The sequence below is a fragment of the Paracoccus sp. 22332 genome, assembly GCF_052045125.1.
Taxonomy (GTDB): Bacteria; Pseudomonadota; Alphaproteobacteria; order Rhodobacterales; family Rhodobacteraceae; genus Paracoccus; species Paracoccus haematequi_A.
On sequence record NZ_JBQEOI010000004.1, the window covers coordinates 111,379 to 169,049 of the forward strand.

Below are 57,671 nucleotides of genomic sequence, written 5' to 3' on the forward strand. Positions count from 1 at the left end.
CTGGCGGGCCTGTATCTCGATCCGCTTCTCAAGGTGCAGGACGGGCTGCGGCGCGTGCTGCGCTAATCGCCCCAGGCGATGTCGTGCAGGCGCACCAGGTCCGCCACCTGTCCGGGCGTCAGCATCGCGGGCGTGGTGCCGCGCAGCAGCATCGCCAGCCGGGCGGTGGCCTCCAGTTCCTCGACGGCGTTGCAGGCGGCGTCCAGATCCAGGCCCGCGACAACCGGGCCGTGATTGGCCAGCATCACCGCCGACCGCTTGCCCGCAAGGCCGCGCACCGCATCGCCGATGGCGGGATCGCCGGGGCGGAAATAGGGCAGCAGCTTCACCCGGCCCAGCTGCATGAAGGCATAGGGGGTGATCGGCGGCAGGAAATCGTCGGGGTCGGCGTCCGGCAAGGTGGACCAGGCGACCGAGTGGCAGGAATGCAGATGCACCACCGCCGCCGTGCGGTTGCGGGTTTCATAGAACGCGCTGTGCAGCGGCATTTCCTTGGTCGGCCTGTCGCCGCCGACATGCCTGCCCGCCGCGTCGAAGCGCGACAGCCGCGCCGGATCCAGACGGCCGAAGCTGGTCCCCGTGGGGCTGACCAGCAGCCCGCCGTCTTCGGTGCGCGCGCTGATATTGCCGGTGGACCCATGCGTCAGGCCCCGGTCGAACAGCGACTTCGCCAGCAGGCAGATCCGTTCGCGCAGGGCGGCCTCGCTCATCCCGCCAGCCTTTCTGCGGCCTTGGCGAAGAAATCCTCGGCGCCGAAATTGCCGGATTTCAGGGCCAGGACCAGGGTTTCGCCCGCCCGGATCGCGGGAACGCCGGGATCGATCTCGGGGCCGATCTCCAGCGTCTTGACCCCCAGCCCCTCGACCACCGCGCCCGAGGTCTCGCCCCCCGCGGTGATCAGGCGCGTGACGCCGCCCGCGACCAGCAGGCGCGCGCATTCGGCGAAGAAGGCGTCCAGCCTGTGGGCAACCGCCTCGGCCCCGTGGCGGGACTGCACGGCGCGCACGGCATCGGGATCGGCCGAGGAATAGACCAGCGGCAGGCCCTTCTGCGACAGCGCCCAACCGGCGGCATCGCGCGCGGTGGTCCAGCCCGCCATCACCGCCTCGGGGTCGATCTCCATCGCCGGTTGGCCGTCCGCGACATGCCGCGCCACCTGCCCCCGCGTGGCGCGAGAGCAGGATCCCGACAGCGCCGCGACAGGCCCCGCCTGCCCGCGCCATTGCGGGCCCTCCGCCGACAGCAGCCCCTGGGCGCGGAAATTGCCGGGCAGGCCAAGCGCGATGCCCGATCCGCCGGTCAGCAGCACCTGATCGGCCACGGCTTGCCCCAGCACCACCAGATCCTGGTCCCGGATCGCGTCCGCCACCACGAAACGATGGTCCTGCGCCCGCAATGCGGCGCGCACGGCCTCAGGCCCCTGCCAGACGGTCGCGGCGGGAACATGCCCCACCCCTTCCCGCGCCTGCAAAGCCAGCCAGCGGCGCAGGTCGGGGTCCGTCATCGGGGTCAGCGGGTGGTTCTCCATCCCGCTTTCCGACAGCAGCCGGTCGCCCACGAACAGGTGGCCCTGGAAGATCGTCCGTCCCGTCGCCGGGAAGGCCGGGCAGAAGATCACCCGGTCGGCCTTCAGCGCATCCGCCAAAGCCTCGGCCACCGGGCCGATATTGCCCTGCGGCGTGGAATCGAAGGTCGAGCAATACTTGAACAGGAACTGCCGACAGCCCTGCGCGCGCAGCCAGTCCAAGGCCTCCAGCGACAGGCGCACGGCCTCGGCCACCGGCATGGTGCGCGATTTCAGCGCGACGATCCCGGCCTCGACATCGGGGGCGGCGGGGGTGGCCGGCGTGCCGGAATACTGCACCACCCGCATCCCCGCGCGGGTCAGCGTATTGCCCAGATCCGACGATCCGGTGAAGTCGTCGCCGATGCAGCCCAGCAGCATGTCAGGACCAGTCCGTCACGGCGTCCTGCGCGGCGCGCAGGCGGTACAGTTCAGAGTCCGTATCCAGATCGACATCGCCGCAGAGGATCATCTGCCCCGCCTTCACATCCCGTTTCAACCGACGCCCCGACAGCAGGTAATAGGGAATCGGCGCATCATCGGCCAGCACCCGCGCAGGCGTCATCCGGCCCGAGACATGGGCGATGGTGTGGTGATGCCCCTCGGCCACCAGCAACGATCCGGCGGACAGGTCGGCATCGGCATGGGCGGTCAGATCCATCACCGGGCGCGGTTTCTCGGCCCCCGAGGACACGCCCAGCAGCGCGGCCTCGAAGACGGTGGTCGCGGCTTCCATGCCCAGCAGGTGGCGCGGCAGGCCGATCATCGCGGTGCGGCCGTTACGGGCGACGACATGGCCCTTGTCGCGCAGCATCGCCCAGGTCTCGTCATCCTCGCAGGCGACGGTGACGAAGACCCCGCCCGCGAAGCTGGGTTCCCCCGGCAGGCGCAGGCAGTTGAACACGTCAAGCTGCCCCTGCCCGGTCAGCAGACCGCCATCGGCGGCGGGCGCCATCAGGTCGGCCAGTTCGGTGATCCGGGCGATGGGGGCGTGGTAATCGGGACGGTCGGGCGCCATGTTCAGGGCGTTCGCGACCACGACCATCTCGCACAGGTCGGGCACGGCGCGCTGCGGCAGCGGCACCAGGCGGGCGCGGGCGGCCACGACCTGGGACCAGGGGCGGTCGCCCGCATCGACCCAATCGCCAAAGCCCGGCGCGTCCACGGTGACGCCGTTGCTGGTGATCTCGTCCGTGGCGGGGTTGAAGACGAAATCGTATTCGCTGGACTTGCCCGCCGCGACGATCCGCAGCCCGATCACCTGCGCCCAGGTGGCAAGCCCGATCAGCAGGCTGGGCTGGTCGCCGTCGATGGGCGAACAGACGACACCCCGTTCCGCCGCCATCCGCGCCAGGATCGGCCCGGCCACGCTGTCGGTTTCCTTGGTGACCATCACGACATGCTTGCCCGCCCGGATGGCAAGCCGCGCGTGACGGGCGCCGGCCTCGGGGTTGCCGGTGGCTTCCAGCACCACGTCCACGGGCAGGTCCGCCACCACCGCCAGATCGGCGGCGGCGATCGCCCGTCCCGCGTCCCAGGCGGCGCGGGCAGCCGCCGGGTCAGCGCATTCGGCGATGTCCGTCACCCCGACCGAGGCCAGGACCCCCGCCGCCGTGGCCGCATCGCGGTCCACCGCCACGCGGCAGGCCAGCCCCTTCACATGACGCGCCTGCGCCAGGAAGCTGCGCCCGAAGCCGCCGGTGCCGACGATGACGCATTCGACCGTCCGGGCATCCAGCCCGGCGAAATAGCGATGATGGTTCATGGTATTCCCTTATTCGACAGGCACCCGGCGCCGGAAGCGCGATCCGAAAGCCATCAGCTTGGGCAGCACCAGAAGCGCGATGCCGACCGCCATGATCCCGCTGACCAGCGGATTCGAGAAGAAGATCCCCAGCGACCCGTCCGACAGCAGCATCGACTGATGGAAGGCGTTTTCCGCCTTGTGGCCCAGCACCATCGCCAGGACCAGCGGCGCCAGCGGGTAATCCAGGCGGCTGAACAGGTATCCGACCAGGCCGAAGATCAGCACCAGCCACAGATCGAAGGTCGCGTTCGACACCGTATAGGCGCCGACGAAGCAGATCGCGACGATCATCGGGCCGATGATGGTGAAGGGGATGCGCAGCAGCGCCGCGAACATCGGCACGGTCGCCAGCACCAGCACGACGCCGATCAGGTTCGACACATACATGCTGGCGATCAGGCCCCAGACGAAATCCGGTTGCGTCGCGAACAGCATCGGTCCCGGCGTCAGGCCCCAGATCATCAGCCCGCCCATCATCACGGCGGCGGTGGCGGACGACGGCACCCCAAGCGCCAGCATCGGCAGCATCGCGCAGGAACCCGCGCTGTGGTCGGCCGTTTCCGGCGCGACGATGCCTTCCGGGCGGCCGGTGCCGAAGGGCGCGCCCTTGCGGCTGGATGACCGGGCGATGCCATAGGACATGAAGGACGCGGCGGTAGGGCCGCCCGGCGTGATGCCCATCCAAATGCCGATCAGGCCCGACCGGATATAGGTCGCCCAGTATCGCGGCAGTTCGGCGATGGTCTTGAACACGTCGCGCAGGTCGATCTTGGACGCCACGCCGCGGAAGCGCAGTCCCTCCTGCACGGTGGACAGCAGTTCGCCGATGCCGAACAACCCGATCACGACGACCAGGAAGCTGATGCCGCCCAGCAGATCCTCGAAGCCGAAGGTCAGGCGGATGGATCCGGTCACGCTGTCCATGCCGACCGAGGCCAGCAGCAGACCGGCGGCCAGCGACACCAGCGTCTTCATGGGCGCGGCGCTGCCCATGCCGACGAAGGCGGCGAAGGCCAGGAAATAGACCGCGAAATATTCCGGCGCGCCGAAGCGCAGCGCGAAATTCGACGCCCAACCCGCCAGCAGGGTGATGACGATCACCCCCAGCAGCGCGCCGAAGCCCGCCGACATGAAGGCCAGCGTCAGCGCGCGGGTCGATTGCCCCGCCCGCGCCATGGGATAGCCGTCGAATGTGGTGGCGACCGACGACGGCTCGCCCGGAATGTTGAACAGGATCGAGGTGGTCGATCCGCCGAACAGCGCGCCCCAGTACATCGACGACAGCAGGATGATGGCCGAGGTCGGGTCAAGCGCGAAGGTCAGCGGGATCAGCAGCGACACGCCGTTTGGCGCGCCCAGGCCGGGCAGCACGCCGACGATCAGCCCCATCAGCACGCCGCCGACCATCAGCATCAGGTGCATCGGCGTGATGGCGACGCCGAAGCCATGCATCAGAAGATCAAAGTTTCCCATCGGACCGCCCTTTAGTAGATGCCCAGAAGCGGCTCGATCGGGCCCTTCAGCAGCGGAATCTTGAAGATGACCTCGAAGATCACGTACAGCGCGACCGCGAAGCCCGCGCCCGTACCAAGCGCCAGCGGCAGGCGGTATCCGCCCTGACGCCACGCGCTCCAGGTGATGTAGAGGATCGAGCCGACATAGATGCCCATGGTCAGGGTGACGACCACGAAGGCCAGCAGGGCGGCGATGAAGATGCCCAGGCGGCGGGCGCGTTCGCCGTCCAGAAACGGCTCGTCGGCCTCTCCGCCAGCGGCAAGATGGGCCTGCGCCCGGCGATGATGGATGAAGGCGGCGACCAGGTTCCACAGGCTTGCGCCGATCAGGATCAGGCCGACATAGAACGGGAAATACCCCGCCTCGGGACCGCTTTCGGTCCAGCCATGGCCCAGTTCGTTCGCCCCGACGACGCCCGCCACGCCCAGAAGCCCGGTCGCGACGGCGGTGCCCAGTTCGGCATGAAAGACTTTGACGGTCATCCTCTCCCCCCTGTTCTGGTGGTCATGGCCCGCGCCGGGATCCGGCGCGGGCCGGTCGTGCTTATTTCGCGGTCCAGCCCTCGGCCTCGAAGACCTTGACGGCATTGCCTTCGCTGGTCTCGATGAACTTGGCCAGCTCGTCGCCGGTCAGGAAGCTTGCCGATTGCGAGGTCTTGGCCAGGTATTCCTTCCAGGCATCGCTTTCGGCGACCTTTTGCAGCGCGGCCTCGTAATAGGCCAGCACGTCAGGCTCGGTCCCGGCGGGCAGCCAGACGGTGCGCGGCATCTGATAGCTGTCGATCTCCAGCCCCTGTTCCTTGCAGGTGGGGATGTCGTGCCAGCCCATGTCGCCGCTGATCGGGGCGCTTTCCGCCATCCGCTGCGGCGCGAACACGCACAGCGGCCGGACCGCCCCGGCCTGCCACTGGCCCGCGTTCTCGTTGGGGTTGTTCACGTTGGCCGCCACATGGCCGCCGGCCAGCTGCACCCCGACCTCGCCGCCGCCGTTGAAGGGGATATACTTGAAATCCGCGCCGGTGGTCTGTTCGATCAGCGCGACCAGGGTTTCATCGGTATCCTTGGACTGGCTGCCGCCGAAGGGAATGGTGCCCGGCGCCTCCTTGGCGGCGTTCACCAGATCCATCACCGTCTGATAGGGGCTGTCGGCCTTGACCCAGACCAGGAATTCGTCAAGCGCAAGCGCCGCCACGGGCTGCAAATCCTCGACCGTATAGGCCAGCTTGGCGACATGCGGCAGCAGATAGACGTTGTTGGTGCCGAAGATCAGCTTGTGCGGGTCGCCGTCGTTCTGGCGGGCATAGAGGAAGGCCTCGGCCCCCGATCCGCCGCCCTTGTTCAGCACGACGATGGGGTTGTCGATGATCCCGTCGCGGGTCAGGATCGCCTGGATGGTGCGGGCGAAGTTGTCGGTGCCGCCGCCCGCGCCGGACGCGACGACGAATTCGATGGGACGGCTGGGCGCCCATTCGGCCTGGGCCGGGACAGCCAGCAGCAGCGCGGTCGCGGCCAGAAGGCCGGTCTTGATCGTGGTCATGGGTTTCCTCCTCCGGGGATGAACCGGCCCCCGACCGGGGACCGGGAAAACGGGTCTATTCGGCGACAAGCGCGGCCGCGCCCTCGACCCCGGCCGTGGCCCAGTCGGCGGGCAGCGGCTGCGGGTCGCGGGCGGGGTTCAGTTTCGCAAGGCGCGCGCCCAGCAGCGCCGCCTGCATCGTGGCGCCCAGGTCGGCCTTGCCCTGGCCCGCGATGTCAAAGGCGGTGCCATGGGCCGGGGTGACGATCGGGAAGCCGTAACCGGCGATCAGCGTGACGCCGCGATCGAAGCCCATCAGCTTCATCGCGATCTGGCCCTGGTCGTGATACATGGTCAGCACAGCGTCGAATTCGCCGCGCACGGCGCGCACGAACACGGTGTCGGACGGGATCGGTCCCTTGGCGTCGATCCCCTCGGCCACGCCAGCGGCGACGGCGGGGGCGATGATGTCGTCATCCTCGGTCCCGAAATTCCGGCCGTCGCCCGCATGGGGGTTCAGCGCCGCCACGCCGATGCGCGGATTGGGCTTGCCCGCCCCGGTCATCACCTCATGCGTCAGGCGCAGGCTGCCCAGGATCCGCTCCACGCTCATCCGGCCGGCGACTTCGCTCAGCGGGATGTGGGACGTGACGCGAGCGTTCCAGACCTCTTGCAGCACGTTGAATTCACGGCCCGAACGGTCGGTGTCCAGAACGCGGTCGATGAAGCCGATCTCGTCGATATAGGACGGACGGGCCAGGCGCATGGAATGCTTGTTGAAGGGCGTGAACATCACCGCATCGGCGATGCCCGCGCGGGCCAGCCGCAGCACGGCGGCGAAGTTCTGCAACGACGCCGCGCCGGTTTCCGGGCTGGACTGGCCCAGCGTCACCCTGTCCGCCGGGATATTGCCCAGATCGACCAGAACATGGCCCGAGGGCAGGCCCTCGGCGACCCGGTCCGGCGCGACCACCGGCAGGTCCAGCGTCACACCGGCATGGGTCGCGCCCATCTTCAGCACGCTGGCGTCACCCACCACCACGATGTCGTTGTCCTGCATCGCCGGATCGGCCAGCAGCCTGGCCGCCAGTTCCGGCCCGACGCCACCCGCGTCGCCGATTGCCAAAGCTATGCGCATGATTCCCATCCTCTATGTAACATTCTGTATGCAGAATTTTGCATCGGGTCCACTCGATTTTGCCCGATGCCGCCTGTCGAAAGGGACAGGCGCGGATCGGCGCCTGTCCCGGAATTGCCTCAGCCGGGCAGGTTCGCGCCCACGACCCGCGCGCAGAGCGCCAGCGAAACCGCGCCCGCATCCGGGTGGCCCAGGCTGCGTTCGGCCAGCGGCCGCGCGCGGCCCAGCCTGGGGGTCAGTTGCGCGGTGGCATCGGCGGCCTCGGTCGACCGGGCGGCGGCGGCGGCCCAGGCGATGCCCAGGGGGTCGCCCGCCGCGACACGGTCGTTCAGCACCTGGACGAAGGGCACCAGCGAATCCACCAGGGTCTTGTCGCCGACCTGCGCCCCGCCCAACCGGACGATGGCGTCATGCGCGGCCTGCGCCCCCTGCGCGACGGCCTGGACGGACGGCTTGCCGTCATCGCCAAGCGCCTGCCCCCAGGCCCGCAGCGCCACGCCCCACAGCGCGCCCGAGGTGCCGCCCGCGCGGTCCGCCCAGGCATCGCCCGCCAGGGACAGCACGGTCCCGGCCCCCGCACCGGCCTGCACCGCCTTTTCGGCGGCATCGGCGGCGGCGGCGGAACCGCGCGCCATGCCCTGCCCATGGTCGCCGTCGCCCGCCTGCGCGTCGATGCGGCCCAGTTCTTCCTCGGCATCCGCCAAGGCCCTGGCGACATGGCCGATCAGGGCCGCCACGCAGCGGCCCGCCGACTGCGCGTCCGGGCCGGCCGCGACGATCTGCGCCGCGCTTTCCGCATCGGCCCCGATGTCCTCGGCGGCAGCGGCGGGGCGCGCGACGGTGCCCTTGCGGAAGGCGGGCGCGTCGGCGGGCGCGCGCCAATAACCCTCAAGCTCGTCGTCCAGCCAGGTCAGGGTCAGCGAGCAGCCCGCCATGTCCAGGCTGGTGACGAATTCGCCGACCTCGGGGTCCACCGGGGTCAGGCCGGCATCCGACAGCAGCCCGGTCAGGTGGTGCCACAGGACGAACAGTTCCTCGTATTTCGTGCGGCCCAGGCCGTTCAGGATCACCGCGACGCGGCCGTCATGACCGGCGGGGCGTTCGGCCAGCAGCGGATCCAGCAGGGTGCGCGCCAGATCGGCGGCGGGCATCATCGGCCGGGTGCTGATGCCCGGTTCGCCGTGAATGCCCAGGCCCATGCCGACCTGACCCGCATCGACCGTGAACAGCGGCGTGCCCTGCCCCGGCAGCGTGCAGCCGTCGAAGGCCACGCCGAAAGAGACCGTGGCGTCGTTCGCGCGGCCCGCGACGGCCATCACCGCGTCCATGTCCAGCCCGGCTTCCGCCGCCGCGCCGGTGATCTTGAAGACCGGCAGGTCGCCTGCCACGCCGCGCCGCCTGGCGCGTTCGTCGGCCCCGGCGCTTGCCACGTCGTCGGTCACGGCCAGGATGCGCGCGTCGATCCCTTCCGCCCGCAGCCGTTCCGCAGCCGAGCCGAAGTTCAGCACGTCGCCCGCATAATTCCCGAAGCCCAGGATCACCCCGCCGCCCCGGTTCGCCGCCTTGGCGACCCCGTGGATCCAGGCGGTCGAGGGCGAGGCGAAGACATCCCCCGCCACCGCCGCATCGGCAAGGCCGGTGCCGACATAGCCCAGGAAGGCCGGGTAATGGCCCGATCCGCCGCCCACCAGCAGCGCCACCTTGCCGCGCGGCCCCGGCGCGGCGCGCACCGCGCCATGGGCCACGGCCCGCACGCGATCGGCATTGGCGGCGCAAAAGCCCGCCAGGGCCGCGGCGGCGAAATCTTCCGGCTTGTCGAACACCTTGGTCATTTCAGGACTGTCCTCCCCGACAGGATGCGCTTGATATAGTCGCGGTTCTCGGCGCAGACGCCCAGGCCGTCGCCGCCGTAATGCTCGACAAGGAACGGGCTGGCGAATCCGGCGTCAAGCGCCTTGCGGATCGCCGCGCGCCAATTGATCGTCCCGCCCATCAGCGGCGCGGGATGCGACATGACCAGACCCGAGGGATCCTCGATCCGGTAGTAGTTCTTGACGTGCCAATAGCCCGCGAAGGGAACGCAGAGGTCGATCATCTCGGACCAGTGCTCGACCGGGCGGTGCAGGCGGATCAGGTTGCCGATGTCGATGTTCAGCTTGACCGACGGATGGTCCACGTCGGTGACGAAACGCACCGCGTCGCGGGCGGTGCCGACATAGGTATCCTCGTACATTTCCAGGGCGACCTGGATGCCCAGATCGGCGGCATGGCGCGCGAGGTCGCGGATCCGGTCCACGGCCAGCCGGTAGGTCGCGGCGTCGTCGGGGTTCTTCACCCCCTGTTCGGTCCAGAACCACAGCGCCTTCTGCTGGGCGGGCGTGAAGGGGCCGAAGAAGCCGAAGCTGACATGGCCCGCGCCCAGTTCGGCGGCGGTGTCGATCACCCGGTGGCTGTAGGCCAGGTATTCCTTGCCATGCTGGGGGTCGATCACGCTGCGCCGAGAGGTCGAGATGGCAGGGACCGACAGGCCCAGGTCGCGGCAGATCGCCACGAAATCGGCCCGGCGCGCGGGGTCCAGATCGGCGACGCGCAGCCAGGAATCGGTCGGGTCCACGAAATCGAACCCGGCATCGGCCACTTCGCCCAGGCTTTCGGCCCAGACCGCGGGATCGGCGTCCTGCACCAGGCGGCCATCGGGCAGGCGCCCCGGAAAGGGAATCATCGCGGCGGCGATAGGCCAGGTCTCGGCGGTCCAGGGCAGGGTCACGAAAGCCTCCTTCTGTCGTCGAAGGCCGATGCGGCGCGGCGCCATGGCTGGCGCCCCTGCCCGAATCACTCCTCCGGGGCGGACGCTAGCACGCCGGGACCGGACGGTTCAATAATACTGTATGCAGCATTTAGCGCGCATGATTGACTTGTGACATTCCGCCGCATACCGATAAGAATCAGTCAGGGAGGACTTCGTGACCCCGGTCAACGCCCAACCCAGCCCGGAACATTCGGCCCGGATCGAACGCCAGCCGCTGCACGACGCCATCGTCTCGCGGCTGCGCGACATGATCATCGAGGGCCACCTGGCCCCCGGCACCCGGATCAACGAAGGCCAGATCGGCGCCGCCCTGGGCGTGTCGCGCACCCCGCTGCGCGAGGCGATCAAGTATCTGGCCAGCGAAGGCCTGGTCGATCTGGTCCCCAGCCGGGGCGCGGTCGTCAAGACCTTCGGCGCCAAGGAGGTGCGGGACATGATCGACCTGATCCGCAGCCTGGAACAGTTCGCCGCGACCCGCGCCTGCGAACTGGCGACGAACAACGACATCGGCGGGATCCGCGACCTGCACGACCGGATGATCGCCTGCTATCATTCGGGCGACCGAATGCAATATTACAAGCTGAACCAGGCGATCCATTCCGGCATCGTGGCGCTTGCCGACAACGCGGCGCTGTCGGACATGCACGGCGTGTTGCAGACCCGGCTGAAGCGGATCCGCTTCATCGGCCATGAAGGCCCCGAGAAATGGGCCAGTGCCGTGGCCGAACACGAGGAGATGATCGCCGCCCTGGAGGCCCGCGACGCGCCCCGCCTGTCGGCGATCCTGGGCCATCACCTGACGCTGGCCTGGGAACGGGTCAAGGACGGGCTGCCCGCCTGACCGTTCAGCCCCGGTCCGGCGGCTGGAACCGCAGGATCCCGGCGACCCGCGCCGGTCCGCCCTTGTCCGAGGGATGGGCAACGCCGTCCATGACCGGAACCTCGGGAAAGTCGAAGGGGCTGATGCCGTCAAGGCAGGCCACGTTCACCCCGAACTGCTGCGGGTCCGACCGCCGCTGATGGTGGGTATAGATGCCGCAGGTCTTGCAGAAATAATGTTTCGCCGTGCCGGTGTTGAACCGATACAGGGTCAGGTTGTCCTGGCCTTGCTGGAACCGGATGTCCTTCAGCCCGGCCGAGACGGCGACCGCGCCGCGCATCCGGCAATAGGAACAGGAACAGCGGCGGATGCCGGCGAAGCCCTGGGCCAGCCGGACGGTGAACCGGACCGCGCCGCAATGGCAGGCGGCGGGGTATTCCTGATCGTCGCGCCGCATTCCCCTGCCCGCCCTGCTGATCCATCCGCGCGTAACCTAGCGCGGGACAGGACGCCGGGGCAATGGCGCGACCGGCTGCGGCGAGGCGAAGGTGACGCAAGGTTCATATCATTCTGCCGCGAAGATCCATCGCGGCAGCCCGCGTCTCTGTCACGCTTCCGTCACGAACAGCCGCAGCCTTCGCGACGGAGAGGACATATGGCGCAATCCCCGACCACCCGGCGTTTCACCTTTCTGCTTCTGGACAGGTTCACCATGCTGCCCTTTGCCGCGGCCCTGGATTCGCTGCGGCTGGCCAACAAGATGGCGGGGACGCGCCTTTACGACTGGCGTCTGATCGGGCCGCAGGGGGATTACGCCGCCTGTTCCAACGGCAGCCAGATCCGGCTGGACGGCGGCCTGGGCGACGACATCTCCGTCACGCGGGACGAGGTGGTGATCGTCTGCGGCGGCGACGACATCACGGCCCAGGCCAGCCGCCCGGTGCTGGCCTGGCTGCGCAGGCAGGCGCGGACGGGCGCGGTGCTGGGCGCGGTCTGCACCGGGGCGCATATCCTGGCCCGCGCCGGGCTGCTGGACGGGCGACGGGCCACGATCCATTGGGAAAACCACGATTCCTTCTCCGAAACCTTCCCCGAGGTGCAGCTGCACCGGCAGGTCTTCGTCGATGACGGATCGCGGCTGACGGCAGGCGGCGGCACGTCGTCGATCGACATGATGCTGCACCGGATCGGCCAGACCCATGGACCCGACCTTGCGTCCCAGATCGCCGACCAGATGCTGCACACCGCGATCCGCACCGGGCGCGACCACCAGCGGCTGTCCATCACCACCCGGATCGGCATCCGCCATCCCCGCCTGGCCGCCGTCGTGGCCCGGATCGAGGCGAATCTGGAAAGCCCCGTCAGCCCGTCACAACTGGCCGAGGACGCGGGCATGTCCACCCGCCAGCTGGAACGGCTGTTCATGCGATACCTGAACCGCAGCCCCAAGCGGTATTACCTGGAAGCCCGCCTGGGCCGCGCGCGGCAGTTGCTGCTGAACACCGACCTGCCCCTGATCGAGATCGCCATCGCCTGCGGCTTCTCCAGTTCCTCGCATTTCTCGAAATGCTATCGGGACCGCTACGGCACCTCGCCCTATCGCGAACGGGGCGTGCAGAAGGCCGCTGCGGTGGTGGCCCTGCCCGTCCGCACGGACACGGTGCTGGCCCTGGCAAGCTGAGCGGGCGCGCGCGGACCGAGGCTCAGGGCAGGCGGACCGTTTCCCGCTGCGCTTTCCGCCACTGTTCCGGCGTCACCCCCAGACCGTCGCGGAACACCCGGATCAGGTGCGAGGCGTCGCAGAAGCCCGTCTCGGCGGCGATCTGGCTGATCGTGCGGTCGGGCCGGGCCAGCAGCATCCGCACCTGCGACAGGCGCACGCGCATGAAGGCCTCGGCCGGGGACATCGACAGGGACGCGGCGAAATGGCGTTCCAGCTTGCGGCGGCTGACCTGCAAATGGGCGGCCACATCGGCCACCGGCGGCGGCGTGTCCATGTTCTGTTGCAGCATCAGCAGCGCGCGGCGGACCAGGGGATCGTCGGTCTTCAGTTCCAGCGGCAGGCCGGGCTGGGGATCGTCGGCGGCCATCGCCTCGTCGATGATCATGATGTGCAGGCTTTTCTGCGCCGCCGCCCGGCCGATATGGCGGTCGATCAGGAAGGCCGCCAGATGCGCCGAACTCGCCCCGCCCGAACAGGTCAGCCGGTCGCGGTCCACCACGAAGATGCGGTCGGACACCGGGCGCAGCCCGTCGAACTGTTCCAGGAAATCCTCGTGGTGGAACCAGCTGACGCAGCAGCGGTATTCGTCCATCAGCCCGGCGCGGTGCAGGATGAAGGCGCCGGTGCAGACGCCGACCAGCGGCACGCCCGCCTTGGCGGCGCGGTGCAGGAAGGCCAGGTAATCCGGTTCCAGCCGCTCGATCTCGTCGATCAGGCCGCCGACCACGACGACATAGTCGAAACGCGACGGATCGCCCAGCTTCTCGTCCGGGGCGATGGCCACGCCGCAGCTTGACTGCACCGGCTGGCCAGAGGTTCCCAGAACCCGCCAGTTGCAGCGGATCGGGCGGGACCGATCGCCTTCGTCGGCGGCCAGCCGCAGCACGTCCACGAAATTCGCGAAGGCCGACAGGGTAAAGCGCCGCGCCAGAAGAAATCCGACGCGCAGGCGCAGGGAATCATGGGGGGCGGGCGTGTCGCGCATGACGCAAATGTAACACCGCACTGGCGCAGGGATCCAGTCGGCCTGGGCGGCTTTCTGGCATTTTGGCAATCATACCGGAATCGCCCCATAAGGTTCGCCCCGCATGACCCATTTCTCCGCCTTTTCGCTGCTTAAACAGGCTCTCAACGGCCACAAGGGCTGGCGAGAGCAATGGCCCGACAGCCAGCCCAAGGCCGAATACGACGTGGTGATCGTCGGCGCGGGCGGCCACGGACTGGGCGCGGCCTATTACCTGGCCAAGGAACACGGCATCACCAATGTCGCGGTGATCGACAAGGGCTGGCTGGGCGGCGGCAACACCGGCCGCAACACCACCATCATCCGGTCGAACTATCTGTATGACGAAAGCGCCAAGCTGTACGACCACGCCCTGGACCTGTGGGACAACCTGTCCCAGGATCTGAACTACAACGTCATGTATTCCAAGCGCGGCGTGCTGATGCTGGCGCATAACGTCCATGACGTGCAGTCCTTCCAGCGGCATGTGAACTCGAACCGGCTGAACGGCGTGGACAACCGCTGGCTGACGAAAGAGGAATGCAAGCAATTCTGCCCGCCGCTGAACATCAGCCCCGACGCGCGCTATCCGGTGGTGGGCGGGGCGTTGCAGATGCGGGCGGGCACGGCGCGGCATGACGCGGTGGCCTGGGGCTATGCCCGCGCCGCCGCCGCCCGTGGCGTGGACATCATCCAGAACTGCGCGGTCAACGCGATCCGTCGCGGGCCGGACGGCGCGGTGATCGGCGTCGACACCGCCAAGGGCTTCATCCGCGCGAAAAAGGTCGCGGTGTCGGCGGCGGGCAATACCAGCGTGGTGATGGACAGCGCCGGGCTGCGGATGCCGCTGGAAAGCTTCCCGTTGCAGGCGCTTGTCAGCGAGCCGGTGAAGCCGATCTTCCCCTGCGTGGTCATGTCGAACACCGTCCACGCCTATATCAGCCAGTCGGACAAGGGAGAACTGGTGATCGGGTCCGGGACCGACCAATACACCAGCTATTCCCAACGCGGCGGGCTGCCGCTGATCGAACATACCGTGGCCGCGATCTGCGAGGTCTTCCCGATCTTCACCCGGATGCGGATGCTGCGCAAATGGGGCGGCATCGTGGACGTGACACCCGACCGCAGCGCCATCCTGGGCAAGACGCCTATCAAGGGCCTCTATGTCAACTGCGGCTGGGGCACCGGGGGCTTCAAGGCCACGCCGGGCGCCGCGCATCTGCTGGCCTGGACCGTGGCCCGCGACGAGCCGCATCCGCTGAACGCGCCCTTCACGCTGGAACGCTTCACCACCGGCCGTCTGATCGACGAAGCCGCCGCCGCCGCCGTGGCTCATTAATCTGCGCGCACTGAGGAACCCGCCATGCTGCTGATCCACTGCCCTTATTGCGAAGACAGCCTGCCCGAACTGGAATTCACCTATGCGGGCGAGGCGCATATCGCCCGCCCCGCCGACCCGTCAGCCCTCTCGGACGAGGAATGGCGCGACTTCCTGTTCATCCGCACCAATGCGCGCGGCCCGCATTACGAACGCTGGCGCCATATCGGCTGCGGGCGGTTCTTCAACGCCATCCGCGATACGGTCAGCGACCGCTTCCTGACCACCTACAAGGCGGGCGAGGCCCGTCGTCCCCTGACCAACGAGGCCGCAGAATGAGCCGCTATCGCTTACAGGGCAAGGGTCGCGTCGATCATTCCGCGCCCGTGTCCTTCACCTTCGACGGCAAGACCTATCAGGGGCTGCGCGGCGACACCGTGGCGTCCGCCCTGCTGGCCAACGGCGTGCATCTGATGGGCCGGTCCTTCAAGTATCACCGTCCGCGCGGCGCGGTCTCGGCCGGTTCCGAGGAACCGAACGCCCTGATCGGCACCTCGCGCGGGGCGGGCCGGTTCGAGCCGAACACGCGGGCGACCGTCCAGGAATTGCGCGCCGGGCTGGTCACGGAAAGCCAGAACAAGTGGCCGTCGCTGTCCTTCGACGTGGGGGCGATCAACGACCGGGCCTATATGCTGTTCTCGGCCGGATTCTACTACAAGACCTTCATGTGGCCGAAGTCCTTCTGGGACAAGATCTATGAACCCGTGATCCGCGGCGCTGCGGGCCTGGGCAAATCCCCGACCGAACCCGATCCCGACCGCTATGCCAGCCGCTATCTGCATACGGACGTGCTGATCGTCGGTGCGGGGCCTGCGGGAATCGCGGCGGCCCTGGCAGCGGCGCAGTCGGGCGCGGATGTGACGCTGGTCGATGAGAATGCGGAAATGGGCGGATCGCTGCTGTCCGATCCCGCCGTGCTGATCGACGGCAAGCCCGCCTGGGACTGGGTGGACGCGCAACTGGGCCGCCTGCGCGCGGCGGGCGTGCGGCTGATGACCCGGACCACGGCCATCGGATACTATCACCAGAACATGGTGGGCCTGTGCCAGCGGCTGACCGATCACCTGGACACCCCGCCCAAGGGCGCGCCCCGCGAACGCATGTGGCGGGTGCGCGCGGGCCAGGTGGTTCTGGCCCAGGGCGCGCTGGAAAAGCCGCTGGTCTTCGACGGCAACGACCGGCCCGGCGTGATGCTGGCGGGGGCGGCGCAGACCTTCCTGCACAAATACGGTGTACGCGTCGGCGATACCCCGGCGGTCCTGACCAGCCATGACAGCGCCTATTACGCAGCCTTCGACCTGGCCGACAGCGGCGCGCGGGTCGCGGCGATCATCGACACGCGCGAGTCCCCGCGCGCGGACCTGCTGGACGCGGCCCGCAAACGCGGGATCGAGGTTCTGCCCAGCCACACCGTCACCACTACTAGGGGCCGGTTGCGGGTGAAATCCGTCCGTGTCGCCCCGGTGCGCGGCACCCATGTCGGCACGGGCCGCGACATCGCCTGCGACTGCCTGCTGATGTCGGGCGGATGGACGCCCTCGCTGCACCTGTTCTCTCATACCAAGGGGACGCTGGCTTGGGACGGTCAGACCTTCCTGCCCGACCGCAAGACCGAAGACTGCGAGATCGCGGGCGCGGGCCGGGGCCTGTGGGGTTACGCCGACGTGCTGGTCGATGGCGCGGCGGCGGGCCTGCGGGCGCTTGAAGGGCTGGGCCGTGCGGGGCATCAGGCCAGCTTCACCGTCACGAACGACCGTCCCGGCAGCGGGGTCAGCCATACCGAACTGCCGACCGACGGCAATGCGGGCAAGGCGCGCGCCTTCATCGACTTCCAGAACGACGTGACCGCCAAGGACATCCGTCTGGCCGTGCGCGAGGGGATGCGGTCGATCGAGCATGTGAAGCGCTACACCACCAACGGCATGGCGACCGACCAGGGCAAGATGTCGAACATCAACGGGCTGATGATCGCCGCCGACGCGCTTGGCAAGGCGCCGCCGCAGGTGGGCCTGACCACCTTCCGCCCGCCCTATACGCCGACCAGCTTCGGCGCCTTCTGCGGATACCTGCGCGGCGACACCTTCCAGCTGACCCGCAAGACGCCCATCGACCCCTGGGCCGAGGCGAACGGCGCGGTCTTCGAACCCGTCGCCCAATGGCGCCGCGCCTGGTATTTCCCGAAGGCCGGGGAAGACATGCACGCCGCCGTGCTGCGCGAATGCAAGGCCACGCGGGCCTCGCTGGGGATCTTCGATGCGTCCACCTTGGGCAAGATCGAGGTCGCCGGGCCGGATGCGGTGGAATTCATGAACCGCATGTACACCAACCCCTGGACCAAGCTGCAACCGGGCCGCTGCCGTTACGGTCTGCTGCTGGGCGAGGACGGCTTCATCCGCGACGATGGCGTGATCGGGCGGCTGTCGCCCGACCTGTTCCACGTCACCACCACCACCGGCGGCGCCGCGCGCGTGCTGACGATGATGGAGGATTACCTCCAGACCGAATGGCCCGAGCTTGACGTGTGGCTGACCTCGACCACCGAGCAGTGGGCAACGGTCGCGCTGAACGGGCCGAACGCGATGGCGATGCTGAAGCCGCTGGTGGAAGGGGTGGACTGGGACGACTTCCCGCACATGTCCTGCGCCGAATGCACCGTGGCGGGACTGCCCGCGCGCCTGTTCCGCCTGTCCTTCACCGGCGAGGTGGGCTTTGAAGTCAACGTCCCCGCCCGCCATGGCCTGACCCTGTGGACCGCGCTGATCGAGGCCGGCAAGCCCTATGACATCTGCCCCTATGGCACGGAAACCATGCACGTGCTGCGGGCCGAGAAGGGCTATATCATCGTCGGCCAGGACACCGACGGCACGGTGACGCCCGGCGATGCGGGGTTGGACTGGGCCATCGGCAAGGCCAAGAAGGACTTCGTGGGCAAGCGGTCGCTGTCGCGCCCCGACATCGTTGCCAAGGGCCGCAAGCAGCTTGTCGGTCTGCTGACCGAGGATGGCAGCCTGTTGCAGGAAGGCGCGCAGATCGTGCTGGATCCGAACCAGCCGAAGCCGATGAAGATGGTCGGGCACGTCACGTCCTCCTATCAATCGACGATGGGGCACCCCATCGCCATGGCGGTGATCGAGGGCGGTTTCAACAGGATGGGCGAGACGGTCTTCATCCCCATGCCCGACGGCGTGCGCAAGGCGAAGATCACCTCGACCGTGTTCTATGATCCGCAGAACGAGCGGCTGAAGGCCTGAGGAAGCGATGATGACCAGTCAGAAACACGATTTTGCCGCAGCCGCCATCCGCATCGAGGACGCGGCCCCCGCCCTGCGCCTGTCGCTGCGCGTCAAGCCCGCGCATCGGGACGCCGTGGGCCGGGCGCTTGGCCTGGGCCTGCCCGCCCGCGTGGGCCAGCGGGCGCAGGCCGGGGACATTCAGGCGCTGTGCCTTGGACCCGACGAATGGCTGATCGCCGCGCCCGAAGGCGCGCCGCTGGCGGACGCCGCCCGCGCCGTCTATGCCGACGCGCCGCACAGCCTGGTGGACATCAGCGACCGGGAAATCACCCTGCGCCTGTCGGGCCCGGCGGTCCTGGACCTGCTGGCCGCCTGCTGCCCGCGCAATCTCGCGGCGATGGCGGTGGGCAGCGCGGCGCGCACGGTCTTCGACAGCGCCACCGTGATCCTGTGGCGCGACGGCCCGGCGGATTTCCGCATGGATGTCTGGCGCAGCTTCGCGCCGCATGTCCGGTCGCTGCTGGCCCAGGCGCAGGCCGAGATCGCGGCAGGGCTGTAGGCGTCGTTGCCCGGATCGCGCCGGGCAGTCTTTCCCGGTTGACGCGCGGCGCGGGATCGGACCTGATCGCGTCATGCAGAACCGCACCGCCGCGTCCGCCGATCCCCTGGCCCTTGTCCGCTTTGTCGCGGGCAGGATCTCGGGCGTGGGCCTGGTGCTGGGCGCGCTGTTCATGGCCGCGTCGCTGACCCCCAGCCTGATCCCGCGCGGCGAAGGCGTGCAGGGCGCGCTTGCCGGGGTCTGCTTTGCCGCCGGTTACGGCGTGGCGGTGCTGCTGCGGTGGATCTGGGTCACGCTGGATCTGCCGCTGATAGGGGGGCGGACGGGGCGCCGCCTGCTGGGGGCATCGGCACTTATCGCCGCGCTGATCGTAGGGTGGTTTCTGTGGCGGGCGACGGATTGGCAGAATTCCATCCGCGCGCCGATGGGAATGCCGCTGGCGCCGCCCGAACTGCCCCTGATGATCGGCGCCATGGCCTTGGCGGTGGCGACCGTCCTGCTGACGCTGGGCAAGCTGGCGGCGCTGTTCGTCAGCCGCCTGATCGCGCGGATCGCGCAGGTGGTGCCGCGCCGCGCCGCGCATCTGCTGGGCCTGATCATCGGCGGCGTGTTGCTGTGGTCGCTGGCCAACGGCGTGCTGTTCAGCGGCTTCATCCGCACCGCCGACAATTCGGCCCGCGCGCTTGACGCAGTGATCCCGCCCGACATCCAGCCGCCCGCCGATCCGCTGCGCACCGGCAGCCCCGCATCCCTGGTCGCCTGGGAGGATCTGGGCCGCGAGGGGCGCAATTACATCGCCTCGGCCCCCACGCCCGACCAGATCGCCGCCGTCACGGGTGGCGCGACGATGCAGCCCCTGCGCGCCTATGTCGGCCTGAACGCCGCCGACACGGCCGAGGATCGCGCCGCCCTGGCGGTGGCCGAACTGGACCGCATCGGCGGCTTCGGCCGGTCGATCCTGGTGGTCGCGATGCCCACCGGCACCGGCTGGCTGGACCCGGCGGCGATGCTGACGCTGGAATACCTGCATCGCGGCGACGTGGCGACGGTGGCGATCCAGTATTCCTATCTGCAAAGCTGGATCTCGCTGCTGGTCGAACCCGAATATTCGGCCGAGGCCGGGCGCGCCCTGTTCAGCGCCGTCTATCGCCACTGGCTGACCCTGCCCGAAACCGACCGCCCCGACCTGTATCTGTACGGTCTCAGCCTGGGGGCCTATAGTTCGCAGCAGTCGCTGCGCCTGTCCGAGATGATCGACCAGCCCTTCGCGGGCGCTCTGTGGGTGGGTCCGCCCTTTGTCAGCCCGCTGTGGCAGACCCTGACGCAGGAACGCGACCCGGCCTCGCCCGCCTGGCTGCCGCGCCTGGACCGGGGCCAGACGGTGCGCTTCACGAACGGTCGGCAGGGCCTGTCCGTGCAGGATGTCTGGGGGGGCGTCCGCATCGTCTATCTGCAATATGCCAGCGATCCCATCGTGTTCTTCGACACCGGATCGGCCTGGCGCCCGCCCGCCTGGATGAGCCCGCCGCGCGGTCCCGACGTGTCGCCCGAATTGCGGTGGTATCCGATCGTCAGCTTCCTGCAACTGGCCTTCGACATGGCGGTGTCGCTGCATGTGCCGATGGGCCACGGGCATCTCTACGCCTACGAGGATCATATCGCCCCCTGGATGGCGGTGACGCAGCCGCCCGGCTGGGACGCGGCGGGGCTGGACCGGCTGCGGCGGCATTTCAGCGACGTGCAGGCGCGGGCCATGGCAGCGGCGGATTGACCGGCGGCGGCGCGGGAACCCTGGGGCGATGCGCCGCCTGGCCCGCGTCCGACATCGCCGCGGCATCCTGACACACCCCGGCCGCTGCAACCCGGATCCGCGCAGAACACACTTCTCGGGCCGCCTGTGCGGGACTAGCGTGCCGTCGAACATATGACGGAGCTCGCCATGCGACGCATCATGGTCTCGTTCTGGGCTGCGCTTGCGGTGATGGGCGTCCTGTGGCTTGCGGCGGATACGCCCGCCTGGCCCCCGGAAACCTTCATCGCCCTGCGCGCCCCGGCCGTCCAGCTGACCGGCATCCTGGCCATGACCTGCATGAGCATGGCGATGATCCTGGCGCTGCGTCCCCGCTGGCCCGAGGGCTGGATGGGGGGTCTGGACAAGATGTATCGCCTGCACAAGTGGTTCGGCATCGGCGGGCTGGTGCTGGCCGTGCTGCACTGGGCCTGGACGCAAGCGCCCGGCTGGGCGGTCAGCCTGGGCTTGCTGGAACCGGGCAGGCGCCCGCAGCGCGGGCCCGGCGGCAGTGCGGTCCAGCAATGGCTGGGATCGCTGCGCGGCACAGCCGAGCAGGTGGGCGAATGGGCCTTCTACGCCGCCGTGCTGCTGATCGCCGTGGCGCTGATCCGGCGCATCCCCTATCGCCTGTTCCAGAAGACCCACCGCCTGATTGCGCTGGCCTATCTGGCGCTGATCTTTCACGCCGTCGTCCTGCTGAAATTCCCGTCCTGGCCGACGCTTCTGGGCGCCGCGATGGCGGCGATGATGGCCGCCGGCGCCTTTGCCGCGCTTGTGGCGCTGCTGCGCCGCATCGGCGCGGGGCGCAGGGTCCGGGGCCGCATCGCCCGGCTGGAATACCACCCGGCCCTGCATGTGATGGAAGCAGAGATCGACCTGCCGCAAGGCTGGCCCGGCCACAAGGCGGGGCAGTTCGCCTTCGTCACCTCGGACCGGGCCGAGGGCGCGCATCCCTATACGATCGCCTCGGCCTGGGATGCCCGCCAGCCCCGGATCATGGTCATCGCCAAGGAACTGGGCGACTGGACGCGCCGGCTGCGCGACACGCTGCGCCTCGGCCAGGCGGTGCAGGTCGAGGGGCCGTATGGCTGCTTCACCTTCGACGACGGCCGCCCGCGCCAGATCTGGATCGGCGGCGGCATCGGCATCACGCCCTTCATCGCCCGGATGAAGCACCTGGCCGCGCACCCGTCCCCGCAGGATATCGACCTGATCCACAGCACCACGGATCACGAGGACGAGGCGATTGCCCGCCTGGCCGCCGACGCGCAGGCGGCGGGCGTGCGGCTGCATGTCCTGGTCGATGCCCGCGACGGGCTGCTGACGGGGGAACGGCTGCGGGCCATGGCGCCCGGCTGGCGCGATGCCAGCATCTGGTTCTGCGGACCCGCCGGTTTCGGCCGGGCGCTGCGCGAGGATCTGCGCCGCCACGGCCTGCCCGCCGGGCGGTTCCACCAGGAATTCTTCAATCTGCGCTGACGGGTTCGGATTTCTGCACATTCTGCAAGACGGCCCTTGTGGGCCGCCGCCCCGCGCCCTAACCATGGCATGTCCGACACCGACGGTCCTGCCATGCCCCACCAGAACCCGATGCAGGGGATCCTGCTGAAATGCGCCAGCGTGGCGGTGTTCACGGTCATGGCCGCCCTGGTCAAGGCCACGTCCGAGACAGCCGCCGTCCCGCCCGGCCAGCAGGTCTTCTTCCGGTCGCTGTTCGCGATTCCGGTCATCCTGGGATGGCTGGCGATGCGCGGGGAATTGTCGGTCGGCCTGCGCACCGTGCGGCCCATCGGCCATTTCTATCGCGGCATCATCGGCACCGCAGCCATGGCGCTGAACTTCTGGGCGCTGGCGCTGCTGCCCTTCCCCGAGGTGACGGCCATCGGCTATGCCTCGCCGCTGCTGGTGGTGATCTTCGCGGCGATGTTCCTGGGCGAGGACGTGCGCCTGTTCCGCCTGTCCATGGTCGGCATGGGCCTGACCGGCGTGGTGATCGTGCTGTCCCCGCAGTTCCAGACGGGCGGCGATGATCCCTATCGGACGCTGGGGGCGGTGGTGGCCTTCGGCGGGGCGGTCACGGCGGCCCTGGCGCAACTGTTCATCCGCAAGCTGGTCCAGGACGAACGCACCTCGGCCATCGTGTTCTGGTTTTCCGTCACCTCGACCCTGCTGGGTCTGGCGACGCTGCCCTTCGGCTGGGTGATGCCCGACGCCACCACGGCGGCGCTGCTGGTGGGCAGCGGCATCCTGGGGGGCGTGGCGCAGATCCTGCTGACCTCGGCCTATCGCTTCGCCGATGCCTCGCTGGTGGCGCCGTTCGAATATGTCTCGATGCTGCTGGCGATCGCGATCGGCTGGTATGTCTTCGCCGAGGCGCCGACCCCGGTCGTGCTGACCGGCGCGGCCCTGGTGATCCTGGCGGGCATCATGATCATCTGGCGGGAACGCCGCCTGGGCCTTGAACGCAACCGGCAGCGAAAGGCGATGACGCCGCAGGGCTGATCCGCGGTTGACCTTTCCGGCCCGCGGTTCTTAATCGAAGGCACCGGACCGGGGGGATCCATGGACAAGCCGCATATCCTGCGACTGAACGACGCCGACAACATCGTGGTGGCGATCGCCGAGGTGCCGCAGGGCGCGCCGGTCGAAGGCGGCATCCGGGCCAGCCGCCGCATCCCGCGCGGCCACAAGATCGCGGCGGGGGCCATCGCCAGCGGCCAGCCGATCCGCAAGTTCGGCCAGATCATCGGTTTCGCCAGCACCGACATCGCGCCGGGCGACTGGGTTCACGAACAGAACGTCACCATGGGCGGCGACTTCGCCCGCGACTATGCCTTCGCCTCCGAGGCCCGCCCGCCCGAAGGCCTGCGCCAGGGCGAAACCCCCGCCCATTTCCAGGGCTTCCGCCGCCCCGACGGCCGCGCCGGGACGCGCAATTACATCGGCATCCTGTCGTCGGTGAACTGTTCGGCCACCGTGGTGGATTACATCGCCGACCAGGCGATGCGGTCGGGGCTGCTGGACGATTACCCCGACATCGACGGCATCGTCGCCCTGCCCCACGGCCAGGGCTGCGGCATGGCCAGCAAGGGCGAAAGCTTCGACCTGCTGGCGCGGACGCAATGGGGCTATGCCAGCCACCCGAATTTCGCCGCCGTGCTGCTGGTGGGGCTGGGCTGCGAGGTGTTCCAGATCGCCCGGCTGAAGGACATCTATGGCATCGCCGAGGGCGATCATTTCCAGTCGCTGACCATCCACGACACCGGCGGCACCCGCAAGACCATCGAGGCGGGCGTCGAACGGCTGCGCGACCTGCTGCCGGTGGCGGCGCGGGCGCGGCGCGAACCGATCCCGGCGTCGGAACTGACGCTTGCCCTGCAATGCGGCGGCTCGGACGGGTATTCGTCGTTGACGGCCAACCCCGCCCTGGGGGTCGCCGCCGACATGCTGGTCCGCCAGGGCGGCACCGCGATCCTGTCCGAGACGCCCGAGATCTTCGGCGCCGAACACCTGCTGACCCGCCGGGCCGAAACGCCCGAGATCGGCCGCCAGATCGTCGATCTGATCGACTGGTGGCGCGACTATACCACCCGCAACGGCGGCGAGATGAACAACAACCCCTCGCCCGGCAACAAGGCGGGCGGGCTGACCACGATTCTGGAAAAGTCGCTGGGCGCGGTCGCCAAGGGCGGCACCTCGACCCTGCGCGGCGTCTATCGCTATGCCGAACGGATCGACCGCAAGGGCTTCGTCTATATGGACACGCCCGGCTACGACCCGGTGGCGGCGACGGGCCAGGTCGCCGGGGGCGCGAACGTCCTGTGCTTCACCACCGGGCGGGGATCGGCCTATGGCTGCAAGCCGGTGCCCTCGATCAAGCTGGCGACGAACACGCCCTTGTTCCAGCGGATGGAGGGCGACATGGACATCAACTGCGGCGACATCGTGGACGGCGTGACGCTGGAGGAGAAGGGCGCCCAGATCTTCGACGCGATCCTGGCCGTCGCATCGGGGCGGAAGACCAAATCCGAAGACCTGGGCTATGGCCGCAACGAATTCGTGCCGTGGCAGATCGGCGCGGTGATGTAGCCGCCGGGCGCACGGGGGTGCTATGATTGTCGCTCATGGAAGCGTTGCAGAGGGTGTTTGCATGTCAGGAACCATCAGGACGACCAAAGGGCGCGGCAGGCTGTATGACAGCATCCTGGACACGGTGGGCGACACCCCGGTGATCCGGGTCAACAATCTGGCGCCGGACGGGGTGACGATCTATGTCAAGGCGGAATTCTTCAATCCCGCCGCATCGGTCAAGGACCGGCTGGCCCTGAACATCATCGAGGCCGCCGAGCGGTCGGGCGCCCTGAAGCCGGGCCAGACCGTGGTCGAGGCGACCAGCGGCAATACCGGCATCGGCCTGGCGATGGTCTGCGCGCAAAAGGGCTATCCGCTGGTGGTGACGATGGCCGAAAGCTTCTCGGTCGAACGCCGCCGCCTGATGCGGATGCTGGGCGCCAAGGTGGTGCTGACGCCCAAGGCCCAGAAGGGCACCGGCATGTACAACAAGGCGGTGGAACTGGCCGAGAAACACGGCTGGTTCCTGGCCCGCCAGTTCGAGACATCGGCCAATGCCGACATTCACGAGGCGACCACCGCGCAGGAAATCCTGGGCGATTTCGCAGGCCAGCGGCTGGATTTCGTCGTCACCGGATACGGCACCGGGGGCACCGTCACGGGCCTGTCGCGCGTGTTGCGCCGCGAACGCCCCGATACGAAGATCATCCTGACCGAACCCGCCAACGCCGCCCTTGTCGGCAGCGGCACGCCCCAGGACCGCGGCGCCGACCATGCCCCCGCCGCCAGCCACCCGGCGTTCGAGCCGCATCCGATCCAGGGCTGGACCCCGGATTTCATCCCCTGGGTTCTGCAAGAGGCCCTGGACAGGAACGGCTATGACGACCTGATCCCCGTGCCGGGCGCGGAAGGGATGGACTGGGCGCGCAGGCTGGCCGCGCGCGAAGGCATCCTGACCGGCGTGTCGGGCGGATCGACCTTTGCTGTCGCCATGCGGATCGCCGAAAAGGCCGAACCCGGCACCGTCATCCTGGCGATGCTGCCCGATACCGGAGAACGCTATCTGTCGACGCCGCTTTTCCAGGACATCGCCGAGGGCATGGACGACGCGGAACGGGCGCTGTCGGAGTCCACGCCGGGATACCGGATGGGGTGATGCCCATGCGCGGTCTGCATGGCGGATCTGCGCATTTGCCGCGTTGCGGCGCGGCTGGACAGACCCCATCTAAAGGGCGTCAACCAAGGACAGAAAGAGAGACTGACCATGACCGCCCTTCGCACCGCCATGACCCGCCTTCGCGCGTTCCTGGAGGTGGTGGAAGCCGCGATTTCCGCCTCGGCCGCGGTGCATTCGCATCACGCCCCCGCCACGGCCGACCTGCGCCGCCTGGGGATCACGCCGACCCCTGCCGCCATGGCCGCGATGTCGCGCGTCTAAGACCGGCGCCCCCTTGACGATCCGGCCCGCCATCGGCGGGCCTTTTGTCTTTCAGGGCCTTTCCCCCGCCCCCCGATCCGGCCTATGGTCCGGCGGTTTGACGAAGGGGGCAAAGATGGCCGACAGCACGACAGCGCCCGCAAGGCGGTCCGACTTCGCCCAGGGGCTGATCTGGATGGCCCTGTCGATGACCGCCTTCATCGGCATGTCGGTGGGGTCGCGAGAGATGGCGGAAACGCTGTCGATCCGGCAGGTGCTGTTCTTCCGCGCGCTTGTCGGGCTGTTCGTGATCCTGGCCGTGGGACGGTCGTTGTTCCCCGAGGTGCGCCGCGCCGCGCAACTGCGTCTGCATCTGGCGCGCAACGTGATCCATTTCACCGCGCAGTATTTCTGGACCATCGGCGTGGTGCTGCTGCCGCTGGCCTCGGTCTTCGCGCTGGAATTCACCATGCCGATCTGGGTGACGCTGTTCGCCTGGCTGCTGCTGCGCGAAAGGCTGACCGGCCCGCGCCTGCTGGCGACGGTGGGCGGATTCATCGGCGTGATGGTGATCGTGCGGCCCGGCATCGGCATGGTCGATCCCGCCGCCGCCCTGGTTCTGATCGCCGCCGCCGGATACGGGCTGTCGCTGATCCTGGTGAAGCGCCTGACGCAGCACTGTTCGCCCGGCGCCATCGTCGTCTGGATGATCCTGATCCAGTTGCCGCTGGGCCTGCTGGCCGCGCTGACGGACTGGCGGCCGGTGGCCGTCACGGACATTCCGTGGATGGTGGTCGCGGGCGGCGGCGCGCTTGCGGCGCATTACTGCCAGGCCCAGGCCCTGAGGCGGCTGGACGCCTCGATCCTGATCCCCATCGACTTCCTGCGCGTGCCGATGGCCGCTGTCGTCGGATATTACTTCTATGCCGAGGCCATCGACCTGTGGGTGTTCCTGGGCGGCGGGATCATCCTGCTGTCGAACTTCCAGGCGGTGATGGCCGAACGGCGAAAGGCTGCGGTCGCGGCCCGGTGACAGGGCCGCGACGCCGGGCCGTTAGAAGCCGTCAGAACGGACTGTCGGGATAGTAGTAGGTCTCGGCGTTCTCGGGCGTGACCAGCACCGACCCGATGATGAAATCGCCCGACACCGGCGCCTGCGAGACCAGGCCCACGGCGGTGATCTCGATGGCGGTGGCGATCATCGCGGGGGGATAGGTGACGTTGGCGGGGATCATCGCGTCGCCGTCCATGGTGCGCTTGATCATTTCCTTCATGCCCGCGCCGCCCAGGACGAACTTGATGTCGTCCCGGCCCGCCGCCTCGATGGCGCCCAGCACGCCCACGGCCATGTCGTCGTCGGACGCCCAGACCGCGTCGATCTGCGGGTATTTCGACAGGAAGTCCTGCATGACGGTGAACGCCTTGTCGCGGTTCCAGTCGCCATGCTCCATGCCCAGGACTTCGATGTTCTTGCCCTCGATGGCGGCCTGGAAACCTTCGACCCGTTCGTTGTCGATGGTGGTCGGGATGCCGCGCAGCACGACGATCTTGCCGCCTTCGGGCAGCGCGGTCGCCATGTATTCGCCTGCCACCCGGCCGAAGCCGGGATTGTCGCCCGCGACATACAGATCCTCGATGCCCTCGACCGCAAGACCCCGGTCGACCACGGTGATCCAGGCGCCGGATGCCTTGACGTTCTGGACCGGCCCGGTCAGCGGCTCGGATTCGAAGGGCAGCACCACAAGCGCGTCGATGTTGCGGGTCGCCACCATGTCCTCGATGTCGTTGACCTGCTTGGCGGGGTCGGAGGCGGTCGCCAGCACGAAATCAAGCTGCGGATAGGTTTCCTCCAGCCGGTCCACGGTGGCCTGGGCGAAATAGTTCATGCCCCCCGCCCAGCCATGGGTCGCCGCCGGGATCGACACGCCGATCACCTTGGTTTCGCCCTCCTGCGCAAGCGCGGGCGCGGCAAGCGCGGCGGCGATGGCCAGCCCGGATACGAAATGCTTCATGTGTTTTCCTCCCATGTGAACCCGCTCAGCGGGCTTTGCCTTCGCGCTGCAAGACCACAGCGAGAACGATGATGGCCCCCTGAATGGCGCCGTTCAGGTAAGGCGATACGAAATCCGTCAGGTTCAGCAGGTTGCCGATCAGCGTCAGGATCAGGACGCCGATCACCGTGCCCCAGACCCGGCCGAAGCCGCCCTTCAGCACCGTGCCGCCGATGATGACGGCGGCGATCGCCTCAAGCTCCCACAGCATCCCGGTGGCGGAGGACGCGGACCCAAGGCGCGGCACATACATGATGGTGGCGAGTCCGACCAGCAGGCCAAGCGCGGCATAGGTCGTCAGCCGCACTCGGTCCACGCGCACCGACGAATACTTGGCCACCTGCTCATTCGATCCGATGGCCGCGCAGTGGCGGCCGAAGGCGGTGGAGCGCATCACGATCTCTCCGATCACGACCACCACGGCAAAGACGATGATCGGCCAGGTGATGCCGAAGATGCCGCCATAATAGACCGGCTGGTAGAGGCTGCGCAGGGCGAAATCCAGCGACAGTGTGCCGCCGTCCGCCAGCCATGTGACCAGGCTGCGATAGATGCCCATGGATCCAAGGGTGACGATGAAGGCCTCGATCCCAAGCCTGGTGATCAGGATACCGTTCAGCAGCCCCGCCGCAAGCCCCGCCAGCAGCGCGACAGCCATGCCAACCAGGATCACCGGGATGCCGACGCCCATGCTGGGCACCAGGCTGTTCATCACCAGGATCATCAGCCCGGCGATGAAGGCCGCCATGGAACCGACCGACAGGTCCAGCCCGCCCGCCGTGATGACGAAGGTCATGCCCACGGCGATGATGCCGATGAAGGCCGACCGGGCCAGGACGTTGGTCACGTTGTCCCAGCCCAGGAAATTCGGGTTCATCAGCGCCCCCGCGACGACCAGCAGGACCAGGGCCAGGATCGGCCCGATCACGGTCATGCGGATGCGCCGTGGCGCGGTTGCGTCGCTCATGCGGGTTCCCTTTCCGTGGCCACGCCCATGGCCAGCTTGACGATGGCGTCCTCGGTCGCGTCCGCGCCCAGCTCTCCGGTGATGCGGCCGTGGCGCATGACCAGGATGCGGTCGGACAGCCCGATCACCTCCTGCATCTCGGACGAGATGACGACGATGGCGCGGCCCTCGGCCGCAAGGCGGCGGATCAGGACATACATCTGCTGCTTGGTGCCGATGTCGATGCCGCGCGTGGGCTCGTCGATGACGACGATCTGCGGGTCGGCCAGCATGGTCTTGGCGAACAGCAGCTTCTGCTGGTTGCCGCCCGACAGATTGCCGACCAGGGCGCCGCGATGGCCGCGAATGTCGAAGTCGGCGATGGCCCGGTCCAAGGCGCGCTCCTCGGCCCCGGTGTCCAGCAGGCCCCGGCTGAATTTCGACAGGGCTTGCAGCGTCAGATTCTCGCGCAGCCCCTTGCCCAGCAGCAACCCGCGCGTCTTGCGGTCCTCGGTCAGGTAGCACAGGCCAAGCGCCTGGGCCTGCCAGGGATGGTCGACGCGGGCGGGCTGGCCGAAAATGCGCACGTCGCCGATGGCGGGGCGCAGCCCGCACAGCCCCTCGAAGGTTTCGGTGCGGCCCGATCCGATCAGGCCCGCGACGCCCAGAACCTCGCCCCGGCGCAGGGTAAAGCCGATGTCGCGGGAAAAGCCCGGCACGGTCAGGTTCGCGACCTGCAACGCGACCTCGCCCGGCGTGGAAACCTTGGCGGGGAACAGATCCGACATCTCGCGCCCCACCATGGCGTTTGCCATGGCGTGCTGGTCCATCGCCGCCGCCTCGCCGGTCCAGACCACGCGGCCGTCGCGCATGATGGTCAGGTCGTCGGCGATGGCCTCCACCTCGTCCAGCTTGTGCGAGGTGAACAGCACCGCCGTCCCCGCCTCGCGCAGGGCGCGCACCTGGCGCAAAAGGATCGCGGTTTCCGCCCGCGTCAGCACGGCGGTGGGTTCGTCCATGACCAGAACGCGGGTGTCGCGCAGCAGGGCCTTGGCGATCTCGACCATCTGCTTGTCGCTGTTGGACAGCGTGGACACCACCCGGTCGGGCGCCACGCGGCATTCCAGCCGGTCCAGCAGGTCGCGCGTCCGGGTGCGCATGGCAGGCTTGTCAAGCAGCGGACCGCGCTTCAACTCGCGGCCCAGGAAGATGTTCTGCTCGACCGTCAGTTGCTCGGCCAGGTTGAACTCCTGGTGGATCATCGAGATCCCCTGCGCCTCGGCCTGGCCCATGGTGGCGAAGCTGACGGGCTGGCCGTCCAGCAGCACCTGGCCCGACGAGGGCGGCTGGTATCCCGCCAGGATCTTCATGGTCGTGGACTTGCCCGCACCGTTTTCACCGATCAGCGCATGGACCCGACCGGGACGCAGGGCGATGTCCACGCCATGCAGCACCTCGATCGGGCCGAAGCTGCGGCTGACGTTTTTCAGCGCGAGCACGCTCACAGCGGCACCCAGGCGGCATTGTCGCGCGACGACCGGATGCAGGCGTCGATGAAGCGCATGCCCGCAAGCCCTTCCGCCAACCCCGGCAGCAGGTCCAGATCCGGCGCGCGTTGCCCGGCCTGCGCCGCCCGGATCGCCCGCGCGGCCCCGGCATAGATGTTGGCGAAGCCTTCCAGATAGCCCTCGGGGTGGCCGCCCGGCGTGCGGCTGACGGCATTGGCGGCGTCCGACGCCCCCGCGCCGCGCCGGGTCAGCAGGCGTTTCGGTTCACCGAAAGGGGTGAACCACAGATAATTCGGATCCTCCTGCCCCCATTCCAGCCCGCCCCTTTCGCCGTAGACGCGCAGGCGCAACCCGTTTTCGTTGCCCGGCGCCACCTGCGAGCACCACAGCATCCCGCGCGCGCCTTCGCGGAAGCGCAGCAGCACATGGGCGTTGTCATCCACCCGCCGCCCCGGCACGAAGCTTTGCAGATCCGCCGAGAGGCTTTCGACCGTCAGCCCGGTCACGAAACAGGCAAGGTTGTGGGCATGGGTGCCGATGTCGCCGATGGAGCCGCCTGCCCCGCTGCGGTCGGGATCGGTGCGCCATTCGGCCTGCTTGTTGGTGCCCGTCTGTTCCGCCGGTTCGGTCAGCCAGTCCTGCGCATATTCGACCTGGACGATGCGGATGGCCCCCAGATCCCCCGCCGCGATCATGGCGCGGGCCTGCCGGATCATCGGATAGCCGGTATAGTTGTGCGTCAGGATGAACAGCGCCTCGGAGGCGCGGATCGCCGCTTCCAGATCCGCCGCCTGGGCCAGCGTCGCCGTCAGCGGCTTGTCGCAGATCACATGGATGCCGCGCCGCAGGAAGGCCGCAGCGGCGGGGCCGTGGACATGGTTCGGGGTGACGATGGCGACCGCCTCGATTCCGTCGGGACGCGCGGCCTCGGCCCCGGCCATCTCCTCGAAACTGCCATAGCAGCGGTCGGGGTCCAGCCCCAGGGCCGCGCCGCTGTCGTGCGCCTTTTCCGGGGTCGAGGACAACGCCCCGGCGACCAGTTCGAATTCTCCGTCCAGACGCGCGGCGATGCGGTGGACCGCGCCGATGAAGGCGTCCTTGCCGCCGCCGACCATGCCGAGCCTGATGCGCGCCATTACGAAATCCCCAGCATCCGGCGGTTGGCCGCGTCATCGGTGCCGCCATCCGCGAAATCGTCGAAGGCCTTTTCCGTCACCCGGATGATATGGCTGCGCACGAATTCGGCCCCTTCCCGCGCCCCGTCCTCGGGGTGTTTCAGGCAGCATTCCCATTCCACCACGGCCCAGCCGTCGAAGTCGTTGGCAGCCATCTTGGAAAAGATCGCCCCGAAATCCACCTGCCCGTCGCCCAGCGACCGGAACCGCCCCGCCCGGTTCACCCAGGGCTGGAAGCCGCCATAGACGCCCTTGCGCCCGGTCGGGTTGAATTCCGCGTCCTTGACGTGGAACATGCGGATGCGGTCCTTGTAGATGTCGATATTGTCCAGATAGTCCAGGCATTGCAGGACGTAATGCGACGGGTCGTACAGCATGTTCGCCCGCGCATGGCCCCCCAGGCGGTCCAGGAACATCTCGAACGTGTCGCCGTCGTGCAGATCCTCGCCCGGATGGATTTCATAGCAGATGTCGACGCCGCAGCCCTCGGCATGATCCAGGATCGGGCGCCAGCGGCGGGCCAGTTCGTCGAAGGCCGTTTCCACCAGCCCCGCCGGACGCTGCGGCCAGGGATAGACGAAGGGCCAAGCCAAGGCGCCGGAAAAGCTGGCCATGGCGGTCAGGCCCAGGTTGCGGCTGGCGGTCAGCGCCTTTCTGACCTGATCCACGGCCCATTCCTGCCGCGCCTTGGGGTTGCCACGCATCTCCGGCACGGTGAAGCCGTCGAAGGCCTGATCATAGGCCGGGTGGACGGCGACAAGCTGGCCTTGCAGATGGGTGGACAGTTCGGTGATCTGCACGCCGTTCGCGGCGGCCACCCCCGCCACCTCGTCGCAGTAATCCTTGCTGTCCGCCGCCTTCGCCAGGTCGAACAGCCGGCCATCCCAGCTTGGCACCTGCACGCCCTTGTATCCGCAATCGGCCGCCCAGCGGGTGATCCCGTCCCAAGTGTCGAATGGCGCGGCGTCCCCCGCGAATTGCGCCAGAAACAGCGCCGGTCCCTTGATGGTCTTCATGGCTGTCCCCCTTCAGACATATCGGTTGACCAGATTTTCCAGGATCTCCTGCCGCCCCGACACGGGCTGCGGATCCAGACCCGCCGCCACGGCCCGGTCGGCGATGTCCTCCAGCGTCGCGCCGGGGGACAGCATCGCCTGCGCCTCGGGCCGCTGCCATCCGGCATAGCGGTCGCGGCGCGCCGCCTCCAGCCGGTCCTCCTCCAGCATCCTTGCCGCAGCCTCAAGCCCGCGCGCGCAGACATCCATCGCGCCGGCATGGGCCATCACCAGATCCAGCGGGTCCAGCGACTGGCGCCGGATCTTGGCGTCGAAATTGGTGCCGCCGGTGGTGAAGCCGCCGCCGCGCAGGATCTCGTAATAGGCCAACGCCACCTCGGGGACGCTGTTCGGGAACTGGTCGGTGTCCCAGCCCGATTGCTGGTCGTTGCGGTTCATGTCGATGGACCCGAAGATGCCAAGCGCGTTGGCCAGGGCGATCTCGTGTTCGAAGGTATGGCCCGCCAGGATCGCGTGGCCCTGTTCGATGTTCACCTTCACCTCGCCCTCCAACCCATGGCGCGACAACAGGCCATAGACCGTCGCCACATCGAAATCGTACTGGTGCTTGGTGGGTTCCTGCGGCTTGGGTTCGATCAGGATCGTCCCCTTGAAGCCGATCTTGTGCTTGTAATCGACGACCATCGACAGGAACCGGCCCATCTGGTCCAGCTCGCGGCCCAGGTCGGTGTTCAGCAGGGTCTCGTACCCCTCGCGCCCGCCCCACAGGACATAGTTTTCGCCGCCCAGACGGTGCGTCACGTCCAGGCAGTCGCGCACGGTCGCGGCGGCATAGGCGAAGACATCCGGGTCGGGATTGGTCGCGGCCCCGGCCATATAGCGGCGGTTGGTGAACAGGTTGGCGGTGCCCCACAGCAGGCGCGGCCCGCCGCCTTCCATCTTCGCGGCCATCAGATCGGCGATGCGGTTCAGCCGGTCGCGGCTTTCGCCAAGGCTGGCGCCCTCGGGTCGCACGTCGTGGTCGTGGAAACAGAAGAACGGCGCGCCCAGGATGCGGAAGAAATCGAAGGCGGCATCGACGCGGCTTTCGGCCAGATCCATCGTGTCGGCGGGAAACCAGGGACGGTCGAAGGTGCGCCCGCCAAAGGGATCGCCGCCCTCCCAGCCGAAACTGTGCCACCAGGCCACCGCGAAGCGCAGCTGATCCTCGGCCCGCTTGCCCAGGATCATCCGGTCGGGGTCGTAATGGCGGAAGGCCGGGCCGTCCGCATCGGGATCGAAGGCCAGCGGGGCGATGGGGTCGAAATAGCCGGTCATGGGATGTCTCCGGGCAGGTTGTCCTTGAAAAAGATCGCGGGCGTGATCGCGACGGGAGCCGGCGCCTCGCCATCGGCGATGGCCTTCATCGCATCAAGCGCGCGGGCGACCTCCTCGGCGGGTTTCTGGTCGATCACCACGTCGATCAGGCCGTCTTGCAGCGCCGCGCGCGAATGCGGGGTCAGTTCGTGCAGCACCACGAAGGGGCGGTCGCCGCCCCTCTCGCGCATCAGCGGGATCAGGCCGCGATTGCCCGCGCCGATAGAGTAAAGCCCGGTGATGCCCGGATCGTCGCGCAAGGCCTGTTCCAGCAGGGCGCGCATCCGGCCCGGATCGTCCGCGACCGCGATGGCGGGCAGCAGGCTGCCGGGGCCCAACACCTCGGTCGCGCCGGCCAAGCGGTCGCGGTGATCGCGCAGACCGGCGGATCCCAGGATCGGCAGGACGCGCGCGGGTCCGCCCCGATGCGCGATGCGGTGCAGCCGCCCCGCCGTCCGCCCCGCCACCAGATTGTCGATGCCGATATAGGCGCGCCGCGCGCCCGGACTGTCCGAGACCAGCGTCACCACCGGAATCCCGGCCGCCGTCAGCGCGTCGATCCAGTCCTGGTCCGCCCCCACCGTCACCGCGCAGTCGCAATCGGTCATCGGCTCGGTGACGTCGCGCAGGTCGATGGCGATCCGCTGGCCCGCGCGCCGTTGCGATTCCGCCAGGAAGGCGCGGCGGATCGCCGAAAAGAAGCCATGGTCGCCCTGCGGGACATAGGCCGCAAAGCGATAGCTGCGCCGCCGCGACAGGTTCGCCGCCGTCATGTCGCGGCGATAGCCCAGATCCTGGATGGCCTGGCGGACCCGCTGGATCGACTTCTCCGCCACCCCTCCGCGCCCGTTCAAGACGCGGTCGGCCGTCGAATAGCTGACCCCGGCAGCCCGCGCCACGTCATGCAGCGTCGGATTTCCCATGGACGATTGTTCCCCTTGGGATCAGCATCGGGGCGAAAATGACAGACGTCAATCATTTTCTTCTGAGGGTCGGCGCGCCTCGATTCCGTCCAGGCGCCAACGGCGGCGGGGTCGCAGGGGCGGATAGCAAGCATCATGGGGTGGCGGGGGTGTTCCCAAGCCTGATCCGGGATCGGCGGGCCGTCGACTGCGGACCGGCTTTTCCGGGTCAGGGGGTGGCCAAGCCCCGGAAACGGCGTTTAGAAGGGCGCTTCCCGACCTTGGGCCGCGCCTTCCGCGCGGTCTGCCAACCCACCCGCGGGCGGAACCGGCGACCTCACGGACGCGTTACCAAGACCCGCCGCCACGTTGCGCCGCCGCATCCGTCAGCCGCCACCGGCGGCCATCACGCCCTTACCAAGGAGAATTCCGTGCGCCTGACAGGTATCGCACCCCTGCCCTTTTTCGGCTCTGCCGTCGTGTCCCTGGCCCTGATCGCCTTTGCCATCCTCAATCCCGACGCCGCCTCGGCGCTGTTCCAGGTCGCCAACGACTGGGTGCTGAGAGAGATGGGCTGGTTCTACATGCTGGCCGTCGGCGGCTTCGTCATCTTCCTGCTGTGCCTGGCCATCAGCCCGCTGGGCAATGTCCGCCTGGGGCCGGACGAATCGGTGCCGGACTACAGCTATGGCACCTGGATCGCGATGCTGTTCAGCGCGGGCATGGGGATCGGCATCGTCTTCTATGGCGTGGCCGAGCCGATCATGCATTTCTCGAACCCGCCCGACGCGGCGCCCGGCAGCCCCCAGGCCGCCCGCGACGCGCTGAGCATCACCTTCTTCCACTGGGGCGTCCATGCCTGGGCGATCTATGCCGTGATGGGGCTGGCCCTGGCCTATTTCGGTTTCCGGCGGGGCGAGCCGCTGGTGATCCGCTCGGCCTTCCGGCCGCTGCTGGGGGACCGGGTGAACGGGCCGCTGGGCGACATGATCGACATCTTCGCGGTGGTCGGCACGCTGGCCGGTCTGTCGACCTCGCTGGGGCTGGGGGTCGCGCAGCTGAACGCGACCGGGGCCTATCTGTTCGGGCTGCCGCAGACCATCAACATCCAGCTTGGCCTGATCGCGGTGGTCACGCTGCTGGCGACGCTGACGGTCGCCACGGGGCTGGACAACGGCATCCGGCGGCTGTCCGAATTCATCCTGATCCTGTCCTTCGTGCTGATGGGGCTGATCCTGATCCTGGGTCCGACGCAGTTCCTGCTGCAAGCCTTCGTCGAGAATATCGGCCTTTACATCGACAGCTTCGTGACCCGGACCTTCCACATCTATGCCTATGAGCCGACCGACTGGGTGGGCAGCTGGACGCTGTTCTATTGGGCCTGGTGGATGTCCTGGTCGCCCTTCGTGGGGCTGTTCATCGCCCGGATCTCTCGCGGGCGGACGATCCGGCAATTCCTGCTGGGCGTGCTGTTCGCGCCCGCCGGCTTCAGCTGCATCTGGTTCACGATCTTCGGCGACCTGGCGATCTGGCAGGATCTGAACGCGGCCGGGGGCGCGATCTCTCGGACCGTGGCGGAAAACATGCCCATCGCGCTGTTCGCGGTGTTCGAATACCTGCCCGCCTCGGCTTGGCTGGCCTGGCTGGCGGGGCTGCTGGTGGCGATCTATTTCGTCACCGCATCCGACGCGGGCGCCCTGGTGATCGCCATGATCACCTCGAAGGGGGACGAGGAGCCGGTGCTGTGGCTGCGCGTCTTCTGGGCGCTGACCTGCGGCGGGGTCGCGGGCGGGCTGCTGCTGGCGGGGGGTCTGGACGCGGTGGAAATGGCGGCGGTGATCGCGGCGGCGCCCCTGTCGATCGTCATGGTCTTCATGTGCTTCGGCATCTGGAAGGGCCTGACGGACGAGGTGGCGCTGACCGCAAGCGCCGCCCTGCCCGCCGCCCCCCTGATCGGCGAGGGCAGCGCAAGCTGGCGCCGCCGCCTGGGCGCCATCGTCAGCCATCCGGGCAAGCGGCAGGTGACGGAGTTCATCGACAGGACCGTGACCCAGGCCCTGGACGCCGTGCAGGCGGAACTGGCCCGGCGCGGCCATGGCGGAGAGATCGCGCGAGAGGACGATGCCGTGATCCTGCGCATCGACCTGGGCGAGGGGATCAGCGATTTCCTGTATCGCGTCCAGCCGGTCAGCCGCCCGATCCCGTCCTTCGCGCTGACCGACGCCGCGCGCGGGGAAGGCGGGCGCAACCGCTATTACCGGGCCGAGGTGTTTCTGGCGCAGGGCAGCCGGGGATACGACATCTTCGGCTATGACCGAGAGGAGATCATCGCCGATGTGGTCGCCCATTACGACCGCTATCTGCATTACCTCTCGCTGCGGCCGTAAGACCCCTGCCGCCGCGCGAACGGGGCGGCGCCTTCCCCGCCATTGCCGGGTTTGCGCTTGGCTTGCGCGCGCCGACCCGGCAAAAGGAAGCCGACGCCGCCGTTCGGGGACTCCGATGACCACCTCTCGTCCGATCCTGCTGTCCGACCGCCACCTGGCCCGGATCGCCCCGGCCCAGGGGCCGCTGCACGATCCCCGCTGGCGGATGCTGGAGGACACCGATCTGGACCGCCTGGCGGATGAGTTGACGCGGGGGCGGCCCCGGCCGATCCCGATCTTCGCCTATGGCTCGCTCATCTGGAATCCGGGCTTTGCGGTGGGCGCGCGGCGGCGGGCCACGGCGATCGGCTGGCATCGCAGCTTTTCGATCTCGCTGGATCACTTTCGCGGCTCGCCGGACCGGCCGGGGCTGATGCTGGCCCTGGCGCGCGGCGGGCAATGCGAGGGGCTGGTCCTGGACATCGCCCAGGGAACCGAGGTCCAGTCCCTGCGCGACATCCTGCGCCGCGAGCTGGTGGCGCATGAACTGGCGGGCAATGCCTGCTGGATCACGGTCCAGACCGAGGAGGGGCGGCAAGAGGCGCTGACCTTCTATGCCGATCCGGTCGGCACTCTGACGGCGCGGCTGACGGTCGAGGAACAGGCGCGCAGGCTGGCCCGCGCGGCGGGCGCGGCCGGGTCGGGGGCCGAATACCTGCTGCGCACCGCGCGCGGGCTGGCCGAACACGGCATCCACGACGACTATATCTGGACGCTGCAGCAGCATGTCGCCCAGGAAATCGACACCGCCGTGGACGAATGCTTCATCGCCCCGGCCCGGCGAACCGACTGAGGCCGCCGGCGGCAGGGCGACCTGGTGCCCTGAACCCCGGCCCCTTGCGCTTGTGTGCAGCACGAATATATTTGCTGCACATGACCCAGGATGCCCGATGACCGTCCAGTCCCAATCTCGCGCGGCCCAGGTCGCCTATCAAGATCTGCTGCGCCTGCATCTGGAAGACAGCGCCTCGGACCTGATCGGCAGCGTCGAGGAACGGGTGCGCAACGGCCGCGTCTATCTGTACGACAAGTTCCGCATCGGCACCCAGATGAAAAGCCGCTATCTGGGCGAGGGGACGCCGGATCTGCGGCAGCGCCTGGCGCGGGCCGCCGACCTGAAGGCCCAAGCGGGGGACCGGCGGCGGGACATGGCGCGCCTGGCCCGCGTCCTTCGGGCCGAGGGCTTCATCGCGACGGACCGCGACACCGGATCGCTGCTGTCGGCCTTTGCCCGCGCCGGGGTGTTCCGGCTGGGCGGCACGCTGGTGGGGACCGCGGCCTATGGCCTTTACCAGGGCGAACTGGGCCTGCGCATGGGATCGGACGACCTGGCCCAGACCGGCGATATCGACTTCGCCAGCTTCCACCGGCTGTCGGTCGCGCTTGGCGACCGGGTTCAGGAAAACCCCGGCGAGATTCTGCAAACGCTGGAATTCGACCCGGTGCCGGGGGTGCAGGACCGGCAGGTCTGGAAATGGCGTCAGACGCGCGGCACCGCCATGGTGGAATTCCTGACCCCCGCCTTCGGCGACGAAAGCGTCAAGCCGCTTCCGGCCCTGGGGGTCAGCGCGCTGGCGCTGCATTACCTGAACTTCCTGATCGCGGATCCGATCCCGGCGCTTGCCCTGTATCGGTCGGGGGTGCTGGTCCAGATCCCGCGCCCCGAACGGTTCGCGATCCACAAGCTGATCGTGGCCGACCGCCGCAAGGGCGGGCCCGACCAGGCGAAAGCGCGCAAGGATCGCGGCCAGGCGGCCTTCCTGATCGAGGCCCTGGCCCAGGACCGCCCCGACGACCTGGCCGAGGCCCTGGAGGACGCCCGCTCTCGCGGGCCGCGTTGGCGCAGCCGGATCGAGGCGAGCCTGACCCGGATGCCCCGCAGCGCGGAAATCCTGCGCGATCTGGGGGCCTGATCCGGCCGGAACGGCGGAACAAAAGCCGCCCGAAGCCGGTTTCTCCTGCGCTGCCATCACGGCGGACGGAGGAAGGACATGGCCCGACAGGACGAACCCGGCAAGACCCCCGCGCAACCCCCGGCCGACAAGGACGGCGTCCTGCCCGACGGCATTCGCGGAACGACGCGCGACACCGGCCACACGGTCCCCGAGGACGAACACGAAGGCTTCCCCGACCCCACCAAGCCAAAGCACAGGCCGGGATCGCGCCCTTCGACCCCCTGATCGCGCCAGCCGCCCGTTCGGGGATGCCGGTCAGGCGATCCGGTCCCGCGTCGCGCGGCAGGGATTGCCGTTGAAGAATCGTTGCAGGATCCGGTCGAACACGTCAGGCGCGCCCGGAACCGCCGCGAACAGCGTGGCCGAGGATCGCAGCTTGGCCGCATCGACAGGCCCGAAGATCGCTTCGGCCGACAGGCCGTGATGGGCCAGCACGGCTTCCGCGCTGCGGATCAGCCGCGGCCCCAGGACCGGGTGGGCCAGATACCGCTTCGCCTCGTCCAGATTCGCGATGCCATAGCGCTGCGACATCGCCGACTGCCCCAGCCCGCGCAGTTGCGGAAAGATGAACCACATCCAATGGCTCTGCTTGCGCCCCTGCCGCAATTCGGACAGCGCGGTGTCATGACTGTCCTGCTGCGCCTCGACGAAGCGATCCAGCGAGGTGACCGGCGGCGGGGAACCATGCGGCATCCGGAAATTCCTTGTCCTGCCAAACCGCAACCGGGCCGCGCGCGATTGGTTCCGCCTTCCGATCGCCGCCCTCTTGCCGGAAGCGGTCACCCTCGTGTGCCGGGCCTTTCCGGGGACATCAGGCCGGCGACGGCCTGCGCGGGCAGCGCCTGGGCGGCATAGTCGAACGTGCCGGCGGTCATGACCTCTTGGGCGGCCCGCATCCGACAGTTCCCTGACCGAAAAGCGTGGCCCGGGGTCGCGGGCATCCCAGCGGCACGGAACATGAAGGAAACAGAAAACCGGCATCGCCCCCCGGCAAGGACCGCGTGATCAAAGCACCCCACCCGGATCCCGTGCCGCAGGCTTTCGCAGGGACCGATTGTCGACACGCGGATGCGGCGCTAGGGTGGGCGTCCTGGGCGATGATCGCGCCAGGGTTGTCCTTCCCGAAAGACGATGCGCCGCCTGCTTGCAACCGCCTTCTATCTGTTCCGCTATGGGGTTCTGTCGGCCACGCTGATCGTGATCGGGGGGTTCCTGATGGCCAGTTTCGCGGGCACCGGGCCGACCCCCGATGCCCAGCCCGCCCTGGCGGGGGTGGTGCTGGCCGCGCTGTTGCTGCCGGGACTGTTCCTGCCCCGCACCGCCGCGCGGCGGCGCAAGTCAGGGCGGCGGNGGGGCCGCGCGCCCGGCCCCGCGCCAGGTCCACGACGCCCCGGCCCAGGCCCAAGGCCCGCCCAGCGGCGCCGGGGGCGGCCTGTCCCCGCGACGGGCACGACTTCGAACGCTGGGTGGCGGGGCGGCTGGAGCTGCATGGCTGGCGGGCCGAGGTAACGGCGGGATCGGGCGATCAGGGCCTGGACATCATCGCCCGCCAGGGCGGCCGCCGGATCGGCATCCAGTGCAAGCGCTATGACGGCGCGGTCGGCAACAAGGCCGTGCAAGAGGCGTTCTCGGGCCGGGCCTTCCACCGGGTCGACGCCGCCATTGTGATCACAACCGGCCATTACACCGAAAGCGCCAAGGCCCTGTCGCGCAAGACCGGCGTGCATCTGCTGCATGTCCGCGACATTTCCCGGCTGCACCGGCTGCGCTGATCACGCCCTGGGCCGTTCCGCCGCGATCCCGGCGACGATGGCGCGAAACAGGCCGCTTGCGGCGATCTCCTCGGCCGTCCGGGCCAGGCGGGGCCGCCAGTTGGGATATTCGCCCTCGGTGCTGGGCAGGTTCACGGGGCGGTCGTCCCCCGCCAGATCCTCCAGCCGGACGGCCATCAGGCGGGCCGGGGTGCGCGCCACGAAGCGATGGACCGCCGCCACCAGGTCGGGCGGCGGATCGCCGTCCGCCCCCTCGCCGCCGTCCCACAGACCGGCCCCGGCCAGGGCGCGGATCAGCGCCCCCCGCTCGGCCGGGCGGGCCGCCGCCTGGTCGCGGGCGGCCTCTGCGCCGATCAGGCCGAATCTCTGGCGCAGGGCGATGTCCTGGCCGCCCCACCAGCCCCGGAAGGTCGGCAGGTCGTGGGTGGACAGGCAGGCCAGGGCCAGGTCGGGATAATCCCCTGGCGGCAGGAAGCCGCCCTTAGCGTCGCGTTCGAAGAACAGGATGCGATAGGACAGGATCCCCGCCGCCGCCATCACCGCGCGAAAGCCCGGCGGCACATTGCCCAGATCCTCGCCCACGACCAGGGCGCCGCTGTCCTGGGACGCCTGGGCCAAGGCGCGCAGCATGTCGTCCAGCGGATAGCGGGCATAGGCGCCCGCCTGCGGCCCCGCCCCCTTCGGGATCAGGAACAGCTGCCACAGGCCCATGGCGTGATCCAGCCGGACCGCGCCCGCCGGTTCCATCACACCCGCCATCAGCCTGCCGAATGGCGCGGCGCGCGATGCGGCCATCGCGGCGGGGGACAGCGGCGCCAAGGCCCAGTCCTGCCCTTGTTCGTTGAAGTAATCGGGCGGCGCGCCGATCCGCACATCGGCCAGCACATCGGGATTGCCCCAGCTTCCCGACCCGTCGGCGGCCTCGCCCACGGCCAGATCCAGATACAGGCCGATGCCCATCCCGGCTTCGGCGCAGGCGTCGCGGGCACGGGCCAGTTGGCGGGCCGTCTGGTCCTGCAACCAGCGATGGAAGCGGATCTCGGCTGCATGGTCGCGGGCGAAGGCCGCCACCTCGGCCGCGCCGGGATCGCGCCAAGCGGCGGGCCAGGCGGTCCAGCCCGCCCCCTGCCCCGCCGCGGCCATCCGCGCGGACAGCGCCTCGAACAGCGCGTGCCGGTCCAGCTCCGCGCCGCCCCGCGCCCGCGCCTGGTCCGAGGCATCAGGCCGCCCCAGCCGGTCCCACAGCGCCCGCAGCGCGTGCAGCTTGGCCCGCGCGACGCCGGGGTAATCGACCAGATCGGTCCTGCGCAGGCGGTCCACCGCGTCTTGGTCCATCATCGCTGGATCGAACCCCGCGATCCTGTCCACCGCCAGGTAAAGCGGGTTCAGGAACCGCCGGTTCGAGGGCGAGAACGGGCTGCACCGCCCCGGCGCGGCCAGGAACGGCGCGTGCAGCGGGTTCAGCCCGATGAAATCGGCCCCCTGCGCGCCCAGGATCGCCGCCAGATCCCACAGATCCGCGAAATCGCCGATGCCCCAGTTGCGCGCCGACCGCAGTTGATACAGCTGCACCGCCACGCCCCAGCATCGGCGGTCCCCGGGCAGGCGGCAGCGCGCGCCCGGGGGCGCCTCCAGCCGCTGCGGGGTCATCGCCGCGCCGGGACCGAAGGCCGAGATCAGCCGTTCCAGCGTGGCCTCGGGCACCCGGTGAAGCGTGCCGCCGACGCCTTCGTATTCGGGCTGGATGCCCAGGTTCCGCGCCCGTGCCGCGATATCGTCCATCAACCCCTCCTGCCCGCTGGGGACGAACGGGCCGCCGCAGGGATTGTTCCGGCCGGATCCTGTCCAAAAAGACAGCTTTCCCGGCACGTAAACTTCAGACATAAGGCGCTTATCAGCCAGGCGGCACAGTGTTCACGGTTTACGAGTTTCGCCGCCCGGCTGACAAATCCCCCCCTGCGCCAGCCTCCCCGCACCCGGCCCGCCCCGAGGCCAGGGGGATTTTTCGGACCCCGTTATGAACGCCCTGCCCTTCCCCGACGCCTTTTCGCCCCGGCCGGGCCAGCCCGCGACGATCCTGGCGGGCTTCGAATGCGGGCGGCTGCACTGGAACGGCCACGACCTGCTGCAGTCGACCGGGCACCTGCCCCAGGCGGCGATGGCCCATCACTATGACGTGGCCCGGCAGCAGGGCGCGGCGGGCGCGCGCGACGGGCTGTCCTGGCGCCACGACATCGCCGCGCGGGTGAATGCCGTGCCGCAGGGATTTCCGGTGATCTGGGATCTGGTCCATTTCGACGCCCCGCCGCGCCCCGCGCAGCACGCCCTGGCCTGCTGCCGCGCGCTGCCGCCGGGGGCCTGGGCGATCGCGGTCAACGAACCCTCGGTCGGGCGGCGGGTGTCGGGGATGACGCCGGGCCGCGCCACGGACATGGCGCTGCGGATGATGGCCGCCGCCGCCTGCCTGCCGGGCGGCCCGCGCTTCGCCACCTGCGACCCGTTCCACCACCTGCATCCCGCCGTGTTCCGGGCCACCGACCGGCTGGTGGCCAGCGGCCATGTGCGGATGGTCGGCGTCAACTATTACCCCCACCACGCCATCGAGCCCCTGCACCGGGTGCTGCGCGCGGTGGCCGACCGTTACCGTCTGCCGGTGATGATCACGGAAACCGGCTGGCACCAAGGGCTGCGGCGGGCTTACCGCCGCTTTCCGCATATCCGCGACCGCTGGGACTGGCTGGCGCATGTCCAGGCCGAGATCGCCCTTTCAGGCGTGCCCGTCGCGGGCCTGTGCTGGTATCCCTGGCTGGACATGCCCGCCTGGGACGACCCCGCCAAGGGCCGCTGGCCCTGCGGCTGGCCGGGACGGCAGGCGTGACGGCCCGATCGGGATCCATGATTGCTTTCTCAGGGGTGGCGGCCTTCCACGGCCACCCGGCCAGCCCCGATCCAAGGACCGGCCGGGCAACGGCGCTACTGGTTTTCCTGCGGCCCGCCGGGGGTCTTGTCGGCCTTGGCGGGATTCATCACGTCGAATTCCTCGGGCGAATGCGGCACGCCCTCGTGTTCGCCCTGGCCGTTCCGGCGGGGCGGATCGGTGGCGGGATTGGGGTGTTTCGGGGTCTCTCGGGTCATGGCGGTTCCTCCTGGACCATCAACCCCGGCGGCGGCTCCCGCGTTCCCGCCGGGCGGGCGCAGCGTCTCTCTCTGCGTGATCAGGCGGGCCGAGTTCTGGCGGGACAGGAAGCTCCACAGCCAGTTGATCGCCACGGCCAGGCGCGAGCGGACGCCGATCAGGAAATAGATATGGGCGATGCCCCAGATCCACCAGGCCAGCCGCCCGGTCAGCCGGATCCGGCCGAAGTCGATCACGGCGGCGTTGCGCCCGATGGTCGCCAGGTTGCCGCCGTGGCGGTACCGGAACGGCCCCGGCGCCGGCTGGCCCGCCAGCCGCGCGCGGATCAGCGCGGCGCCGTAACGGCCCTGCTGCTTGGCGGCGGGCGCCAGGGCGGGCACCGGGGCGCCGTCCTGGTCGACATGCGCGGTATCGCCCAGCACCAGGATCGCCGGATCGTCCGGCAGCGTCAAATCGGGGCCGACGATCACCCGCCCCGCCCGGTCGGCCGTCGCCCCCAGCCAGGCCGCCGCGGGCGAGGCCTGGACCCCCGCCGCCCAGATCACCGTCCGGCAGGGCACCGCCTGGTCGCCGATGCTCACATGCCGGGCCGACAGATCCGTGACCGGCTGGCCGGTCAGCACCTGCACCCCGCGCCGTTGCAGCGCGGCCGCCGCGTAATCGGACAGCGCGGGCGGAAAGACCGGCAAGATGCGTGGCCCGGCCTCGATCAGCATGATGCGGGCGGTGCGGGTGTCGATGCGGCGGAATTCGCGCGGCAGCACGCGATGGGCCAGGTCGGCGAGGATCCCCGCCAGTTCCACCCCGGTCGGGCCGCCGCCGATGATGGCGAAGGTCAGGTTCGCGTCGCGTTCGGCCGGATCCTCGGCCAGTTCGGCGCGCTCGAAGGCCAGCAGCAGGCGGCGGCGGATGGTGGTCGCGTCCTCCAGCGTCTTGAGACCGGGGGCGTCCGCCTCCCATGCGTCATGGCCGAAATAGGCGTGGCGCGCGCCCGTCGCCACCACCAGCGTATCGAAGGGAACCGGCGCCCCCTCCTCCAGCAGGACCAGCCGCGCCTGGCGGTCGATGCCGGTGACGCGGGCCAGCAGCGTGGTCACGTCGGGGCGGCGGCGCAGCACGCGGCGGATCGGCCAGGCGATCTCGGACGTGGCCAGCAGCGTGGTGGCCACCTGATACAGCAGCGGCTGGAACAGGTGGTGGTTTCTCTGGTCGATCAGCGTGATCCGGCAGTCCGCGCCGCGCAGATCCTGAACCAGTTGCAGGCCCGCGAAGCCTGCCCCCAGGACGACGACCCGATGCGTCACGGCCTGCCTCCTATGGCTGATCCGGCGCGATCCGCCAGATGGTGTTCGACAGGTCGTCCGCCACGATCAGCGCGCCGCGCGGATCGACCGTCACGCCCACCGGCCGGCCCCGCGTGGTGTCCGCGTCCAGCAGGAAGCCGGTGACGAAATCGACCGGATCGCCCGCAGGCCCGCCGTCCCGGAACGGCACGAACACCACCTTGTAACCGACCGGCTGGTCGCGGTTCCAGCTGCCGTGCATCCCCACGAAGACGCCCTCGGCGAAGTCCGCGCCCATCGCCGGGTCCGAGAAATCCACCCCAAGCGCCGCCACATGCGCGCCCAGGGCGTAATCCGGCACGATGGCCGAGGCGACCTTGCCCGGATCCTGCGGCTGCGCGCGGCTGTCGACATTCTGCCCCCAATAGCTGTAGGGCCAGCCGTAGAAGCCGCCCTCCTGCACGGCGGTCAGATAATCGGGCACCAGATCCGGGCCGATCTCGTCGCGTTCGTTGACCACGGCCCACAACTGGCCGCTGTCCGGCTGGATGGTCAGCGCGGTCGGGTTGCGCAGGCCCGTGGCATAGGGACGATGCGCGCCGGTCTGGGCGTCGATCTGCCAGATCATCGCCCGATCCTCCTCGGCCTCCAGGCCGCGTTCGGTGATGTTGCTGTTCGACCCGATCCCCACATACAGGAACCGCCCGTCGGCACTGGCCGTCATCGCCTTGGTCCAATGGTGGTTGATGACCGCGGGCAGTTCCGCCAGCGTCACCGGCGGGCCGCTGGCCTGGATCTGGCCGTCGGTATAGTCGAAGCGGACCACCGCGTCCTGGTTCGCGACATAGATGAAGCTGCCGATCTGCGCCAAACCATAGGGCGAATTCAGCCCGTCCGCGAATACCCCCTGCGTCTCATAGACCCCGTCGCCATCCGCATCGCGCAGCAGCGTCAGCCGGTCGCCGCCCGCCACCGGGCTTTTGCCCAGCGACTTGATGAAGCCCGCGATCATGTCCTTGGGACGCAGCGCGGGCGCGCCCTGGCCCTTGCCCTCGGCCACCAGAATGTCGCCGTTGGGCAGCACCAGCGTCTGGCGCGGGATCGCCAGATCGGTGGCGATGGCGGTGACGGAATAGCCCTCGGGCACGGTCGGCAGGTCGTCGCCCCAGCCCGCCGGGCGCGGGATCACCATGTCGGGCAGCAGCCCGCGCCGGGGTTCCGGCAGCACCGGATCGGCCCCGGTGACGGGCGAGTTGCCGGCGGGCGCCTGGCCCAGGGCGCCCAGCGGCAGGCCGAAAGGCAGGACGACAAGAACGGCGGTCGTCAGGACGCGGCGCATGGTCATGTCCAGCCCCCCGTCCCGTCCGCCCGGCGGACGCCGCCGAAGCCCAACCAGGACGCCGCAAGCGCCAGGATCGCCGCAAGCGCCGACAGCCACAGCCCCTCGGGCATCACGGCGAAGGCGTCCTTGGCATGGACCAGGGCATTCACCAGCCCCGCCGCCCACATCGCCAGCACCAGCACGAAATAGACGACCGGCCGCCGGTTGCCCCGCGCCCGGCGGCGGAACAGCCCGATCAGCGCCCACAACAGCACGAAGGCGCCGACCAGCAGACCCCCGGCATTCAGCCATTGCGCGAAGTTCGCCCATTGGATCTGGAAGCTGCGGGCATAGGCGATGTCGCTGGCCAGCGTTCCCAGAAACAGCGGAAAGGGAAAGGACAGCAGGATGGCGTGAAGCGGATGAATCGGCCTCAGGGGCACGGGGGCGGACAGGGCGACCACGGCGTTTTCCTTTTCTGCGGGCAGGTTCCAGGGTGAACGCAACTGGCGCGGGCAGGGTTTCGCGGAAACCGACGCCATCGCCCGATGGCAAAGGGCATCGCCACGCGGTGCCCTGTCCGCCCCGAACCGCCCGGCCTTCAAGGCCCGGTCAGCGCCCCCCTACTCCGCCCCCGCCATCGTGCCGGGCGCGATCTCCTCCCAGAATTCGGCGATGCGGGCGGCGTTCAGGGGCGACATCCAGCCATGACGCTCGAAATCCTCGCGCAGCCGGGCATCGGGAAGCTGGCTGGAAAACAGCCGCTTGTCGGCGTCGCGCTGCGTGGGCGTGCGGGCCTTCACCGCCTCCAGGATCCGGCGCAGCCGTTCGGCCCGAGGCGATGCGGACGGCACAGCCGACGCCACCGGCTGCGCCGGGGCCAAGGCCCCCTGCCCCGCCGGTGCGGCCGCCGCCGAACCGTCAAGCGCCGCCGTCAGATAGCCGATCTTGCTGCGCACGCCGTCCTTGCTTTCGACATAGGCCAGCTTGGCCAGCACCTGTTCCTCGCCATGCAGGTTCAGCCATTGCCGCGCCAGCCGGTCGCTGACGCCAAGCGCGCGCAGCCGGGCATAGACGGGGCCGTGCCGCGCCCCCGCCCCGTCGTCCAGATCCAGGATCGCCAGCTGCGGATTCTCGGCGATCAGGAAGCGGATGTCGGTGACGGCCCGGCCCGCCTTGCGCACCTCGGGCGTCACGACGATGTTGCTGGTCTTGTTCACCTCGGCCACGGCGGGCTTGATGATCTTGGCGTTCAGGTGCTTGAACGTCTCGTAATAGGCGGATCCGTCCACCCCCATCAGGCGGCGGAACAGGTCGATGGGCCACCAGCCCGTCGATCCGGTCCTGACGAAGCGATAGCAGTTTTCGTAAAGCGCAAGCGCATGCCCCGAGGTGAAGCGCCGCTGGATGTTCAGGTTGATCAGCGCGAAGACCTTGGGATCGTGCAGCTTTTCCGCAAGGGCCGGGGAATAGGCGTATTCGCACACGCCGCCGCGCAGCCGGGCGAAGGACAACAGGCTGGACACCCCCCATTCCTGCTGGCCCTTCTCGTCCAGCATGTCCCATTCCGCCACCGTTTCCGCCAGCCCCCGCAGCGACTGCTTCAGCGTGTCCATGTCGTTCGAATTGTAACCGATCATCAGGCACAGGGTGCGCGCGTCGATCTGGTGACGGGTGCTGGTGATCAGCGTGTCATAGGCATTGAGCAGCAGCACGTTCGACAGCTTGCGCTGCAACAGCGTCAGCTTGCCCGACACATGGATCGCCGCCACATGCTTCTTGACCGCGCCCCGGCGCAACGCGCCTGCCAGTTGATCGCGGGGAATATCCTGCATGGGCCGGTCCGGTCTGCCGTTGGGGTGTCGCCCGTCATCATGGCAACAAAGGTGCCTGCTGGCAATCCTGACACGGGCACCCGAACCGTTGCGAAATGCCGCGAAGCAACGTCCCGGAAACGGGTGCCTTTGGGCATCGCCGGCAGCCAAAGGCACCCTTTTACAGGATGGCCCAAGGCGATCCGGCCCACAAAAGCCCGCATTATGGGGGTCGGGAGCTAAAAAACGGCCGTTCCCGCGAATCGGTGCTTCCAATCCCGGAATCGGGCACCCATCATCCTGTTTCCGGGTTCCTTTCGTCCCGGAAACGGGTGCCTTTCATGGGGTATCCCTTTGATATGAATTGAATAATCTGCCTTAAAGATCTTAAAGAGAATCATAGATCCTTAAATCGCTGGCGCCTTTTTCCTCCAGAAAGCAGGGGTTTCGCGGCGAAACTTGGCATGCTGCGGCAACTTTCGGCTTTCCATGTGCGCAACTTTGCGAAAATACTGCGAACAGCAGCACATCCCTGGATTGGTGACATGTCCACTGGCAAAGACCCCCTACCCCCCTATTTCAACATCGACCCAGCCAAAGCCGCGCGGCGGCTGTCCGATCCTATCGACACCGCCCGATTCGCCAAAGCCGCCGCCTTCGCCGCCCGCGGCCGTCAGGATCTGGCCGAACGCGGCTATGCCCCCGACGGCCACAAGCGTCTGCGCCGCTTTTCCACATGGGAGGTCTGCCGCTATCTGATCCCCGTCGCGCCGGCCCATTTCCGCCGGGTGCTGCGCAAGTTCCCCGACCTGCCCCAAGGCACCGGAGAGGGCAATTCGAAATGGTTCAGCTTGGACGACGTGCTGCGCCTGCGCGACCATTTCGCGGCCGAGGGCGCGGCGGGCCGCGAATACCGCCCCTGGCGCCCCGAAGGGCTGCCCGCCAAGACCATCGCGGTGGCGAATTTCAAGGGCGGCGTCGGCAAGACCTCGACCGCGGCGCATCTGGCGATGTCGGCGGCGCTTGACGGCTACAAGGTGCTGGTCATCGACCTGGACAGCCAGGGCAGCATGACCTCGATCATGGGGGGCAAGGTCGGCGATGAATGGTCGACCGCCTTCCCGCTGCTGGCCAAGGACTATGCCCTGGCGCTTCAGGATGAAAACCGCGTGCGCGAGGCGGCGGGCCAGCCCCCCCTGCCCTTCGACGAGACCCTGACCGAGGCGCTGACCATCACCGCCCGCGACGTGATCCAGCCCACGCACTGGCCGAACATCGACCTGCTGGGGGCGCAGCTGAACCTCTATTGGGCCGAATTCCAGGTTCCCGTCTGGCGGATGGGCCTGCGCGGCTGGCCGCTGTGGGACGCGCTTGGCAATGCGCTGACCAAGGACGGGATCGTCAACGATTATGACATCATCATCCTGGATACGCCTCCCGCGCTAGGCTATCTGACGATCAACGCGCTTGCCGCCGCCGACATCCTGCTGGTGCCGCTGGGGGCATCCTTCCTAGAGTTCGATTCGACGGGCCGCTTCTTCGACATGCTCTATTCAACCTTCGCCAGCGTCGAGGACGGAGAGAACGCCGCCCGCCGCCGCGAAGGCCTGCCAGAAATGCGCTTCGAATGGGATGCGGTGCGGGCGATCATCACCCGCTTCGACGCCGCCCAGCAGACCGACCTGGCCAATGTCATCCAGGCCTATTTCGGGGATTTCATGACCACCTTCCGCCAGGAAGTCACCGCCATGATCGGCCAGGCGGGCGAACAGGTGAACGGCATCTACGAGGCCGATTATCGCGAATTCAACCGCGACACCTATGTCCGGGGGCGCGAGACCTTTGACCGCACCTGGGCCGAGGTCAAGGAACTGATCCTGGGGGCCTGGTGGCGCGATCTTCAGATGGAGCAGGCAGAGCAGGAGAAAGCCCATGGTTAAGCGCAGGCGGCTGGAAACCCCCAGCACGGACGACCTGTCCCGGATCGAGGCCGAGTTTCGCCGCGAAACCCATGGCCGCCCCTCGGTCGGGCCGGGGATCGCGCCCATCGCCCAGGTCGCAGCGGACACCGCGGCGCAGGGATCGCTGGAACCGGCCGACGCGCGGGCCGAACGGGCCCGCGACCGGGCGGATGCCGAGCGGCTGCGGCGCGCCGAAGGGCAGGGGCTGCTGATCGCCGAACTGCCCCTGGAGCAGATCGACGAGGGCGCCATGATCCGCGACCGCATGGTCATGGACGAGGCCGAGATGACCGAACTGCGGCTGTCCATCGCCGCCAACGGCCTGCGCCTGCCGATCGAGGTGTTCGAGATGGAGAGGCCGGCCGGGCAGGGCGCGCGCTATGGCCTGCTGTCGGGTTATCGCCGCCTGCACGCGATGCGGGCTCTGCACGCGCTGACCGGATCCGAGGCCCATGCCCGGATCCGCGCCCTGATCCGCCCCCGCACCCAGTCCGACGCCGCCTTCGTCGCCATGGTCGAGGAGAACGAGGTCCGCGAGGAACTGAGCCATTTCGAACGCGGCCGCATCGCCGTGATCGCCGCCAATCAGGGGGCCTTCGCCAATGTCGAGGACGCGGTGAACCGGCTGTTCGCCACCGGCTCCAAGGCCAAGCGGTCCAAGGTGCGGTCCTTTGCCCTGATCTTCGAGGAGTTGGGCGACATGCTGCAATTTCCCGAGGCGCTGACCGAAAAGCGCGGCCTGCGGCTGGCGACGGCCCTGCGCGACGGGGCCGAGGCGCGATTGCGCCAGGCCCTGTCCTCGGCCAGCCCCGAGGATGCCGATGCGGAATGGCAGCTGCTGGAGCCGGTGATCGCCCGGTCGGAATCCGCCCCGCGCAGCCCGGCCAGGGGCGGGCGGCCGCGCAGCCAGGCGCCGGTGCAATACGGCTGGATCGACGGCCAGACGCTGCGGACCACCAGCGGGATCACCATCCGCCGCGCCCGCGACGGCAAGGCCCATGTATTGCGCCTGGAAGGAGGGGCGATTGATGACGACCTGATGGACAGCCTGATGGCCGAGATCCGCGCCCTGCTGGACCGATGAGGTTTCGCCGCGAAACCTCATATATGACGTAACGTCAACTTCGGCGCGGCGCGGGAACCGCCGCAACGGGGTGGGCGTTCGGAACTGGCCGCCAGCGGCCAGAACCGCATGGAAATACCGGGCCAGGGACAAAACAGTGAACAAGAACAAAGAGTTGGCGATCCTTTCGCTGATCGTCGCGATGATTTGCGCGATCTTCGTGATGGATCTGTATGTGCCGTTGGGCACGGCGGTCTGGCTGATCTATATCATCCCGCTGGCGCTGTCCTTTACGGTCAGCCTGTCTTGGGCGCCCGTCGCGGTCGCGCTGACCGCCTGTCTGGCGATGGCCGGAGGTTTCCTGCTGGACGGCCACGCCGGGATCGACCCGCGCATCGCGGCGCTGAACCGCACCTTGGCAAGCGTCGTCTATCTGGTCCTGGGCAATATGGGCCGGATGCTGATCCGCAACAGGGGGATCCTGGCGCGCGAAGCCTGGGCCCGCCAGGGCGAGGTCGAGGTGTCGCAGGCCGTCCAGGGCGATCCGTCGGCCGAGGAACTGGGGCAACGGGTGCTGGCGGTGCTGGCCGAGCGCGCAGGGGCGCGGGCCGCGGTCGCCTATGATGCCCATGCGGGCGGGCTGCGGCAGCTGGCCGCCTGGGGGGTGGATGACGCGGGCCTGCCCGGCCCCGACCGGACCGCCCCCGGCGGGCATCTGGCGCGCAGCCTGTCCGAAAACCGCGTGGTGCATCTGGACCTGGCCCCCGACCAGGCGCTTGGCTGGGGGTCGGGGCTGTCGCGCGGGCGCGCCGCCCATGTCGTGATCGTCCCGCTGCGCGAGGGGAACCGGACCGAGGGGCTGCTGGAATTCGGCTTCGACGGCCCGCCCCCGGCGCGGGTGGGCGACCTGCTGGACCGGGTGGGCGAACGCCTGGCCCTGGCGATCCGGTCGGTCCATGACCGCCACCGCCTGGAGGAACTGCTGGAGGAGACCCGCCACCAGGCCGAGGAACTGCGCAGCCATGCCGAGGAACTGGCCGCGACCAACGAGGAACTTGAGGAACAGAGCCGCGCCTTGCAGGACAGCCAGCGCAAGCTGGAACAGCAGCAGGCCGAACTGGAACAGCAGAACAACCAGCTTGAGATCCAGACCCGCGCGCTTGAGGATCAGCGCGACGCCCTGGCCCGGTCGCGCCGCGACCTGGAGAGCAAGACGGTCGAACTGGCGCGCGAAAGCCGCTATAAGTCGGAATTCGTGGCCAACATGTCCCACGAATTGCGCACCCCGCTGAACGCGCTGCTGATCATGTCGCGGCTTCTGGCGGAAAACCGCAGCCGCACCCTGACCGACGAACAGGTCCGCTGGGCCGAGACCATCGAAAGCTCGGGCAAGGATCTGCTGGTGCTGATCAACGACATCCTGGACCTGTCCAAGATCGAGGCGGGCAAGATGGAGATCGCCGCCGACACGGTGGAACCCGGTACCGTCGCGCGCAAGCTGGTGCGCGCCTTCGAGGAGCAGGCCCGGTCCAAGGGGCTGGAACTGGGCTTCGAACTGGCCCCCGGCCTGAGCGCGATCCAGACCGACCGGGCGCGGCTGGAACAGGTGCTGCGCAACTTCCTGTCGAACGCGCTGAAATTCACCGAGCGGGGCCGGATCACGCTGCGCATCGCGCCCGCCCAGGGCGGCATCGCCTTTTCGGTCAGCGACACCGGCATCGGCATCGATCCCGACCAGCAGGACGCCGTGTTCGAGGCGTTCCGCCAGGCGGACGGCACCATCTCTCGCCGGTTCGGCGGCACCGGGCTGGGCCTGTCGATTTCCCGCGAGCTGGCGGATCTGCTGGGCGGCCGGATCACGCTTGAAAGCCGGAAGGGCAGGGGCAGCACCTTCACGCTGATCCTGCCCGACGGCCCGCAGGCGTCGGCGGCACCGGCGCCGTCGCCCGCGCCCGACATGGCGCCCGCCCCGGTCGCCGAGGACGCGGTCCTGGGGGCGCTGCCGGGCCTGTCGGACGACCGCGACCGGATCGAGCCGGGCGACCGGGTGATGCTGGTGGTCGAGGACGACGCGGCCTTCGCGGCCGTGCTGCTGGATCTGGCGCACGAGCTGGGCTTCCGCTGCGTCTGCGTGGACCGGGCCGACGACGCGGTGCGGGCGGCGCGACGATTCCTGCCCCATGCGATCGTGCTGGACATCCGCCTGCCCGATCATTCGGGCCTGTCCGCGCTGGACCGGCTGAAACGCGACACGGCGACGCGGCACATCCCGGTGCATGTGATCTCGGCCGAGGATTACATGCACGAGGCGATGGCCCAGGGGGCGATCAGCTATATGCTGAAGCCGGTGGCGCGCGATCAGCTGGAAACCGCGATCCGCAGCCTGGAGCAGCGCCTGCAAGGCCGGTTGCGCCGCGTGCTGATCGTCGAGGACGATCCCGCCCAGATGGAGGGGCTGCGCGCCCTGCTGGCCAGCGACGAGGTGGAAACCGTGGGGGCGGGCACCGCCGCCGAGGCGTTCGAGATCTGCCGGACCCAGACCGTCGACTGCATCGTGCTGGACATGACGCTGCCCGATGCCTCGGGCTTCGACCTGCTGGAACGGCTGGACGCGGACGGCACGGCGGCCTTTCCGCCGGTGATCGTCTATACCGCCCGCGCCCTGTCCGAGGACGAGGAGCAGCGGCTGCGGCGGTATTCCAAGTCGATCATCATCAAGGGCGCGAAATCGCCCGAGCGGCTGGTCAGCGAGGTGACGCTGTTCCTGCATCAGGTGGTGTCGGAACTGCCCGAGAAGCAGCGCCGGATGCTGGCGGCGTCGCTGGGCCGGGACGCGCAGCTCGAGGGGCGGCGGATCCTGGTGGTCGAGGACGACATCCGCAACGTCTATGCGCTGACCGGGGTGTTCGAACCCCATGGCGCCACCGTCCAGATCGCCCGCAACGGGCGCGAGGCCCTGGAGGCCCTGGGCCGCATCGACGACGGCGGCGCGCCGCGCGTCGATCTGGTGCTGATGGACGTGATGATGCCGGAAATGGACGGGCTGACCGCCACCCGCGAGATCCGCAAGATCGACCGCTGGAAGACCCTGCCGATCATCATGCTGACCGCCAAGGCCATGGCCGAGGACCAGAACCGCTGCATCGAGGCGGGGGCGAACGATTACCTGTCCAAGCCCTTGGACGTGGACAAGCTGCTGTCGCTGACCCGCGTGTGGATGCCGCGATGACGGTCGCCCCGGTTCCCGCCGACCCCGCCGACATGGTGGAACTGGATCTGTTCCTGGAAGCGCTGCACCGCCGCTGGCATTACGATTTCCGGTCCTATTCCCGCGCCTCGCTGGTGCGGCGGGCGGATCTTGCGCGCGAGCGGCTGGGCTGCGCGACGCTGTCGGAATTGCAGGGCCGGCTGCTGCGCGACGGCTCGATCCTGCCGGACGTGATCGACGCGATGACGGTGCAGGTCAGCGAACTGTTCCGCGACCCGCTCTATTACCTGGCGCTGCGCCGCGAGGTGGTGCCGCATCTGCGCACCTTCCCGTCGCTCAAGGTCTGGGTGGCGGGCTGCGCGGACGGAGAGGAGCTGTATTCCCTGGCGATCCTGTTCCGCGAAGAGGGGCTGTTCGACCGGACCCTGTTTTACGCCACGGAAATCAACCGCCGGGCGCTTCAACGGGCCGAGACGGGGGTCTATCCCATTGACCGCCTGCCGGTTTTTTCGCAGAACTATCAGCGCGCGGGCGGCACCGGGACGCTGGCCGACCACTATACCGCCGCCTATGGGCGGGTGGCCTTCGACCGGGCGCTGCGGGACCGCACGGTCTTTACCGAACACAACCTGGCCACCGACCAGGTCTTTTCCGAGGTGCATCTGGTGTCCTGCCGCAACGTCCTGATCTATTTCGACAGCCCGTTGCAGGACCGCGCCCTGGGGCTGTTCGCCCAGGCCCTGACGCGCGGCGGCTTCCTGGGCCTGGGGTCGCACGAGACCCTGCGCTTTTCGCCCCATGCCCGCCACTTCGCCGCCTTCGACGAACCCGATCGGATCTGGCGGCGCAGGGCCAGCCAGGAAGACGCCCATGCCTGACAGACCCATCCGGTTCCTGATCGTCGACGACATCGCCGAAAACATCCTGGCGCTTGACGCGCTGCTGCGCCGCGACGGGCTGGAGGTCGACCACGCCCATTCCGCGACCCAGGCGCTGGAACTGATGCTGGTCCACGACTATGCCCTGGCGCTGCTGGACGTGCATATGCCGGGAACCGACGGGTACGAACTGGCCGAACTGATGCGGTCCACGGAACGCACGCGCGGCGTGCCGATCATCTTCGTCACCGCCGCCGACCGCGACGAGGCGCGCCGGTTCCGGGGATACGAGGCGGGGGCGGTCGATTACATCGTCAAGCCGATCGACCCTGTGGTGCTGAAATCCAAGGCCGAGGTGTTCTTCCGCATCGGCCGCCAGGCCCGCGACCTGCAACGCCAGCACGACGAGATGCAGCGCATCGCCCATGACCGCGACCGCGCGGCCAGCATGCTGCGCGCGCATACCGACAATTCGCCGCTGGCCTTCGTGACGCTGGACCAGGATCTGATCATCCGCGACTGGTCCAAGGGCGCCGAACGGATGTTCGGGCGCGCGGCCGAAGACCTGCTGGAACGGGCCGCCGCCGACACCGGCTGGCTGGACGAGGCGGGGGCGGCGACCCTGGCGGGCTGGCTGGCCCCCGGCGACAGCGCGCCGCGCCATTCGACGGAAATGGTCCTGGGCCATGCCGAGCGCGGCCCGATCCCCTGCGAGATCTATGGCTCGATCCTGGCGGGGTCCCGGCAGCGCACCCTGTCCTTGCAGATCCTGGACATCACCGAGCGCAAGCGCGCCGAGGAAGTGCGGTCGCTTCTGGTGGGCGAGCTGAATCACCGCATCAAGAACACCCTGGCCAATGTCCAGGCCATCGCCCGGCAGGGCCTGCGCCGGTCGGCGGATCTGGCGGATTTCGAACAGGGCTTCGTCGGCCGTCTTCAGGCCCTGTCGCGCGCCCATTCGATCCTGTCGGATTCCACCTGGGCCAGTGCGCCGCTGGATCAGTTGATCGACGACCAGATCCGGGTCGGCACGCTGGATGCCGACCGGCTGCGCCGCAGCGGCCCGCCGGTGGAACTGACCCCCGACACGATGCTGCGCATGGCGCTGACGCTGCACGAACTGGCGACCAACGCTGTCAAATACGGCGCGCTGTCGGTGCCCGGCGGCATGGTGCATCTGGACTGGGTGGGGCAGGGCAGGGGCATCGTGCTGACCTGGCGCGAGACCGGCGGCCCCGCCGTCATCCCGCCCGACCATGGCGGCTTCGGGTCGGATCTGATCGCGGCCGTCGCCGGGGGCGAGGATGGCGCCGTGGTGGCCGACTGGCGCCCCGAAGGCGTCGTCTGGACCATCCGCCTGTCCGAAGGGGTCACGCCGCTGGACGGCGCCGCCCCGTCCGCGCCCGACGGCCCCGACCCTGCGGCCGGGCCGGATGCGGTCCTGCGCGGCCAGTCGGTCCTGGTGGTCGAGGACGAACCGCTGGTCGCCCTGGACATCCAGGCGGAACTGGAACTGGCCGGGGCGGGCCGGGTGCGGATCGTCCGCAGCGTCGATG

49 protein-coding genes (2 of these 49 only partly in view) are annotated in these 57,671 nt (G+C 68.9%); 25 read left to right on the forward strand and 24 right to left on the reverse strand.

What is annotated here, in order from left to right; genetic code table 11:
- Positions 1-66: the 3' end of an IclR family transcriptional regulator domain-containing protein gene (locus ACTJI6_RS06325; RefSeq protein WP_440798839.1), read on the forward strand. It extends 690 nt beyond the left edge of the window; the window shows 66 of its 756 coding nt (coding positions 691-756); its start codon lies beyond the left edge, outside the window; the stop codon is at positions 64-66.
- On the opposite strand, the gene otnC is transcribed toward ACTJI6_RS06325, so the two are convergent.
- The 9 genes from otnC to ACTJI6_RS06370 form a co-directional block, all read right to left on the reverse strand.
- Positions 63-710: a 3-oxo-tetronate 4-phosphate decarboxylase gene (gene otnC / locus ACTJI6_RS06330; RefSeq protein WP_126154268.1), complete on the reverse strand. Its 648-nt coding sequence runs from the start codon at positions 708-710 to the stop codon at positions 63-65. The two genes, ACTJI6_RS06325 and otnC, sit on opposite strands and share 4 nt — an antisense overlap.
- Positions 707-1,945, reverse strand: coding sequence for a 3-oxo-tetronate kinase (gene otnK, locus ACTJI6_RS06335; RefSeq protein ID WP_440798841.1), 1,239 nt, complete (start codon positions 1,943-1,945; stop codon positions 707-709). Before otnK ends, otnC begins: the two co-directional genes overlap by 4 nt.
- Before the next feature lies 1 nt (position 1,946).
- Positions 1,947-3,329: a Gfo/Idh/MocA family oxidoreductase gene (locus ACTJI6_RS06340; RefSeq protein WP_126154270.1), complete on the reverse strand. Its 1,383-nt coding sequence runs from the start codon at positions 3,327-3,329 to the stop codon at positions 1,947-1,949.
- Between the two features lie 9 nt (positions 3,330-3,338).
- Positions 3,339-4,844, reverse strand: a complete 1,506-nt coding sequence (locus tag ACTJI6_RS06345) for a tripartite tricarboxylate transporter permease (protein ID WP_126154271.1) — start codon at positions 4,842-4,844, stop codon at positions 3,339-3,341.
- An 11-nt stretch (positions 4,845-4,855) separates the two neighbouring features.
- A complete protein-coding gene (locus ACTJI6_RS06350) occupies positions 4,856-5,368 on the reverse strand; it encodes a tripartite tricarboxylate transporter TctB family protein (protein ID WP_440798844.1) in 513 nt (170 codons plus the stop codon).
- Positions 5,369-5,429: 61 nt separating this feature from the next.
- On the reverse strand, positions 5,430-6,422 hold the full coding sequence (locus tag ACTJI6_RS06355; RefSeq protein WP_440798846.1) for a tripartite tricarboxylate transporter substrate binding protein: 993 nt from the start codon (positions 6,420-6,422) through the stop codon (positions 5,430-5,432).
- A 55-nt stretch (positions 6,423-6,477) separates the two neighbouring features.
- Entirely contained in the window at positions 6,478-7,539 is a 1,062-nt protein-coding gene (locus ACTJI6_RS06360; RefSeq protein ID WP_440798848.1) for a 4-hydroxythreonine-4-phosphate dehydrogenase PdxA, read from the reverse strand.
- A 119-nt stretch (positions 7,540-7,658) separates the two neighbouring features.
- Entirely contained in the window at positions 7,659-9,371 is a 1,713-nt protein-coding gene (locus tag ACTJI6_RS06365; protein ID WP_440798849.1) for a dihydroxyacetone kinase family protein, read from the reverse strand.
- Positions 9,368-10,306: a sugar phosphate isomerase/epimerase family protein gene (locus ACTJI6_RS06370; RefSeq protein ID WP_440798851.1), complete on the reverse strand. Its 939-nt coding sequence runs from the start codon at positions 10,304-10,306 to the stop codon at positions 9,368-9,370. Before ACTJI6_RS06370 ends, ACTJI6_RS06365 begins: the two co-directional genes overlap by 4 nt.
- Before the next feature lie 196 nt (positions 10,307-10,502).
- Here ACTJI6_RS06370 and ACTJI6_RS06375 point away from each other — a divergent pair, with 196 nt between their 5' ends.
- Positions 10,503-11,189: a GntR family transcriptional regulator gene (locus ACTJI6_RS06375; RefSeq protein WP_440798853.1), complete on the forward strand. Its 687-nt coding sequence runs from the start codon at positions 10,503-10,505 to the stop codon at positions 11,187-11,189.
- 4 nt (positions 11,190-11,193) lie between these two features.
- Here the strand turns inward: ACTJI6_RS06375 and ACTJI6_RS06380 are convergent, their stop codons facing one another.
- Positions 11,194-11,625: a GFA family protein gene (locus ACTJI6_RS06380; RefSeq protein WP_440798855.1), complete on the reverse strand. Its 432-nt coding sequence runs from the start codon at positions 11,623-11,625 to the stop codon at positions 11,194-11,196.
- A 198-nt stretch (positions 11,626-11,823) separates the two neighbouring features.
- Between ACTJI6_RS06380 and ACTJI6_RS06385 the strand changes: the two genes are divergently transcribed.
- On the forward strand, positions 11,824-12,849 hold the full coding sequence (locus ACTJI6_RS06385; RefSeq protein ID WP_440798857.1) for a GlxA family transcriptional regulator: 1,026 nt from the start codon (positions 11,824-11,826) through the stop codon (positions 12,847-12,849).
- Between the two features lie 22 nt (positions 12,850-12,871).
- On the opposite strand, the gene ACTJI6_RS06390 is transcribed toward ACTJI6_RS06385, so the two are convergent.
- Positions 12,872-13,876, reverse strand: coding sequence for a GlxA family transcriptional regulator (locus ACTJI6_RS06390; RefSeq protein WP_440798859.1), 1,005 nt, complete (start codon positions 13,874-13,876; stop codon positions 12,872-12,874).
- A 103-nt stretch (positions 13,877-13,979) separates the two neighbouring features.
- Here ACTJI6_RS06390 and ACTJI6_RS06395 point away from each other — a divergent pair, with 103 nt between their 5' ends.
- From ACTJI6_RS06395 to ACTJI6_RS06445, 11 genes are all read left to right on the forward strand, one after another.
- Positions 13,980-15,233, forward strand: a complete 1,254-nt coding sequence (locus ACTJI6_RS06395) for a sarcosine oxidase subunit beta family protein (protein WP_440798861.1) — start codon at positions 13,980-13,982, stop codon at positions 15,231-15,233.
- Between the two features lie 24 nt (positions 15,234-15,257).
- The gene (locus ACTJI6_RS06400) at positions 15,258-15,551 is read left to right on the forward strand and encodes a sarcosine oxidase subunit delta (protein ID WP_440798863.1); all 294 of its coding nucleotides are present in this window, start codon (positions 15,258-15,260) and stop codon (positions 15,549-15,551) included.
- Entirely contained in the window at positions 15,548-18,523 is a 2,976-nt protein-coding gene (locus ACTJI6_RS06405) for a sarcosine oxidase subunit alpha (protein ID WP_440798865.1), read from the forward strand. Before ACTJI6_RS06400 ends, ACTJI6_RS06405 begins: the two co-directional genes overlap by 4 nt.
- A 10-nt stretch (positions 18,524-18,533) precedes the next feature.
- Positions 18,534-19,064, forward strand: a complete 531-nt coding sequence (locus tag ACTJI6_RS06410) for a sarcosine oxidase subunit gamma (protein ID WP_440798867.1) — start codon at positions 18,534-18,536, stop codon at positions 19,062-19,064.
- A 73-nt stretch (positions 19,065-19,137) separates the two neighbouring features.
- Positions 19,138-20,835 carry an alpha/beta hydrolase gene (locus tag ACTJI6_RS06415; RefSeq protein WP_440798869.1) on the forward strand — a complete coding sequence of 566 codons (1,698 nt, stop codon included), beginning with the start codon at positions 19,138-19,140 and terminating at the stop codon, positions 20,833-20,835.
- A 168-nt stretch (positions 20,836-21,003) separates the two neighbouring features.
- Positions 21,004-22,335, forward strand: a complete 1,332-nt coding sequence (locus ACTJI6_RS06420) for a ferredoxin reductase family protein (protein ID WP_440798871.1) — start codon at positions 21,004-21,006, stop codon at positions 22,333-22,335.
- A gap of 93 nt (positions 22,336-22,428) precedes the next feature.
- Entirely contained in the window at positions 22,429-23,358 is a 930-nt protein-coding gene (locus ACTJI6_RS06425) for a DMT family transporter (RefSeq protein WP_440798873.1), read from the forward strand.
- A 60-nt stretch (positions 23,359-23,418) separates the two neighbouring features.
- A complete protein-coding gene (locus ACTJI6_RS06430; protein ID WP_440798875.1) occupies positions 23,419-24,945 on the forward strand; it encodes a UxaA family hydrolase in 1,527 nt (508 codons plus the stop codon).
- Between the two features lie 61 nt (positions 24,946-25,006).
- On the forward strand, positions 25,007-26,083 hold the full coding sequence (locus tag ACTJI6_RS06435; RefSeq protein ID WP_440798877.1) for a PLP-dependent cysteine synthase family protein: 1,077 nt from the start codon (positions 25,007-25,009) through the stop codon (positions 26,081-26,083).
- 108 nt (positions 26,084-26,191) lie between these two features.
- Positions 26,192-26,365, forward strand: coding sequence for a hypothetical protein (locus ACTJI6_RS06440; RefSeq protein ID WP_440798879.1), 174 nt, complete (start codon positions 26,192-26,194; stop codon positions 26,363-26,365).
- A 115-nt stretch (positions 26,366-26,480) separates the two neighbouring features.
- Positions 26,481-27,377, forward strand: a complete 897-nt coding sequence (locus ACTJI6_RS06445) for a DMT family transporter (RefSeq protein ID WP_440798881.1) — start codon at positions 26,481-26,483, stop codon at positions 27,375-27,377.
- 31 nt (positions 27,378-27,408) lie between these two features.
- On the opposite strand, the gene ACTJI6_RS06450 is transcribed toward ACTJI6_RS06445, so the two are convergent.
- Genes ACTJI6_RS06450 through ACTJI6_RS06480 form a run of 7 tightly spaced genes read right to left on the reverse strand, consistent with a single transcriptional unit; the run spans position 27,409 to position 35,319 of the window.
- Entirely contained in the window at positions 27,409-28,356 is a 948-nt protein-coding gene (locus ACTJI6_RS06450; protein WP_440798883.1) for an ABC transporter substrate-binding protein, read from the reverse strand.
- Between the two features lie 25 nt (positions 28,357-28,381).
- A complete protein-coding gene (locus ACTJI6_RS06455) occupies positions 28,382-29,362 on the reverse strand; it encodes an ABC transporter permease (protein WP_126154289.1) in 981 nt (326 codons plus the stop codon).
- Positions 29,359-30,846, reverse strand: coding sequence for a sugar ABC transporter ATP-binding protein (locus ACTJI6_RS06460; protein WP_440798885.1), 1,488 nt, complete (start codon positions 30,844-30,846; stop codon positions 29,359-29,361). The genes ACTJI6_RS06455 and ACTJI6_RS06460 overlap by 4 nt, the downstream gene beginning before the upstream one ends.
- Complete coding sequence (locus tag ACTJI6_RS06465) at positions 30,843-31,985, reverse strand: Gfo/Idh/MocA family protein (protein WP_440798887.1); 1,143 nt, start codon at positions 31,983-31,985, stop codon at positions 30,843-30,845. The genes ACTJI6_RS06460 and ACTJI6_RS06465 overlap by 4 nt, the downstream gene beginning before the upstream one ends.
- Positions 31,985-33,040, reverse strand: a complete 1,056-nt coding sequence (locus ACTJI6_RS06470) for a sugar phosphate isomerase/epimerase family protein (protein WP_440798889.1) — start codon at positions 33,038-33,040, stop codon at positions 31,985-31,987. Before ACTJI6_RS06470 ends, ACTJI6_RS06465 begins: the two co-directional genes overlap by 1 nt.
- Positions 33,041-33,052: 12 nt before the next feature.
- Positions 33,053-34,357: a xylose isomerase gene (gene xylA, locus ACTJI6_RS06475; RefSeq protein ID WP_440798891.1), complete on the reverse strand. Its 1,305-nt coding sequence runs from the start codon at positions 34,355-34,357 to the stop codon at positions 33,053-33,055.
- Complete coding sequence (locus tag ACTJI6_RS06480; RefSeq protein WP_440798893.1) at positions 34,354-35,319, reverse strand: LacI family DNA-binding transcriptional regulator; 966 nt, start codon at positions 35,317-35,319, stop codon at positions 34,354-34,356. Before ACTJI6_RS06480 ends, xylA begins: the two co-directional genes overlap by 4 nt.
- A 410-nt stretch (positions 35,320-35,729) precedes the next feature.
- Between ACTJI6_RS06480 and ACTJI6_RS06485 the strand changes: the two genes are divergently transcribed.
- The 4 genes from ACTJI6_RS06485 to ACTJI6_RS06500 all read left to right on the forward strand — a co-directional run bounded on the left by ACTJI6_RS06485 (position 35,730) and on the right by ACTJI6_RS06500 (position 39,904).
- A complete protein-coding gene (locus ACTJI6_RS06485; RefSeq protein WP_440798895.1) occupies positions 35,730-37,685 on the forward strand; it encodes a BCCT family transporter in 1,956 nt (651 codons plus the stop codon).
- 115 nt (positions 37,686-37,800) lie between these two features.
- Complete coding sequence (locus ACTJI6_RS06490) at positions 37,801-38,517, forward strand: gamma-glutamylcyclotransferase (RefSeq protein WP_440798897.1); 717 nt, start codon at positions 37,801-37,803, stop codon at positions 38,515-38,517.
- Between the two features lie 97 nt (positions 38,518-38,614).
- Positions 38,615-39,637: a nucleotidyltransferase family protein gene (locus ACTJI6_RS06495; protein ID WP_440798899.1), complete on the forward strand. Its 1,023-nt coding sequence runs from the start codon at positions 38,615-38,617 to the stop codon at positions 39,635-39,637.
- A 78-nt stretch (positions 39,638-39,715) separates the two neighbouring features.
- Positions 39,716-39,904 carry a hypothetical protein gene (locus tag ACTJI6_RS06500; protein ID WP_440798901.1) on the forward strand — a complete coding sequence of 63 codons (189 nt, stop codon included), beginning with the start codon at positions 39,716-39,718 and terminating at the stop codon, positions 39,902-39,904.
- Positions 39,905-39,934: 30 nt separating this feature from the next.
- Here the strand turns inward: ACTJI6_RS06500 and ACTJI6_RS06505 are convergent, their stop codons facing one another.
- Positions 39,935-40,372: a DUF1810 domain-containing protein gene (locus ACTJI6_RS06505; protein WP_440798902.1), complete on the reverse strand. Its 438-nt coding sequence runs from the start codon at positions 40,370-40,372 to the stop codon at positions 39,935-39,937.
- Positions 40,373-41,145: 773 nt separating this feature from the next.
- On the opposite strand from ACTJI6_RS06505, the gene ACTJI6_RS06510 reads away from it, so the two are divergent.
- A complete protein-coding gene (locus tag ACTJI6_RS06510; protein ID WP_440798904.1) occupies positions 41,146-41,451 on the forward strand; it encodes a restriction endonuclease in 306 nt (101 codons plus the stop codon).
- Here the strand turns inward: ACTJI6_RS06510 and malQ are convergent, their stop codons facing one another.
- Positions 41,452-43,233: a 4-alpha-glucanotransferase gene (gene malQ, locus ACTJI6_RS06515; protein ID WP_440798906.1), complete on the reverse strand. Its 1,782-nt coding sequence runs from the start codon at positions 43,231-43,233 to the stop codon at positions 41,452-41,454.
- A 235-nt stretch (positions 43,234-43,468) separates the two neighbouring features.
- Between malQ and ACTJI6_RS06520 the strand changes: the two genes are divergently transcribed.
- Positions 43,469-44,329, forward strand: coding sequence for a hypothetical protein (locus tag ACTJI6_RS06520; protein WP_440798908.1), 861 nt, complete (start codon positions 43,469-43,471; stop codon positions 44,327-44,329).
- A gap of 95 nt (positions 44,330-44,424) precedes the next feature.
- On the opposite strand, the gene ACTJI6_RS06525 is transcribed toward ACTJI6_RS06520, so the two are convergent.
- The 4 genes from ACTJI6_RS06525 to ACTJI6_RS06540 form a co-directional block, all read right to left on the reverse strand.
- Complete coding sequence (locus ACTJI6_RS06525; RefSeq protein WP_440798910.1) at positions 44,425-45,891, reverse strand: NAD(P)/FAD-dependent oxidoreductase; 1,467 nt, start codon at positions 45,889-45,891, stop codon at positions 44,425-44,427.
- A gap of 10 nt (positions 45,892-45,901) precedes the next feature.
- Positions 45,902-47,215, reverse strand: a complete 1,314-nt coding sequence (locus tag ACTJI6_RS06530) for a PQQ-dependent sugar dehydrogenase (protein ID WP_440798912.1) — start codon at positions 47,213-47,215, stop codon at positions 45,902-45,904.
- Positions 47,212-47,655 (reverse strand): DUF2231 domain-containing protein, encoded by a 444-nt coding sequence (locus ACTJI6_RS06535; RefSeq protein WP_126154307.1) that lies wholly within the window; start codon positions 47,653-47,655, stop codon positions 47,212-47,214. Before ACTJI6_RS06535 ends, ACTJI6_RS06530 begins: the two co-directional genes overlap by 4 nt.
- 159 nt (positions 47,656-47,814) lie before the next feature.
- Positions 47,815-49,026 carry a replication initiation protein gene (locus tag ACTJI6_RS06540; RefSeq protein WP_126154308.1) on the reverse strand — a complete coding sequence of 404 codons (1,212 nt, stop codon included), beginning with the start codon at positions 49,024-49,026 and terminating at the stop codon, positions 47,815-47,817.
- Positions 49,027-49,550: 524 nt separating this feature from the next.
- On the opposite strand from ACTJI6_RS06540, the gene ACTJI6_RS06545 reads away from it, so the two are divergent.
- The 5 genes from ACTJI6_RS06545 to ACTJI6_RS06565 form a co-directional block, all read left to right on the forward strand.
- The gene (locus tag ACTJI6_RS06545; RefSeq protein WP_126154309.1) at positions 49,551-50,945 is read left to right on the forward strand and encodes an AAA family ATPase; all 1,395 of its coding nucleotides are present in this window, start codon (positions 49,551-49,553) and stop codon (positions 50,943-50,945) included.
- On the forward strand, positions 50,938-52,050 hold the full coding sequence (locus tag ACTJI6_RS06550) for a ParB/RepB/Spo0J family partition protein (protein ID WP_440798915.1): 1,113 nt from the start codon (positions 50,938-50,940) through the stop codon (positions 52,048-52,050). Before ACTJI6_RS06545 ends, ACTJI6_RS06550 begins: the two co-directional genes overlap by 8 nt.
- Before the next feature lie 136 nt (positions 52,051-52,186).
- Entirely contained in the window at positions 52,187-55,258 is a 3,072-nt protein-coding gene (locus ACTJI6_RS06555; protein ID WP_440798917.1) for a response regulator, read from the forward strand.
- Entirely contained in the window at positions 55,255-56,115 is an 861-nt protein-coding gene (locus tag ACTJI6_RS06560) for a CheR family methyltransferase (protein WP_440798919.1), read from the forward strand. The genes ACTJI6_RS06555 and ACTJI6_RS06560 overlap by 4 nt, the downstream gene beginning before the upstream one ends.
- A protein-coding gene (locus ACTJI6_RS06565) for a response regulator (protein WP_440798921.1) crosses the window boundary here: on the forward strand, positions 56,108-57,671 show its 5' portion. It continues 260 nt past the right edge of the window; 1,564 of the gene's 1,824 nt are visible here — the first part of the coding sequence; its start codon is at positions 56,108-56,110; its stop codon lies off the right edge, out of view. Before ACTJI6_RS06560 ends, ACTJI6_RS06565 begins: the two co-directional genes overlap by 8 nt.

Coding starts and splice junctions, on each gene's coding strand:
- otnC (WP_126154268.1), bottom strand. CDS start 710: ATGAGCGAGGCCGCCCTGCGCGAACGGATCTGCCTGCTGGCGAAGTCG.
- otnK (WP_440798841.1), bottom strand. CDS start 1,945: ATGCTGCTGGGCTGCATCGGCGACGACTTCACCGGATCGTCGGATCTG.
- ACTJI6_RS06340 (WP_126154270.1), bottom strand. CDS start 3,329: ATGAACCATCATCGCTATTTCGCCGGGCTGGATGCCCGGACGGTCGAA.
- ACTJI6_RS06345 (WP_126154271.1), bottom strand. CDS start 4,844: ATGGGAAACTTTGATCTTCTGATGCATGGCTTCGGCGTCGCCATCACG.
- ACTJI6_RS06350 (WP_440798844.1), bottom strand. CDS start 5,368: ATGACCGTCAAAGTCTTTCATGCCGAACTGGGCACCGCCGTCGCGACC.
- ACTJI6_RS06355 (WP_440798846.1), bottom strand. CDS start 6,422: ATGACCACGATCAAGACCGGCCTTCTGGCCGCGACCGCGCTGCTGCTG.
- ACTJI6_RS06360 (WP_440798848.1), bottom strand. CDS start 7,539: ATGCGCATAGCTTTGGCAATCGGCGACGCGGGTGGCGTCGGGCCGGAA.
- ACTJI6_RS06365 (WP_440798849.1), bottom strand. CDS start 9,371: ATGACCAAGGTGTTCGACAAGCCGGAAGATTTCGCCGCCGCGGCCCTG.
- ACTJI6_RS06380 (WP_440798855.1), bottom strand. CDS start 11,625: ATGCGGCGCGACGATCAGGAATACCCCGCCGCCTGCCATTGCGGCGCG.
- ACTJI6_RS06385 (WP_440798857.1), top strand. CDS start 11,824: ATGGCGCAATCCCCGACCACCCGGCGTTTCACCTTTCTGCTTCTGGAC.
- ACTJI6_RS06390 (WP_440798859.1), bottom strand. CDS start 13,876: ATGCGCGACACGCCCGCCCCCCATGATTCCCTGCGCCTGCGCGTCGGA.
- ACTJI6_RS06395 (WP_440798861.1), top strand. CDS start 13,980: ATGACCCATTTCTCCGCCTTTTCGCTGCTTAAACAGGCTCTCAACGGC.
- ACTJI6_RS06400 (WP_440798863.1), top strand. CDS start 15,258: ATGCTGCTGATCCACTGCCCTTATTGCGAAGACAGCCTGCCCGAACTG.
- ACTJI6_RS06405 (WP_440798865.1), top strand. CDS start 15,548: ATGAGCCGCTATCGCTTACAGGGCAAGGGTCGCGTCGATCATTCCGCG.
- ACTJI6_RS06410 (WP_440798867.1), top strand. CDS start 18,534: ATGACCAGTCAGAAACACGATTTTGCCGCAGCCGCCATCCGCATCGAG.
- ACTJI6_RS06415 (WP_440798869.1), top strand. CDS start 19,138: ATGCAGAACCGCACCGCCGCGTCCGCCGATCCCCTGGCCCTTGTCCGC.
- ACTJI6_RS06420 (WP_440798871.1), top strand. CDS start 21,004: ATGCGACGCATCATGGTCTCGTTCTGGGCTGCGCTTGCGGTGATGGGC.
- ACTJI6_RS06425 (WP_440798873.1), top strand. CDS start 22,429: ATGCCCCACCAGAACCCGATGCAGGGGATCCTGCTGAAATGCGCCAGC.
- ACTJI6_RS06430 (WP_440798875.1), top strand. CDS start 23,419: ATGGACAAGCCGCATATCCTGCGACTGAACGACGCCGACAACATCGTG.
- ACTJI6_RS06435 (WP_440798877.1), top strand. CDS start 25,007: ATGTCAGGAACCATCAGGACGACCAAAGGGCGCGGCAGGCTGTATGAC.
- ACTJI6_RS06440 (WP_440798879.1), top strand. CDS start 26,192: ATGACCGCCCTTCGCACCGCCATGACCCGCCTTCGCGCGTTCCTGGAG.
- ACTJI6_RS06445 (WP_440798881.1), top strand. CDS start 26,481: ATGGCCGACAGCACGACAGCGCCCGCAAGGCGGTCCGACTTCGCCCAG.
- ACTJI6_RS06450 (WP_440798883.1), bottom strand. CDS start 28,356: ATGAAGCATTTCGTATCCGGGCTGGCCATCGCCGCCGCGCTTGCCGCG.
- ACTJI6_RS06455 (WP_126154289.1), bottom strand. CDS start 29,362: ATGAGCGACGCAACCGCGCCACGGCGCATCCGCATGACCGTGATCGGG.
- ACTJI6_RS06465 (WP_440798887.1), bottom strand. CDS start 31,985: ATGGCGCGCATCAGGCTCGGCATGGTCGGCGGCGGCAAGGACGCCTTC.
- ACTJI6_RS06470 (WP_440798889.1), bottom strand. CDS start 33,040: ATGAAGACCATCAAGGGACCGGCGCTGTTTCTGGCGCAATTCGCGGGG.
- xylA (WP_440798891.1), bottom strand. CDS start 34,357: ATGACCGGCTATTTCGACCCCATCGCCCCGCTGGCCTTCGATCCCGAT.
- ACTJI6_RS06480 (WP_440798893.1), bottom strand. CDS start 35,319: ATGGGAAATCCGACGCTGCATGACGTGGCGCGGGCTGCCGGGGTCAGC.
- ACTJI6_RS06490 (WP_440798897.1), top strand. CDS start 37,801: ATGACCACCTCTCGTCCGATCCTGCTGTCCGACCGCCACCTGGCCCGG.
- ACTJI6_RS06495 (WP_440798899.1), top strand. CDS start 38,615: ATGACCGTCCAGTCCCAATCTCGCGCGGCCCAGGTCGCCTATCAAGAT.
- ACTJI6_RS06500 (WP_440798901.1), top strand. CDS start 39,716: ATGGCCCGACAGGACGAACCCGGCAAGACCCCCGCGCAACCCCCGGCC.
- ACTJI6_RS06505 (WP_440798902.1), bottom strand. CDS start 40,372: ATGCCGCATGGTTCCCCGCCGCCGGTCACCTCGCTGGATCGCTTCGTC.
- malQ (WP_440798906.1), bottom strand. CDS start 43,233: ATGGACGATATCGCGGCACGGGCGCGGAACCTGGGCATCCAGCCCGAA.
- ACTJI6_RS06520 (WP_440798908.1), top strand. CDS start 43,469: ATGAACGCCCTGCCCTTCCCCGACGCCTTTTCGCCCCGGCCGGGCCAG.
- ACTJI6_RS06530 (WP_440798912.1), bottom strand. CDS start 47,215: ATGACCATGCGCCGCGTCCTGACGACCGCCGTTCTTGTCGTCCTGCCT.
- ACTJI6_RS06540 (WP_126154308.1), bottom strand. CDS start 49,026: ATGCAGGATATTCCCCGCGATCAACTGGCAGGCGCGTTGCGCCGGGGC.
- ACTJI6_RS06545 (WP_126154309.1), top strand. CDS start 49,551: ATGTCCACTGGCAAAGACCCCCTACCCCCCTATTTCAACATCGACCCA.
- ACTJI6_RS06550 (WP_440798915.1), top strand. CDS start 50,938: ATGGTTAAGCGCAGGCGGCTGGAAACCCCCAGCACGGACGACCTGTCC.
- ACTJI6_RS06560 (WP_440798919.1), top strand. CDS start 55,255: ATGACGGTCGCCCCGGTTCCCGCCGACCCCGCCGACATGGTGGAACTG.